Annotated in this window: 48 protein-coding genes (2 of these 48 cut by a window edge); 18 read left to right on the top strand and 30 right to left on the bottom strand. The window is 70.2% G+C overall.

The features are described 5' to 3' along the window. From NUG20_RS12125 to asnS, 10 genes are all read right to left on the bottom strand, one after another. Positions 1-1,143, bottom strand: partial view of an FAD-dependent oxidoreductase gene (locus NUG20_RS12125; protein ID WP_263394733.1) — the 5' portion only. The gene continues 222 nt to the left of window position 1, outside the view; only the first 1,143 of its 1,365 coding nucleotides appear in the window; it begins with the start codon at positions 1,141-1,143; its stop codon lies beyond the left edge, outside the window. A 49-nt stretch (positions 1,144-1,192) separates the two neighbouring features. After that, positions 1,193-2,464: a kynureninase gene (gene kynU / locus NUG20_RS12120; protein WP_263394732.1), complete on the bottom strand. Its 1,272-nt coding sequence runs from the start codon at positions 2,462-2,464 to the stop codon at positions 1,193-1,195. A 30-nt stretch (positions 2,465-2,494) separates the two neighbouring features. Then, positions 2,495-4,630: an FUSC family protein gene (locus tag NUG20_RS12115; protein WP_263394731.1), complete on the bottom strand. Its 2,136-nt coding sequence runs from the start codon at positions 4,628-4,630 to the stop codon at positions 2,495-2,497. A gap of 33 nt (positions 4,631-4,663) precedes the next feature. Continuing rightward, complete coding sequence (locus NUG20_RS12110; RefSeq protein ID WP_263394730.1) at positions 4,664-5,188, bottom strand: 3-hydroxyanthranilate 3,4-dioxygenase; 525 nt, start codon at positions 5,186-5,188, stop codon at positions 4,664-4,666. A gap of 51 nt (positions 5,189-5,239) precedes the next feature. After that, positions 5,240-5,902: a carbonate dehydratase gene (gene can, locus NUG20_RS12105; protein ID WP_263394729.1), complete on the bottom strand. Its 663-nt coding sequence runs from the start codon at positions 5,900-5,902 to the stop codon at positions 5,240-5,242. 160 nt (positions 5,903-6,062) lie between these two features. Then, entirely contained in the window at positions 6,063-6,686 is a 624-nt protein-coding gene (locus NUG20_RS12100) for an FMN-binding negative transcriptional regulator (protein ID WP_263394728.1), read from the bottom strand. 7 nt (positions 6,687-6,693) lie between these two features. Beyond that, positions 6,694-7,008 (bottom strand): hypothetical protein, encoded by a 315-nt coding sequence (locus NUG20_RS12095; RefSeq protein WP_263394727.1) that lies wholly within the window; start codon positions 7,006-7,008, stop codon positions 6,694-6,696. After that, positions 7,005-7,310 carry a hypothetical protein gene (locus NUG20_RS12090; RefSeq protein ID WP_263394726.1) on the bottom strand — a complete coding sequence of 102 codons (306 nt, stop codon included), beginning with the start codon at positions 7,308-7,310 and terminating at the stop codon, positions 7,005-7,007. Before NUG20_RS12090 ends, NUG20_RS12095 begins: the two co-directional genes overlap by 4 nt. Further along, positions 7,307-7,732 carry an ADP-ribosylation/crystallin J1 gene (locus NUG20_RS12085; protein ID WP_263394725.1) on the bottom strand — a complete coding sequence of 142 codons (426 nt, stop codon included), beginning with the start codon at positions 7,730-7,732 and terminating at the stop codon, positions 7,307-7,309. Before NUG20_RS12085 ends, NUG20_RS12090 begins: the two co-directional genes overlap by 4 nt. Then, complete coding sequence (gene asnS, locus NUG20_RS12080) at positions 7,689-9,089, bottom strand: asparagine--tRNA ligase (RefSeq protein ID WP_263394724.1); 1,401 nt, start codon at positions 9,087-9,089, stop codon at positions 7,689-7,691. Before asnS ends, NUG20_RS12085 begins: the two co-directional genes overlap by 44 nt. A gap of 142 nt (positions 9,090-9,231) precedes the next feature. Here asnS and NUG20_RS12075 point away from each other — a divergent pair, with 142 nt between their 5' ends. Beyond that, positions 9,232-9,585, top strand: coding sequence for a HesB/IscA family protein (locus tag NUG20_RS12075; protein ID WP_263394723.1), 354 nt, complete (start codon positions 9,232-9,234; stop codon positions 9,583-9,585). Between the two features lie 15 nt (positions 9,586-9,600). On the opposite strand, the gene NUG20_RS12070 is transcribed toward NUG20_RS12075, so the two are convergent. Beyond that, positions 9,601-10,392, bottom strand: coding sequence for a 4'-phosphopantetheinyl transferase family protein (locus tag NUG20_RS12070; RefSeq protein ID WP_263394722.1), 792 nt, complete (start codon positions 10,390-10,392; stop codon positions 9,601-9,603). 410 nt (positions 10,393-10,802) lie between these two features. Between NUG20_RS12070 and rpsF the strand changes: the two genes are divergently transcribed. The 5 genes from rpsF to zipA all read left to right on the top strand — a co-directional run bounded on the left by rpsF (position 10,803) and on the right by zipA (position 16,689). Continuing rightward, positions 10,803-11,237 carry a 30S ribosomal protein S6 gene (rpsF, locus tag NUG20_RS12065; protein WP_263394721.1) on the top strand — a complete coding sequence of 145 codons (435 nt, stop codon included), beginning with the start codon at positions 10,803-10,805 and terminating at the stop codon, positions 11,235-11,237. Between the two features lie 11 nt (positions 11,238-11,248). After that, positions 11,249-11,479: a 30S ribosomal protein S18 gene (rpsR, locus tag NUG20_RS12060; RefSeq protein WP_003473336.1), complete on the top strand. Its 231-nt coding sequence runs from the start codon at positions 11,249-11,251 to the stop codon at positions 11,477-11,479. A 228-nt stretch (positions 11,480-11,707) separates the two neighbouring features. Beyond that, positions 11,708-12,157 (top strand): 50S ribosomal protein L9, encoded by a 450-nt coding sequence (gene rplI, locus NUG20_RS12055; protein WP_185816238.1) that lies wholly within the window; start codon positions 11,708-11,710, stop codon positions 12,155-12,157. Between the two features lie 226 nt (positions 12,158-12,383). Further along, positions 12,384-15,887, top strand: coding sequence for a chromosome segregation protein SMC (gene smc, locus NUG20_RS12050; protein ID WP_263394720.1), 3,504 nt, complete (start codon positions 12,384-12,386; stop codon positions 15,885-15,887). Between the two features lie 58 nt (positions 15,888-15,945). Next, positions 15,946-16,689: a cell division protein ZipA gene (gene zipA, locus NUG20_RS12045; RefSeq protein WP_263394719.1), complete on the top strand. Its 744-nt coding sequence runs from the start codon at positions 15,946-15,948 to the stop codon at positions 16,687-16,689. 218 nt (positions 16,690-16,907) lie between these two features. Here zipA and NUG20_RS12040 read toward each other — a convergent pair whose 3' ends face one another. Continuing rightward, a complete protein-coding gene (locus tag NUG20_RS12040; protein WP_263394718.1) occupies positions 16,908-18,029 on the bottom strand; it encodes a pyridoxal phosphate-dependent aminotransferase in 1,122 nt (373 codons plus the stop codon). A 481-nt stretch (positions 18,030-18,510) separates the two neighbouring features. Here NUG20_RS12040 and ligA point away from each other — a divergent pair, with 481 nt between their 5' ends. The 6 genes from ligA (at position 18,511) to NUG20_RS12010 (ending at position 30,253) form a co-directional block, all read left to right on the top strand. Beyond that, positions 18,511-21,027, top strand: coding sequence for an NAD-dependent DNA ligase LigA (gene ligA, locus NUG20_RS12035; RefSeq protein ID WP_263394717.1), 2,517 nt, complete (start codon positions 18,511-18,513; stop codon positions 21,025-21,027). Between the two features lie 40 nt (positions 21,028-21,067). Further along, positions 21,068-22,027, top strand: a complete 960-nt coding sequence (epmA, locus tag NUG20_RS12030; RefSeq protein ID WP_263394716.1) for an EF-P lysine aminoacylase EpmA — start codon at positions 21,068-21,070, stop codon at positions 22,025-22,027. 132 nt (positions 22,028-22,159) lie between these two features. Then, positions 22,160-22,867, top strand: a complete 708-nt coding sequence (locus NUG20_RS12025) for a DUF3011 domain-containing protein (protein WP_263394715.1) — start codon at positions 22,160-22,162, stop codon at positions 22,865-22,867. 143 nt (positions 22,868-23,010) lie between these two features. Beyond that, positions 23,011-24,075, top strand: a complete 1,065-nt coding sequence (gene mtnA, locus NUG20_RS12020) for an S-methyl-5-thioribose-1-phosphate isomerase (protein ID WP_263394714.1) — start codon at positions 23,011-23,013, stop codon at positions 24,073-24,075. A gap of 211 nt (positions 24,076-24,286) precedes the next feature. Then, positions 24,287-27,127: a DNA gyrase subunit A gene (gene gyrA, locus NUG20_RS12015; RefSeq protein WP_263394713.1), complete on the top strand. Its 2,841-nt coding sequence runs from the start codon at positions 24,287-24,289 to the stop codon at positions 27,125-27,127. A gap of 648 nt (positions 27,128-27,775) precedes the next feature. Continuing rightward, positions 27,776-30,253, top strand: a complete 2,478-nt coding sequence (locus NUG20_RS12010) for a membrane-bound PQQ-dependent dehydrogenase, glucose/quinate/shikimate family (RefSeq protein WP_263394712.1) — start codon at positions 27,776-27,778, stop codon at positions 30,251-30,253. 377 nt (positions 30,254-30,630) lie between these two features. On the opposite strand, the gene NUG20_RS12005 is transcribed toward NUG20_RS12010, so the two are convergent. Then, the gene (locus NUG20_RS12005) at positions 30,631-31,485 is read right to left on the bottom strand and encodes a tetratricopeptide repeat protein (protein ID WP_263394711.1); all 855 of its coding nucleotides are present in this window, start codon (positions 31,483-31,485) and stop codon (positions 30,631-30,633) included. A gap of 141 nt (positions 31,486-31,626) precedes the next feature. Here NUG20_RS12005 and NUG20_RS12000 point away from each other — a divergent pair, with 141 nt between their 5' ends. Then, positions 31,627-32,046 carry a hypothetical protein gene (locus tag NUG20_RS12000; RefSeq protein ID WP_263394710.1) on the top strand — a complete coding sequence of 140 codons (420 nt, stop codon included), beginning with the start codon at positions 31,627-31,629 and terminating at the stop codon, positions 32,044-32,046. Between the two features lie 368 nt (positions 32,047-32,414). Here the strand turns inward: NUG20_RS12000 and NUG20_RS11995 are convergent, their stop codons facing one another. The 11 genes from NUG20_RS11995 to hutI all read right to left on the bottom strand — a co-directional run bounded on the left by NUG20_RS11995 (position 32,415) and on the right by hutI (position 45,151). Next, a complete protein-coding gene (locus NUG20_RS11995; RefSeq protein WP_263394709.1) occupies positions 32,415-32,807 on the bottom strand; it encodes a DUF3037 domain-containing protein in 393 nt (130 codons plus the stop codon). Then, complete coding sequence (locus NUG20_RS11990) at positions 32,785-33,561, bottom strand: HipA family kinase (RefSeq protein WP_263394708.1); 777 nt, start codon at positions 33,559-33,561, stop codon at positions 32,785-32,787. Before NUG20_RS11990 ends, NUG20_RS11995 begins: the two co-directional genes overlap by 23 nt. 405 nt (positions 33,562-33,966) lie before the next feature. Continuing rightward, positions 33,967-34,593 carry a TetR/AcrR family transcriptional regulator gene (locus tag NUG20_RS11985; RefSeq protein WP_263394707.1) on the bottom strand — a complete coding sequence of 209 codons (627 nt, stop codon included), beginning with the start codon at positions 34,591-34,593 and terminating at the stop codon, positions 33,967-33,969. Then, positions 34,593-34,850 carry an acyl-CoA-binding protein gene (locus tag NUG20_RS11980; RefSeq protein ID WP_184410100.1) on the bottom strand — a complete coding sequence of 86 codons (258 nt, stop codon included), beginning with the start codon at positions 34,848-34,850 and terminating at the stop codon, positions 34,593-34,595. The genes NUG20_RS11985 and NUG20_RS11980 overlap by 1 nt, the downstream gene beginning before the upstream one ends. Positions 34,851-35,020: 170 nt before the next feature. Further along, the gene (locus tag NUG20_RS11975; RefSeq protein ID WP_263394706.1) at positions 35,021-35,755 is read right to left on the bottom strand and encodes a hypothetical protein; all 735 of its coding nucleotides are present in this window, start codon (positions 35,753-35,755) and stop codon (positions 35,021-35,023) included. A 123-nt stretch (positions 35,756-35,878) separates the two neighbouring features. Continuing rightward, complete coding sequence (locus NUG20_RS11970; protein ID WP_263394705.1) at positions 35,879-37,975, bottom strand: TonB-dependent receptor family protein; 2,097 nt, start codon at positions 37,973-37,975, stop codon at positions 35,879-35,881. A 380-nt stretch (positions 37,976-38,355) separates the two neighbouring features. After that, positions 38,356-39,465, bottom strand: coding sequence for an acyltransferase family protein (locus NUG20_RS11965; protein ID WP_263394704.1), 1,110 nt, complete (start codon positions 39,463-39,465; stop codon positions 38,356-38,358). A 314-nt stretch (positions 39,466-39,779) separates the two neighbouring features. Continuing rightward, the gene (gene hutU, locus NUG20_RS11960) at positions 39,780-41,447 is read right to left on the bottom strand and encodes a urocanate hydratase (protein ID WP_263394703.1); all 1,668 of its coding nucleotides are present in this window, start codon (positions 41,445-41,447) and stop codon (positions 39,780-39,782) included. After that, positions 41,444-42,292: an N-formylglutamate deformylase gene (hutG, locus tag NUG20_RS11955; protein ID WP_263394702.1), complete on the bottom strand. Its 849-nt coding sequence runs from the start codon at positions 42,290-42,292 to the stop codon at positions 41,444-41,446. Before hutG ends, hutU begins: the two co-directional genes overlap by 4 nt. Before the next feature lie 115 nt (positions 42,293-42,407). Then, positions 42,408-43,952 (bottom strand): histidine ammonia-lyase, encoded by a 1,545-nt coding sequence (gene hutH, locus NUG20_RS11950; RefSeq protein WP_263394701.1) that lies wholly within the window; start codon positions 43,950-43,952, stop codon positions 42,408-42,410. Beyond that, positions 43,949-45,151, bottom strand: a complete 1,203-nt coding sequence (hutI, locus tag NUG20_RS11945; RefSeq protein WP_263398465.1) for an imidazolonepropionase — start codon at positions 45,149-45,151, stop codon at positions 43,949-43,951. Before hutI ends, hutH begins: the two co-directional genes overlap by 4 nt. A 63-nt stretch (positions 45,152-45,214) precedes the next feature. Between hutI and NUG20_RS11940 the strand changes: the two genes are divergently transcribed. The 3 genes from NUG20_RS11940 (at position 45,215) to NUG20_RS11930 (ending at position 49,538) form a co-directional block, all read left to right on the top strand. Further along, positions 45,215-46,612, top strand: coding sequence for a formimidoylglutamate deiminase (locus tag NUG20_RS11940; protein ID WP_263394700.1), 1,398 nt, complete (start codon positions 45,215-45,217; stop codon positions 46,610-46,612). 40 nt (positions 46,613-46,652) lie between these two features. Then, a complete protein-coding gene (hutC, locus tag NUG20_RS11935) occupies positions 46,653-47,384 on the top strand; it encodes a histidine utilization transcriptional repressor HutC (RefSeq protein WP_263394699.1) in 732 nt (243 codons plus the stop codon). Positions 47,385-47,549: 165 nt separating this feature from the next. Continuing rightward, positions 47,550-49,538: an SDR family oxidoreductase gene (locus NUG20_RS11930; RefSeq protein WP_263394698.1), complete on the top strand. Its 1,989-nt coding sequence runs from the start codon at positions 47,550-47,552 to the stop codon at positions 49,536-49,538. Between the two features lie 133 nt (positions 49,539-49,671). Here NUG20_RS11930 and NUG20_RS11925 read toward each other — a convergent pair whose 3' ends face one another. From NUG20_RS11925 to NUG20_RS11915, 3 genes are all read right to left on the bottom strand, one after another. Then, the gene (locus NUG20_RS11925) at positions 49,672-50,718 is read right to left on the bottom strand and encodes a restriction endonuclease (RefSeq protein WP_263394697.1); all 1,047 of its coding nucleotides are present in this window, start codon (positions 50,716-50,718) and stop codon (positions 49,672-49,674) included. A 201-nt stretch (positions 50,719-50,919) separates the two neighbouring features. Further along, entirely contained in the window at positions 50,920-51,552 is a 633-nt protein-coding gene (locus NUG20_RS11920; RefSeq protein WP_263394696.1) for a phasin family protein, read from the bottom strand. A gap of 86 nt (positions 51,553-51,638) precedes the next feature. Then, positions 51,639-52,910 carry a patatin-like phospholipase family protein gene (locus tag NUG20_RS11915; RefSeq protein WP_263394695.1) on the bottom strand — a complete coding sequence of 424 codons (1,272 nt, stop codon included), beginning with the start codon at positions 52,908-52,910 and terminating at the stop codon, positions 51,639-51,641. Positions 52,911-52,997: 87 nt separating this feature from the next. Here NUG20_RS11915 and NUG20_RS11910 point away from each other — a divergent pair, with 87 nt between their 5' ends. After that, the gene (locus NUG20_RS11910) at positions 52,998-53,717 is read left to right on the top strand and encodes a DUF8198 family protein (protein WP_317852718.1); all 720 of its coding nucleotides are present in this window, start codon (positions 52,998-53,000) and stop codon (positions 53,715-53,717) included. 451 nt (positions 53,718-54,168) lie between these two features. Here NUG20_RS11910 and NUG20_RS11905 read toward each other — a convergent pair whose 3' ends face one another. Beyond that, positions 54,169-54,444, bottom strand: coding sequence for a polyhydroxyalkanoic acid system family protein (locus NUG20_RS11905; RefSeq protein WP_145706328.1), 276 nt, complete (start codon positions 54,442-54,444; stop codon positions 54,169-54,171). Between the two features lie 119 nt (positions 54,445-54,563). Between NUG20_RS11905 and NUG20_RS11900 the strand changes: the two genes are divergently transcribed. Continuing rightward, positions 54,564-55,361: an FHA domain-containing protein gene (locus NUG20_RS11900; protein ID WP_263394693.1), complete on the top strand. Its 798-nt coding sequence runs from the start codon at positions 54,564-54,566 to the stop codon at positions 55,359-55,361. Here the strand turns inward: NUG20_RS11900 and msrQ are convergent. Further along, positions 55,330-55,965 (bottom strand): protein-methionine-sulfoxide reductase heme-binding subunit MsrQ, encoded by a 636-nt coding sequence (msrQ, locus tag NUG20_RS11895; protein WP_263394692.1) that lies wholly within the window; start codon positions 55,963-55,965, stop codon positions 55,330-55,332. The genes NUG20_RS11900 and msrQ overlap by 32 nt on opposite strands. Positions 55,966-56,059: 94 nt before the next feature. Then, on the bottom strand, positions 56,060-56,958 hold the 3' portion of the coding sequence (gene msrP, locus NUG20_RS11890; RefSeq protein ID WP_263394691.1) for a protein-methionine-sulfoxide reductase catalytic subunit MsrP. It continues 70 nt past the right edge of the window; 899 of the gene's 969 nt are visible here — the last part of the coding sequence; the start codon falls outside the window, past its right edge; its stop codon occupies positions 56,060-56,062.

The raw sequence follows: 56,958 nt of genomic DNA, 5'->3' as shown, positions 1-56,958 counted from the left end.
CAGTTCGCGCTGCAGCAGGAAGCCGGCATCGCCGACGCGGTCGCGCATCTCGATGTAGTTCTCCAGCGCCATCTGCTGGATCGCGCTGGCGTTGGGTTTGCGCTCGGCCTCGAACGCCGCATAGGCGCGGCCCAGGTCCGGTTCGCGCTGCAGGTGCGCGGCCAGCGCCACGCAATCCTCGAACGCGCAGTTCATACCCTGGCCATGGAACGGCACCATCGCGTGCGCGGCGTCGCCGAGCAGCACCGCGCGCCCGTCCAGGTGCCAGCGCTCCAGCCGCAGCGTGCCGAGCAGGCCCGGCGGGTGCTGCTCCCAGTGCTCGGCCAGTTGCGGCATCAGCGGCAGCGCATCGGGGAAGTCGCGCGCGAACAAGGCCAGCGCTTCGGCGCCGTTGCGGGTGGTGGCGAAGCTCGGCTCGCCGGTGTTGGGCAGGAACAGGGTGACGGTGAAGGTGCCTTCGTCGTTGGGCAGGGCGATGCACATGTAGTGGCCGCGCGGCCAGATGTGCAGCGCGTTGGCCTCGATGCGGAAGCTGCCGTCGGCGTTGGGCGGGATTTCCAGTTCCTTGTACGAATGGTCCAGGAACTCGGTGTGCTCGGCCATCGGCGCCTTGCGCTGCATCGCCGCGCGCAGCGCCGAGCCGGCGCCGTCGGCGCCGATCATGCTGCGGAAGCGGATGTCGTGCGGCTGGTCGTCGCGGTCGTCGATGAAGCGCGCGTAGCCGGCGTCGAAGTCCACCGTGTGCAGGCGCCGGTAGAAATGGATCTGCGCGCCGGCCTGTTCGGCCAGCTGCAGCAGGGTGATGTTGAGGTCGTTGCGGTGCACCGACCAGATCACCTCGCTGTCGTCGCGGCCGTAGCGCTGCAACTGCTGGCGGCCGTCGGCGAAATGCACCATGCGCCCGCGCATCATCACCGCCTTGGCCATCACCGCGGCGTCGGCGCCGCCCTGGCGCAGCGCGTGCAGGCCGCGCTCGGCCAGGGCCAGGTTGATCGAGCGGCCGCGTTCGTAGTCCTGCACGCGCGGATCGCCGCGGCGTTCGTAGACGGTGACGCGCCAGCCCTGGCGCGAGAGCAGGATGGCGAGCAGGGAGCCGGCCAGGCCGGCGCCGATCAGGGTGATGCTGCGGGGGGAGTCGCTCAAGGAAAAGTCCGGCAAGACGCGCGGCGGCTGCCGCGCAGGAGGAGGCGGCTCAGACGCCGGCCCAGGTTTCCACTTCCTCGACGAAGCGGTAGACGTCGCGGTAGCGGGTGTACAGCGGGACTGGGCTGATCCGGATCACGTCCGGCTCGCGCCAGTCGCCGAGCACGCCGACCGATTGCAGGTACTCGAACAACGCACGGCCGTGCTCGCGGCCGCCGGCCACGCGCAGCGACAGCTGGCAACCGCGCTGCGCCGGGTCGGCCGGAGTGAGGATCTGCAGGGTCTCGGCCAGGCGCGCGCGGATCAGCGTTTCCAGGTAGCCGGTGAGCTGCAGCGACTTGCGCCGCAGCGCCGGCAGCCCGGCGCGTTCGAACAGTTCCAGCGAGGCGCGCAGCGGCGCCATGCTCAGGATCGGCGGATTGCTCAGCTGCCAGCCGTCGGCGCCGGGCGCGGCGACGAACTGCGGCCCCATCTGGAAGCGGGTGCGCTTGTCGTGGCCCCACCAGCCGGCGAAACGCGGCGTGTCGCCGTGGCCGTGGCGCTCGTGCACGAAGGCGCCGGCGACCGCGCCGGGGCCGGCGTTGAGGTATTTGTAGTGGCACCACACCGCGAAGTCGGGCGCGGTGTCGTGCAGGGTCAGCGGCAGGTTGCCGACCGCATGCGCGAGATCGAAGCCGACCGCGGCGCCGGCCGCGCGCGCCAGCCGCGTCACCGCGTCCAGGTCGAAGGCCTGCCCGGTGCGGTATTGCACGCCCGGCCACAGCACCAGCGCCAGGCGCGGGCCGTGCTCGGCGATGGCGCGTTCGATCGCGGCCATCGACACGACGCCGTCGTCGCTGTCGGGCTGCACTTCGATCAGCTCGGTGGCCGGATCGAAGCCGTGGAAGCGGATCTGCGAAGCCAGCGCATGCTGGTCGGACGGGAACGCGCCGGCCTCGATCAGGATCGCCGGGCGTTCGCGGGTGGGCCGGTAGAAGCTGACCATCAACAGGTGCAGGTTCACCGTCAGCGTGTTCATCGCCACCACTTCGTGCGGCAGCGCGCCGACCAGCTGCGCCAGCGGCGCGGCCAGCAGCTCGTGGTAGGTCATCCACTGCGTGTCGCCGGTGAAGTGGCCTTCCACCGCCAGCGTCGACCATTTGTCCAGCACCTCCTGCACCGCAGCGCGGGCGCCGCGCGGCTGCAGGCCCAGCGAATTGCCGACGAAGTAGGCCTGGTCGGTGCCCTGGTGCTGCGGGAACAGGAATTCGCGGCGCAGGTCGCGCAGCGGGTCTGCGGCGTCGAGCGCGGTGGCGTGGGTGCGGGTCAGGAGGTCGTTCATCGGCGGCGGGTGACGGGACGAGGGCACAGTCTACCGGTCGCGCTGCGGCGCTTCGCCGGCGGCTGCGGCGGCGGCCGGCAGCATGGCGCTGCGCAACAGGTGGGTGAGGGTGCCGACGCTGTCGGCGACGCGGTCGCTGGTATCGGCCAGCGCGGACAGCGCCGCGGCGTCGGCGGCGTCCGCCTGGCGCGCGGCCAGCGCCTCGGCCAGGCGCCGTTCGTCGTTGCGCAAGCTGGCCTGGGCCGGCGCGGTGCCGCTGCCCAGGCTCTCGGCCAGTTGGCTCAGCGCTGCGTGCGCCTGGCGCTGGAACTGCTGCAGTTCCGGCAGCGGCGGCAGCGCCGGACTGTCGCGCAGCACCGCCTCCAGCGCCAGCGAGGCGCGGATCAGGCGGTTGCCGTTGGCCAGCACCGATTCGGCCAGCTTCAGTTCGCGCAGGTTGCGCTGGCGCCGCGGCTCGCCGCGCAGGCGCTCGATCGAGGCCTGCACGTTGGTGCGCGCGGTGCGCGACGCGGCGCGGGTCTCCGGCAGCGCCTGGAGGCGGCCCTCGAGCAGCGCGGCGAGGTGGTCGCGATAGGCCAGCAGCAGCTGCGCCAGGGTGGCGCGGATATGCCGCCGCTCCCAGGTCGGCCACAGCGCGTAGGCGACCAGCGCCAGCGCGCTGCCGAGCACCGTGGCCTGGATGCGCTCGCCGATCGCCTCGCCCGGGGCCATGCCCTCGAACGACAGCAGCAGCACCAGCATGCCGGTCAGCGAGGCCACGCCAAGGCCGTAGTTGACCTGAGTCAGCAGGCGGAAGCCCAGGCAGAACACGGTCAGCAACAACAGCCGTACCACCGCGCCGTCCATCGTGAAGTGGGCCAGCACGGTGGCCAGCACCAGCCCGGCGAAGGTGCCGGCCACGCGCAGCGCGCCGAAACTGAGGGTGCCGCCGAAATCCGGCTTGAGCACGATCGCGGTGGTCATCGGGATCCAGTAGCCGTGCGGGATCGCCTGCCAGCGCGCGAACAACACCGCCAGGCTCAGGCACACGCCGCAGCGCAGCGCGTGCCGGAACGCGACCGAGGAGAAGCCGAGGTTGGCGCGCAGGGTCTGCAGCGGCGCCAGCGGGCGCAGCGCCGCCGGCAGCCGCGCCTCGGCCAGTTCGGCCTGGATCTCGCCGCGGCTGCTGGCCCAGTGGCCGTTGCGCACCAGCGCGCGCAGCTGTCCGCCCAAGCCCTGCGCGCGGGCCACGGCGATGCGCAGCAGGCGCCGCTCGCGGGTGTCCTGCGCCTGCGCCTGGACCTGCGCCAGGGCCTCGACCAGGTCGTCGAAGCCGGTCATCGAGGCCTCGGCCGCGGCCGGGTCCTCGGCGTTGTCCAGCGCGTAGGCGAGCTGGTCCAGCACCACCGCGCTGCGCTCCAGCACCCGCTCGATCGGCAGCCGCGCCTGCGCCGCCTCGTCCAGGCGCCCGTGCAGGTCGGCCAGGGTCAGCAGTTCCAGCCGCGCGCGTTCGCACAGTTCGGCGATGATCCGGAACGACTGCACCGCCAGCCCGCGCGAGCGATGCTCGCCGTGCAGCATCACCATCGCCTCGAGCACCGCCTCGGTGGCCGGCGGCGCCAGCGTCGCGCTCGGCCGCTGGCGGGCGATGCCGGCCAGCTGCCGCATCAGCTCGGCCAGCGCGAACCGTTCCGGGCGGTAGCGCTGCAGCGGCCACGCCGCCAGCGCCATCAGCATCTGCAGCACGCCGCCGGCGAAGATCAGCGCGGCCACGCCGACGCTCTGCGCCGCCGGCAGGCGCACATCGGCGCTGACCACCAGCAGGATCATGCTGGTCAGCCCGACCCGCGCCGCGACCGGGCCCAGCGCCACCAGCAGGCCGCCGCCCAGGCCCAGCAGCAGCGCCGCCAGCGCCAGCGCCGGGGTGTGCGCGCCGATCAGCATGCCCAGCAGCGCGGCGCCGCCGGCGGCCAGCGCCGCCATCAGCATGCGCTGCATGCGCGCCCGGTACGGCCCGGGCTGATCGGAGAACATGGTGTTCAGCGCGCCGGTGGCCATCGCCAGGCCGAGCGCGGCATGGCCGCTGGCCACGCCCACGGCGAGCGGGGCGACCACCGCGAAGGTGTTGCGCAGGGCGACGCGGAGCGGAACGTCGCGCGGCTTCAGCGCGATCAGGCTATGCAGCATCGCGGCCCGGCGCGATGGTCGGCGAGTGCGCGCTCACGGCGCGGCGGCGGGCGCCGGCACTGGGTGCACTTGTCCGCAACGGCCGCAGGTGCGCAGCGCCTCGGAGGCGTAGAAGCGCGCGAACACCGGCGGGAAATCGGTCTCGATATTGCGCAGCGGGAAGTATTCTTCGTACAACAGGTGATTGCAGTGTTCGCAGTACCACTGCAGGCCGTCGTTCTCGTGCGGCAGGCGCCGGCGCTCGATCACCAGCCCCACCGACTCGGGCAGCCGCTGCGGCGAATGCGGCACCTTCGGCGGCAGCAGGAAGGTCTCGCCGGCGCGGATCGGGATCTCGCGCACCGCGCCGTCTTCCTGGATCCTCAGCACCATCTCGCCTTCGAGCTGGTAGAACCACTCCGGGCCTTCGTCGTAGTGGAAGTCCGAGCGCGCGTTCGGCCCGCCGACCGCCATCACGATGAACTCGCCGGCGTAGATGCACTTGTTGCCCACCGGCGGCTTCAGCAGGTGCCGGTGTTCTTCGATCCAGGCGTGCAGGTTGAGCGGGGCGGGGAGCATGCGGTGTCCTTGGGTGGTCGCGTCGGCGCGGGCGCGGGCGCCGGCGCCGGATCAGCGATCCTCGCGATCCTGGCAGATCCGCGCCAGCGCCGCATCGTAGCGCGGCGCCAGGTCCTCGATGCGCTCCAGTTCCATGCCCAGGTCGTGCACGCGGCCGTCGCGCAGGCTGTAGACCCAGCCGTGCACGGTCAGTTCCTGGCCGGCGCTCCAGGCGTCGCGCACGATCGAGGTGCGGCTGACGTTGACCACCTGCTCGAGCACGTTGAGTTCGCACAGGCGCGCATGCTGCAGGCTCAGGTCGCCGGCCTGCTGCAGGCAGCCCTCGTGCTTCTCGGCCACGTCGGTGACATGGCGGATCCAGTTGTCGACCAGGCCCAGGCGCGCGCGGGTCAGTCCGGCATGCACGCCGCCGCAGCCGTAGTGGCCGACCACCAGGATGTGCCGCACCTTCAGCACCTCGACCGCGAACTGGATCACCGACAGGCAGTTGAGGTCGGTATGCACGACCACGTTGGCGATGTTGCGGTGGACGAACACCTCGCCCGGCGCCATGTCGATGATCTGGTTGGCCGGCACCCGCGAATCGGAGCAGCCGATCCACAGGTATTGCGGCGTCTGCTGCTTGGACAGGCGGCTGAAGAAATCCGGGTCCTCGCGATTGATGCGCTCGGACCAGGCGCGGTTGTTGTGCAGCAGCTGATCGATTTTGCTCATAGCGGCGCATTATCCCAGAAGCCGGCGCGCGCATGGGCGCGGCGCGGCCGCAGCGGGCATGGGGCGGTTCATCGGCGCGCGGCGACGGTGCGTACACACGCCGGCGTATGTTGCGTCGGGGCCGAGCGGCGCGTCCGCGCTCGTGCGCGGCGGCAGGCGGTCAGCGCCGCTGCAGGCGCTCGCGCATCAGCGCGGCCACCGCCTGCGCGCCAGGATCGGCCTGCGCCTGCAAGGCCTCGCTCACCGCCGCCACGTTCGCGGCCGGGTGGTTCTGGCTGAGCTTGAATTTCAGCTCGACCCGCTCGGGTTCGAAGCGGAAGCCGACGATGCCGCGCAACTGGCGCCGGTGCGCGTCGTTGTGCGGCTCGTAGCGCCAGTCGCTGCCGATCGCCTGCTCGTGGCGCTCGCTGAGCCGCGCCACGATGTCGGCCAGCAGCGCCTCGTCGTCGCTGACCTGCAACTGGCCGTGCAGCTGCGCGGTGGCGTAGTTCCAGGTCGGCACGCGCGCCATCGCCTCCTTGTCCGGATACCAGCCCGGCGACACGTAGGCCTGCGGGCCGTGCACGATCAGCAGCGCCGGGCCGGCATGCCGCGACTGCGGATTGGCGCGCGCCCAGTGGCCTTCGATCACGATGCGCGCGCCGTCGCGCCGGTACAGCACCGGCAGCGGTGTGGCGCAGGGCAGGCCGTCGGCGACGGTGACCAGGGTGACGAACGGATCGCGCGCGATCAGCGCGTCGAGCGCGCCTAGGTCGGTTTCGGCGAACGCGGACGGGACATACATCGGCGGCTCAGGCGCGAGCGCCGAGGGTCTGGGTCATGCGGCCGCGCAGCGCCGCGTCGTCGTCGGCCTGCGGCGGCGACACTTCACCGAGCGAAAAGCCGCGCGCCAGCGCATCGTCCTCGTCCAGGCCGTCGTAAGCGACGAACTCGGCGTCGAACAAAGCCGCCTGCGCGGTGTCCTCGCTGTCGTAGCTGAGCGTGTTGCCGTCGCTGTCCAGCACCTCGGCGGTGCCGGCCTCGCGCACGCGCAGGCGTGCCCACACCAGGATGCGGCCGAGGCTGGCCAGGTACCAGCGATCGGCGGCGGAAGCGTCTGAAGTCATGAAGTCACCACGGAAAGCAGCCAGAGCAGGGCGGCCATGCCCAGGCCGAAGAAGATGGTCAGCAGCGACAGCCAGGCCGGCGTCGCCAGCCCGGACAGCGAGCGGTCGCCGAGCGGGCGGTAGCGCCGCGCCAGCAGCCAGCCCAGCGCCACCGGCTTGAGGAAGGCGCCGGGGCCGAACGCGGCCACCAGCGGCGGATGCCGGTCGCGGATATGCACCAGGGTCAGCGGCCAGAAGATCACGAACGCGCTGAAGCCGGCGATCGCCACGCCGACGAAGCACAGCGCGAAGAACAGGATCATGGCGAAGTCTCCTCAAGCGGCGCATCGAAGCGTGCGACGATTTCGATGGGGCCGACGATGTTGTCGTTCAGCGCATCCAGCGCCTCGGCCGGGATCCACCATTCGGTGTGCTGCGCGCCGCCCACCTTCTGGATCGGATACGGCGCCAGGAACGCCGCGCGCACTGCGAACCGCGCCACGTAGCCGACGCCGCTGTCCTTGACGTTCCAGCGCCCGGCGATCTCTTCGGCGTAACGCTGGTTGGTCACCGGATAGAAGATCGGCTGCTCGGGCAAGCGCGGCGGCCAGCGCCGGAACCCGGAGTCGCGCACCAGCGCGAACTCCTCCGGTCCCAGCGGCCGATACATGGTCACCGTGGCGGCGGCGTCGGTCATCGCCTCAGAACTCGGCGCTACCCGGCGCGCGCGGGTAGGGGATGGCATCGCGGATGTTGCTCAGCCCGCAGATGTAGACCACCAGGCGCTCGAAACCCAGGCCGAAGCCGGCGTGCGGCACCGTGCCGTAGCGGCGGAAGTCGCGGTACCAGCCGTAGTGCTGCGGGTCCAGGCCGAACTGCACCATGCGCGTGTCCAGCACGTCCAGGCGCTCCTCGCGCTGGCTGCCGCCGATGATCTCGCCGATGCCCGGGGCCAGCACGTCCATCGCCGCGACGGTCTTGCCGTCGTCGTTCAGGCGCATGTAGAAGGCCTTGATGTGCTCGGGGTAGTTGGTCACCACCACCGGGCGGCCGACGTGCTGCTCGGTCAGCCAACGCTCGTGCTCGGTCTGCAGGTCCAGGCCCCATTCCACCGGGAACTCGAACTTGTGCCCGGACTTCTGCAGCAGCGCGATCGCATCGCTGTATTCGATGCGCTCGAACGGCGAGTTGATGAACGCCTCCAGCTTGCTGATCGCGGTCTTGTCCACGCGCTCGGCGATGAACGCCAGGTCATCGCCGCGTTCCTCGAGCACCGCGCGGAACAGGTACTTGAGGAAATCCTCGGCGACCCGCGCGTCCTCGGCCAGGTCGGCGAAGGCGATCTCCGGCTCGATCATCCAGAACTCGGCCAGGTGCCGGGTGGTGTGGCTGTTCTCGGCGCGGAAGGTCGGGCCGAAGGTGTAGACCTTGCTCAGCGCCAGGCAGTAGGCCTCGACGTTGAGCTGGCCGGACACGGTCAGGAAGGTTTCCTTGCCGAAGAAGTCGCGGCCGAAATCGACCTGGCCCTTGCCGTCGCGCGGCAGGTTGGCCAGGTCCAGGGTCGACACGCGGAACATCTGCCCGGCGCCTTCGGCGTCGGAGGTGGTGATGATCGGGGTGCTGATCCAGTTGTAGCCGTTGTGGTGGAAATAGCGGTGCACCGCCTGCGCCAGGCAGTTGCGGATGCGGGTGACCGCGCCGAACAGGTTGGTGCGCGGGCGCAGGTGCGCCACTTCGCGCAGGAATTCCAGCGAGTGTGCCTTGGGCTGGATCGGGTAGGTCTCCGGGTCCTCGACCCAGCCCACCACCTCGATGCCCTCGGCCTGGATCTCGAAGCTCTGGCCCTGGCCCTGCGAGGCGACCAGGCGCCCGCGCGCGATCACCGCGCAGCCGGCGGTCAGCCGCTTCACTTCCGACTCGTAGTTGGGCAGCTCGGCCGGCGCCACCACCTGGATCGGCGCGAAGCACGAGCCGTCGCTGACGTTGACGAAGGACAACCCCGCCTTGGAATCGCGCCGGGTGCGGACCCAGCCGCGTACCGTCACTTCGCCGCCCGCCGGGATCTTCCCGGCCAGCGCATGCTCAACGCTTACCACCGTCATGACTTGAATCCCCGCCGTAGCGACTCGATATGGAACGGGCAAGTGTACTGGCTGAACCGCGGCGCTTGCGAGGCGTGGCGCGCATCCGCCGCAGCGCTTCCTCCCTATAATGACCGTTCGCTGTTCCCGGAGTCGTTACGCCATGGCCATCCACCTCACCCCTGCCGCCTTCGAGCGCGTGCAGCGCTTCGTCGCCCAGACCCCTGGCGCGCTGGGCCTGCGCTTCGGCGTCACCAAGACCGGCTGCTCCGGCTGGGGCCACGTCACCGACCTGGCGCGCGAGGCGCATTCGGACGATGCGGTGTTCGAGCAGGACGGGGTGCGCATCTACGTCGACGCCGCCAGCCTGCCGCTGGTCGACGGCACCGAGATCGACTTCGCCAAGCAGGGCCTGGGCGAGACCTTCATCTTCCGCAACCCCAACGCCACCGCCGAATGCGGCTGCGGCGAGAGCTTCACCACCGCCGCCGAGCACGCGTCCGCCGCCGCGTCCTGAGCGCACGCGCCGCGCTCACCACGCGTAGTGGGTCAGCACCAGCTGCGGATCCAAGTCCAGGCGCCCAAAGCCGATCTCGCAGACCTGTCCCTCGACGAACTGCGCGCATAGCGTCTCGGTCAGCCGCAGGCGCAGCCGCCGCCGTGCCATGTCGACCCCGCACACATGGGCCGCGGTGAAATCGAAAAAATGGCCGACCGCGCCGAACGCGGCCTTGAACAGGCTTTCCTTGGCCGAGAACAGCGCGGTCAGCAGCGCGTCGTGCGACCACTGCAGATTGGCCGCGGCGGCCAGCAACTTGGCTTCTTCCGCATCGATCGCCACGCCCAGCACCGCCTCGCGCGCGGCGGGTGCGAGCAGCCGTTCCAGGTCGATGCCGATGCCCTCGGCCTGGCCGGCCGGCAGCGCCACTGCCGCCGCGCAGCCATCGCTGTGGGAAATGCTGCCCAGGCTGCCGGCCGGCCAGCGCGGCTCGCGCGCCGCGCCGATCGCGATCTCGGCCTGCGCCTGCGCCGGACCCAGCACCTCGCCCAACGCCAATTGCGCGGCCAGGCGCCCGAACAGGAATTCCGCCTGGCGCTTGCGCACGCTGCGCGCGACGCTGTCCGGGCAGGCGATCGCCGCGGCGGCGAAGGCCTGCGGCTGGAAGCGCTCGGCATCGAAGGCCAGCGCGTACAGCGGCGTGCCGTCGTCCAGCAGGTAGCGCCGCGCGCCGCACAGGGCCGTGGCGACCGCCGGTGGCAGGTCCAACTGCAGCGGCTGGCCGGCATGGGGGCCAGCAGGGCTGGCGAGCAGGTCGGCGCTCACTGTGCGTCTCCGGCGGGCGTGGTGCGCAGCGGGCAATGCGACGCAGCGTCCCTTGTGGCGCGACCCTTCCGAGCGGGCCTGGGCACGCGCTCGCGGCCTGCGGGAGCGGGCAGGGAAGACGGCCGTGCAGTGGCCGCGGCGCTCGAGAGGGCAAGGGAGAGGGGATTCACCCGATCAGTGTCGCAAAACCGACAACGGCCTGGCAGCGGCGATCTCGGCCGGCTGCCGGTCGGCAGGCGGCGGGCTGAATGGGCGGGCGGAACCCCGGTCCTTGCGGCGCGGCGCCTGCGCTGCCATACTTTCCGGCTTCCTGCGCCCGTCGTGGCGGGAACCCTTGCCCCACCGCACCCGTCCCTGGGCCTGGCGGGGGGCTGTCCGGCCCTCGGGCCACATCCGAAAGGTATAACCACATGAGTCGTCATTACGAAATCGTGTTCCTGGTCCATCCGGACCAGAGCGAGCAGGTCCCGGCCATGATCGAGCGCTACAAGTCGCTGGTCGAGAACGGCAGCGGCACCATCCACCGTCTGGAAGACTGGGGCCGCCGCCAGCTGGCGTACCCGATCCAGAACCTGGTGAAGGCGCACTACGTCATGCTCAACATCGAAGTGGACCAGGCCATCCTCGCCGAGCTGGTCGAGAGCTTCCGCTTCAACGACGCCGTGCTGCGCCACCTGGTGATCAAGCGCGACGGCCCGGACACCGAGCAGTCGCTGATCATGAAGAGCAAGGACGAGAAGGGCGACAAGCCCGAGCGTAGCGAGCGCCGTCGCCGCGACGACGAGGAAGGCGATGCGCCTGCCGCCGCCACCGATACCGACGGCGACGCCGCCGAAGCCGCCTAAGGAGCACTGCCATGTCCAAGTTCTTCCGTCGCCGCAAGTTCTGCAAGTTCACCGCCGAGGGCGTCAAAGAGATCGACTACAAGGATCTCAACACCCTGCGCCAGTACCTCACCGAGAACGGCAAGATCGTGCCGAGCCGCGTGACCGGCACCAAGTCCAAGTACCAGCGCCAGCTGGCCACGGCGGTCAAGCGCTCGCGTTTCCTGGCGCTGATCCCGTACACGGACAACCACGACATCTGATGTGACTGCTCCGGAAGCGCCCGCACGTCTGTGCGGGTCCTTCCGAGCAACAGCCCGCACATCCGTGCGCGGGTTATTCAATAGAAGTCCTGGTGATCGAAGAGTGCGGTGTTGGTTGGGGGTTTTGCGATTCCCGATTCCCGATTCCCGATTCCCGGCTTCTCCTATTCGGACAGCAAGCGTTGCGGGCGCCCACGGGCGTGCGCTAACGAATAACGGAGCAACACCATGCAACTGATTCTCCTGCAGAAAGTAACCAACCTGGGCGGCCTCGGCGACAAGGTCGACGTCAAGCCGGGCTATGGCCGCAACTTCCTGGTGCCGCAGGGCAAGGCCGTGCCGGCGACCGCCGCCAACATCGCCGAGTTCGAGGCCAAGCGCGCCGACTACGAAGCCAAGGCGCAGTCGATCCACGCCGACGCCGAGGCCCGCGCGGCCAAGCTGGAAGGCGCCAGCGTGACGGTCAAGGCCAACGCCTCCACCGAAGGCAAGCTGTACGGCTCGGTCGGTCCGCGCGACATCGCCGAGGCGTTCACCGCCGCCGGCCTGCCGCTGGAAAAGGGCGAAGTGGTGCTGGGCGAAGGCGCGTTCCGCAACATCGGCGAGTACGAGGTGCTGGTGCGCCTGCACGCCGACGTCGAGACCACGGTCAAGGTCGTGGTCGAAGCCGAAGCCTGATCCACGGCTTCCATGCTGTACCGAAACGGGCGCCGCAAGGTGCCCGTTTCGTTTGCGGCCTCCGGCCCCGGCGCCCGCTGGGGCCGTTATACTCACCGGTTCGTGCCTGTTTCCTGTCCGGCGATCGTAGTCGTATCAAGGGTTTGGAAGCGGGACTTCACCTGGATATTCACTAGCGGCAGCGCGTGCCGGCCTGCCGGCCGCCGCTGCCATGGATTGCTGCCCCATGCGCCTGTCGACCATCAAGCTGTCCGGCTTCAAGTCCTTCGTCGATCCGACCACGCTGCACCTGCCGACCAACATGACCGGCATCGTCGGTCCGAACGGCTGCGGCAAGTCGAACATCATCGACGCGGTGCGCTGGGTGATGGGCGAAAGCTCGGCCAGCCGCCTGCGCGGCGACTCGCTGACCGACGTGATCTTCTCCGGCTCCTCGGCGCGCAAGCCGGTGTCGCAGGCCACGGTGGAGCTGATCTTCGACAACGCCGACCACACCATCTCCGGCGAGTACGCCTCGTTCAACGAGATCTCGGTCAAGCGCCAGGTCAGCCGCGACGGCAGCAGCAGCTACTACCTCAACGGCACCAAGTGCCGGCGCCGCGACATCACCGACCTGTTCCTGGGCACCGGCCTGGGCCCGCGCAGCTACTCGATCATCGAGCAGGGCATGATCAGCCAGATCATCGAGGCGCGCCCGGAAGACCTGCGCGTGTACCTGGAGGAAGCCGCCGGCATCTCCAAGTACAAGGAGCGGCGCAAGGAAACCGAGACCCGCATCCGCCATACCCGCGAGAACCTGGAACGGCTGGGCGACCTGCGCGAGGAGATCGGCAAGCAGCTCGAGCACCTCAAGCGCCAGGCGCGCCAGGCCGAGCAGTACCAGGCGCTGCAGGAGGAACGCAAGGTCAAGGACGCGCAGTGGAAAGCGCTGGAATACCGCGGCCTGGACGGCAAGCTGCAGGGCCTGCGCGAGGCGCTGGGCCAGGAAGAGACGCGGCTGCAGCAGTTCATCGCCGAACAGCGCGACGCCGAGGCGCGGATCGAGACCGGCCGCGTGCGCCGCGAGGAGGCCGCCGACGCCCTGAGCAAGGCCCAGGCCGAGGTCTACCAGGTCGGCAGCACCCTGGCGCGCATCGAGCAGCAGATCCAGCACCAGCGCGACCTGTCGCAGCGCCTGCACAAGGCGCGCGACGAAGCGCAGCTGGCGCTGGCCGAGCTCGGCCAGCACATCAGCGGCGACGAGGCCAAGCTGGCACTGCTGCGCGAGTCGGTGGACGTGGCCGGGCCGCAGCTGGAGCAGCTGCAGGAAGACAACGAATACAAGCAGGAAGCGCTGCGCGAGGCCGAAGCCAGACTGGCCGACTGGCAGCAGCGCTGGGAAGCGCACCAGCGTTACACCGCCGAGGCCTCGCGCGCCGGCGAGGTCGAGCGCACCCGCGTCGATTACCTGGACCGGCAATCGCTGGAGGCCGAGCGCCGCCGCGAAGCGCTGGTCGCCGAACGCGCCGGGCTGGACCTGGACGCGCTGGCCGCCGCGTTCGAGCAGGTCGAACTGCAGCACGAGACCCAGCGCGCTGCGCTGGACGGACTCAACGAACAGGTCGAAACCCGCAAGCAGGCGGTGACCACACTGCAGGAACAGCAGCGCGGCGCGCAGGCGGAATTGGCCGAAGTGCGCAAGCAGGCGCAGGCCGCGCGCGGCCGGCTGTCGTCGCTGGAAACTCTGCAGCAGGCCGCGCTCGGCCAGGAGCAGGGCGCCGCGGTGGCCTGGCTGCAGGCGCGCGGGCTGGATTCGGCGGCGCGCGTGGGCGAGCGCATCAGCGTGGAAAGCGGCTGGGAAAACGCGGTCGAAGGCGCGCTCGGGCAACTGATCGAAGGCGTGCTGGTCGATGCGCCGGAGACCTTGGTCGATGCGCTGGGCGAACTCGGCGAAGGCCGCATCGCGCTGGTCAGCAGCGACGAGGAGGCTGGCAGCTTCGCGCCGACCTCGCTCGCCGCCAAGGTGCAGGGCCCGATCGCGATCCGCCGGCTGCTGTCGCGGCTGCACGCGGCCGAGGACCTCGCCGCCGCGCGCGCCCTGCTGCCGCAGCTGGGCGAGGGCGATTCGGTCATCACCCGCGACGGCGCGCGCCTGGGCGAGGGCTGGCTGCGCGTGTCGCGCTCCGGCGCGGCCAAGCAGGGCGCGTTGCTGCGCGAGCGCGAGATCCAGGACCTGCGCGGCCAGATCGACGCGCTGCAGGACCGCGAGGCGGAGCTGGATCAGCGCCTGGCGAGTTTCCGCGAGCAGTCGCTGGCCGCCGAACAGCAACGCGAGGAAGCACAGCGCCAGCTGTACCAGGCGCACCGCAGCGTCTCCGAACTGGCCGGCCAGCTGCAGAGCCAGCAGGGCAAGGTGGACGCGGCGCGCACCCGCATCGAGCGCATCGAGGCCGAGATCGCGCAACTGCTGGAAACCCTGGACAGCAGCCGCGAGCAGGCGCGCGAGGCGCGTTCCAAGCTGGAGGACGCGGTCACCAGCATGGGCGACCTGGAAACCACCCGGCACGCGCTGGAGAGCGAGCGCCGCCAGTTCACCGAAGCGCGCGACCTGGCCCGCGATGCCGCGCGCCGCGTACGCGAGGCCTCGCATGCGCTGGCCCTGACCCTGGAATCGCAACGCGCGCAGATCGCCTCGCTGAGCCAGGCGCTGGAGCGCATGGGCAACCAGCGCGGGCAGCTGGATTCGCGCCTGGGCGAACTCAGCGCGCAGCTGAACGAAGGCGATTCGCCGGTGCATGCGCTGGAAGCCGAGCATCAGGCCGCGCTCAGCGAACGCGTGCGTACCGACCGCGCGCTCGGCGAGGCGCGCGCACTGCTGGACGGCATCGACAACGAATTGCGCGGCCTGGAACAGACCCGCCAGCAGCGCGACGAACAGGCGCTGGCGCAGCGCGAGCGCATCGCCCAGCGCCGCCTCGACCAGCAGGCGCTGGTGCTCAGCGCCGAGCAGCTGTCGGCCGCCGTGGTCAAGGCCGGCTTCGTGCTCGAGGATGTGATCAACGGCCTGCCCGAACAGGCCGATCCGGCCGAATGGGAGCAGGCGGTGCAGCAGATCGATGGGCGCATGCGCAGGCTGGAACCGGTCAACCTGGCCGCGATCAGCGAATACGGCGAAGCGGCGCAGCGCGCCGAATACCTGGAGGCGCAGGACATCGATCTGAACACCGCGCTGGAGACCCTGGAGGATGCGATCCGCAAGATCGACCGCGAGACCCGCGGCCGCTTCAAGGACACCTTCGACCGGGTCAATTCCGGCGTGCAGGCGCTGTATCCGCGCCTGTTCGGCGGCGGCCATGCCTACCTGGAACTGACCGGCGAAGACCTGCTCGACACCGGCGTGGCGATCATGGCGCGCCCGCCAGGCAAGCGCGTGTCCAGCATCTCGCTGCTGTCCGGCGGCGAGAAGGCGATGACCGCGGTGGCGCTGGTGTTCGCGATCTTCCAGCTCAATCCGGCGCCGTTCTGCCTGCTCGACGAGGTCGACGCGCCGCTGGACGAAGCCAACGTCGGCCGCCTGGCGGCGATGGTCAAGGAAATGAGCGAGAAGGTGCAGTTCCTGTTCGTCAGTCACAACAAGGCGACCATGGAAGCGGCGCACCAGCTCAGCGGCGTCACCATGCGCGAACCGGGCGTCAGCCGCCTGGTCAGCGTGGATCTCGAGGAAGCCGCGCGTTTGGCGGGCGCGGCCTGACGTGACATGCTAAATACGTTGTCTTCCCCCTACGCACCCCTGCCGGAGTAACCCCTCAATGTCCGACATGGCACTGCTACGCATCGGCATCCTCGCCGCCGGCCTGCTGCTGATCGCGGCGATCTTCCTGTTCGGTCGTCCGAAGAAACCGACCCAGGGCCGGCGCGTGGACGCGGCCGATCCGGCCACGCCGACGCCGCGCCGCGAGCCTTCGCTCGGCGACGCCGCCGCAAGCGGCGAGGCCGACGCCTTCGCCGCACCCGAGCAGGACGGCGCCCTTGGCCAGCCCGAGCTGGGCCTGCCCGCCGCCGAATCGGCCAATGCCGACCTCGGCAAGCGGCCGAGCCAGGACTTCGACAAGATCGTCTCGCTGTACGTCGCTGCGCGCGCCGGCCAGGTGCTGCGCGGCGAGGACATCGTGGTCGCCGCCGAGAAGACCGGCCTGGTGTTCGGCCACATGAACGTGTTCCACCGCCTGGTCGAAGGCCATCCCGAGCGCGGCCCGATCTTCAGCATGGCCAGCATCATGAAGCCAGGCAGCTTCGACATGGCCCACATCCGCGAGATGGAGACCCCGGCGATCGCGTTCTTCCTGACCCTGCCGGCGCCGTTGACCGCGCTCGACGCCTGGGAAAAAATGCTGCCGACCGTGCAGCGCATGGGCGAACTGCTCGACGGCGTCGTCCTGGACGACAGCCGCAACGCCCTCGGCCGCCAGCGCATCGCCCACATCCGCGACGACCTGCGCGCCTACGACCGCCAGCACCAGGCGCCGCCGTTGACGAAGGCCCCACGCTGGTAAGCGTGGGCCGGGATTGGGGAGTCGGGATTGGGGATTCGTAAAAGCGAATCTGCTGGCGTCTCCCTTCTCCCTGCGGGACTCACGGCCCCCTTTTGGGGGGAAGGTGCCCCGAAGGGGCGGATGAGGGTACGGGAGCCGAGGAGGTTACCGGCCGATGAGGTTAGCGGCGGAGTCAGCTTTTACGAATCCCCAATCCCAACTCCCCAATCCCAAGCCCGCTACTTGCGCGCTTTCAAGAACGCCTCGCGGAACCGCAGCATCTCCGCTTCGGTGCCGACGGTGATGCGCACCAGCTTCGGCCAGATCGGCCAGTTGCGGCCGACCATCACGCCTTGCTTGGCCATCGCCGCGGCGAAGGCCTTGCCGTCGCGCTTGACGTCGACCATGAAGCAGTTGGACTGCGACGGCAGGCATTTGTGGCCCTTGCTCTGCAGCCAGGCGATGGTCTCGTTGCGGATGCGCGCGTTCTCGGCGCGCCGTGCCGGCACCAGTTGCACGTCGCGCAGGCTGGCGATGCCGGCGGCGACCGCGGTCACCGCGACCGGGTTCTCGCCGAACGCGGCGAGCTTGGTCAGCAATCCCGGCGAGGCCACCGCCAGGCCCAGGCGCAATCCGGCCATGCCGTACAGCTTGGAGAAGGTGCGCAGCACCAGCAGGTCCTGGCGCTGGCCGATCAGATCGACCACCGACGGCTGCTCGCTGTAGTGGATGTAGGCCTCGTCGACCAGCAGCACGCTGGAGGCGGGCTTGTTGGCCAGCAGCCATTCGATGTCGGCGCGCGCGGTGATCGAGCCGGTCGGGTTGTTCGGGTTGCACAGGTAGATCAGCCCGGCGTTCGGATCGGCGCTGGCCATGGCCTTGACGTCGTGCCCGCCATCGGCGCGCAGCGGCACCCGCCGCACCGGGGCGCCGTTGGCGGCGGCGACGTCGGCCACCGCCTCGAAGGTCGGGTCGGCCACCACCACGCCGGCGCGTGCCGAGGTGAATGCGCGCGCGGCGCGGTTGAGCGGATCGCTGGAACCGGGGTAGACCGCGATGTGGTTGCTGGGCAACTGGTGCTCGCCGGCGAACAGCGCGATCAGGTCGTTGGGCAGCTCGAACAGGTAGCGGCCGGCGCGCGGCAGGATCGTCTGCACGGCGTCCAGCGCGGCCGGGGAGGGCCCCAGCGGGCATTCGTTGAAATTAAGGTAGACCGGGCCGACGGCCGGCGCCACGCCCGGAGCCGCGGCCGCCGCCTTGCGCTTTGCCGCCTCCACGCCGGGCGCCAGGCCCAGGGCGCCGACGGCCAGGCCCGAGGTGGCGAGGGAAAGGAAGGAACGGCGTGAAACGGGTAACGACACGGCACTTCTCCAGGCGGAACGTCGAAACAGGAACGCAAAGCTAACGTTCCCTTAACGTTGGGGCAAGGCTTGTGGCCGGGATTGGGATTGGGGATTCGGAGATGCAGGGGTTCGGGATTCGATGGGGCGGAACCGCAGGACTCCGGGTCGGATGGGAAATGGGGTCGGGGAGTGGAGAAGGTGCGGGTAGTGCGGAGTGTCCGCTTAGCCCCTCTCCCACCGGGAGAGGGGTTGGGGTGAGGGTACGGCCGTCCATGAACGCAGGACGTTCGGCGGCAGGCTTACCCTCATCCGCCCCTTCGGGGCACCTTCCCCCAAAAAGGGGGCCGTGAGTCCCGAGGGGAGAAGGGAGTGATCTCGACATCGTTCAGGAGCTTGCAATCCCGAATCCCAATCCCGAATCCCGGCCCCGCCCAACATTTCCCCTTGCCAGGCACGCAGTTACTATCGCTCCCCTCTCAGTCACCTGTCCCGGCCGCGCATGACCGCTTCATCCGATCTCCAGCAGCGCGTCGCCGCGTTGCGCCAGCGCATCGAAGACGCCAACGATCGCTACTACGTGCACGACGATCCGTCGATCACCGATGCCGAGTACGACGCGTTGATGCGCGAGTTGGAGGCGCTGGAAGCCGAGCATCCGCAGCTGGCGCGCGACGACTCGCCGACCCGTACGGTCGGCGCGCGTCCCGACGGCGGCTTTCCGGAAGTGCGCCACGCGATCCCGATGCTGTCGCTGGCCAACGCGTTCGAGACCGCGGGCGTGGCCGACGACGCCGACGATCGCACCCGCTTCGCCGAGGTCGCCGATTTCGAGCGGCGCATCGAGCGCGAGCTGGAACTGGCCGCACCGGTGTTCTCGGTCGAGCCGAAGCTGGACGGCCTGGCGATCAGCCTGCGCTACGAGGAAGGCGTGTTCGTGCAGGGCGCCACCCGCGGCGACGGCAGCACCGGCGAGGACGTCACCGCCAACCTGCGCCAGGTGCGGTCGGTGCCGCTGAAGCTGCGCGCGACCGGCACGCCGTTGCCGGCCGTGCTGGAAGTGCGTGGCGAGATCTACATGCCGCGCGCGGCGTTCGCCGCCTGGAACGCGAAGGCGCTGGAGCGCAACGAGAAGCTGCTCGCCAACCCGCGCAACGGTGCGGCCGGTTCGCTGCGGCAACTGGATCCGGCGGTCACCCGGCGGCGGCCGCTGGCGTTCTTCGCCTATTCGGTGGGCGAGGTGCGCGGCCTGGAACTGCCCGAGACCCATTCGCAGACGCTGGAGCTGCTGCGCCGCTTCGGCTTCCCGGTGGCGCCCGAGGTCGCCACCGCCACCGGCTTCGACGGCCTGATCGCGTATTTCCGCCGTATCGGCGCCAAGCGCGACAGCCTGCCGTACGACATCGACGGCGTGGTCTACAAGCTCGACGACTACGACCAGCAGGCGGCGATGGGCTTCGTCTCGCGCGCGCCGCGCTGGGCGCTGGCGCACAAGTTCCCGGCGCAGGAGCAGTCCACCGTGTTGCGTGCGATCGAAGTGCAGATCGGCCGTACCGGCGCGGTCACGCCGGTGGCGCGGCTGGAGCCGGTGCAGGTGGCCGGCGTCACCGTCACCAACGCGACCTTGCACAACGCCGACCAGATCGCGCGGCTGGATGCGCGCGAAGGCGACACCGTGATCGTGCGCCGCGCCGGCGACGTGATTCCCGAGGTGGTGCGGGTCATCGAAGAGCGGCGGCCGGCCGGCACGGTGCCGTGGACGATGCCGGCTACGTGCCCGGTGTGCGGCTCGGAGCTGGTCAAGGAAGAGGATGCGGTGGCCTGGCGCTGCAGCGGCGGACTGGCCTGCGCGGCGCAGCGCAAGGAGGCGGTGCGCCACTTCGCCTCGCGCCGGGCGCTGGACATCGAGGGTCTGGGCGATCGCCAGGCCGATGCGCTGGTCGAGTTCGGCTTCGTGCATTCGCTGGCCGACCTGTACGCGCTGAGCGTCGAAGACCTGGTGCGGATGAAGGCCGCGCTGGATGCGGCGACCGCGGCCGACCTGGCGCAGGCGGTCGCCGACAGCAAGGGCGCGCTGGCTTTGGATGCGCAGGGGCAGCAGGCGCTCGCGCAGGAAACGCCGGACTGGACGCGCGCCGAGTTCCTGCGCGCGCACCTGGCCGTGGACCTGGGCGGCAAGCTGGCGACGAAATGGGCGGAAAACCTGGTCGCCGGCATCGACGCCAGCCGCAACACCACCTTGCCGCGCTTCCTGTTCGCGCTGGGCATTCCGCATTTGGGCGAGACCACCGCCAAGGCGTTGGCGCACTGGCTGGGCTCGCTGGAGTTCGTGCGCAGCACGCCGGCGGTGCTGCTGCAGGCGCTGCCCGACATCGGCGGCGAGGTCGCGCGCTCGATCGCCACGTTCTTCGAGCAGCCCGGCAACGCCGCGGTGGTCGATGCGTTGATCCAGGCCGGCATCCGCTTCGCCGACGAGGGCGCGCCGCCGGCGGAACTGCGCGAGCGCCTCGACCTGGCGCACCTGCTGACCACGCTGCCGGTGGACAAACTCGGCGGCAAGAGCGCGCAGCGATTGGCGTCGACCTACGGCACGCTCGACGCGCTGCTGCGCGCCAACGAAAGCGGCTGGACCGGCGCCGGGCTGTCGACGGCGGGTGCGGCCAATCTCGCCGCGTATCTCGCAGATGACGCGCGGCTGCGTGCGTTGCGCGAGGCCGATGCGGCGATGCGGCGCCTGCTCGATGCGGCGCCGGCGCAGGCCGAGCGCCGCGCCGCGCCGCTGGACGGGCAGACCGTGGTGCTGACCGGCACCCTGCAGCAACTCAGCCGCGATGCGGCCAAGGCGCGGCTGGAGGCGCTGGGCGCGAAGGTCGCCGGCAGCGTGTCGAAGAAGACCACGTTCGTCGTCGCCGGCGCCGAGGCCGGCTCCAAGCTGGACAAGGCGCAGGAGCTGGGCGTTGCGGTGTGGGACGAGGCGCAGCTGCTGGCCTTGCTCGGCGAGCACGAGGGGCAGGGATGAGCCGGGCGCCGGACGCGGCGCGCGCGAGCGGATCGCTGCGATGAGCGATGCCGTGGACCTGGCCGCGCTGCGCCTGCGCGCCGCGCTCAACGCGCGCATCCGCGCCTTCTTCGCCGCGCGCGAGGTGCTCGAGGTGGAGACGCCGATGCTGTCGGCGGCCGGCAACACCGAGCCCAACATCGACAGTTTCCAGACCCGCTTCAGCGGTCATGTCGATGCCGGTCCAGCGCTGCGCTGGCTGCGCACCTCGCCCGAATATCCGCTGAAACGGCTGCTGGCCGCCGGCGTCGGCGACTGCTACGAACTGGGCCGGGTGTTCCGCAACGGCGAGGCCGGCGGCCGCCACAACCCCGAGTTCACCATGCTGGAGTGGTACCGGGTCGGCTGGAACCATTTGCAATTGGTGGACGAGACCGTGGCGCTGGTGCGCGAGGCGCTGGCGCTGGTCGCGCGCACGGCGACGCTGCACGTGGTCACCTACCGGCAACTGTTCCTGCAGGCGCTGGAGCTGGATCCGTTCCTGGCGCCGCTGGAGGCATTGCAGCAGCCGTTGCGCGACGTGCGCATCGACCCGGCGGGACTCACCCGCGACGACTGGCTCGATCTGCTGATGACCCACCGCCTGCAATCCGCATTTCCGGCCGATCGCATCACCGTGGTCCACGACTGGCCGGCCACGCAGTGCGCGCTGGCGCGCATCCGCGACGCGCAACCGCCGGTGGCCGAGCGTTTCGAGTTGTACCTGGGCAGCTACGAGCTGGCCAACGGTTACCACGAACTCAACGACGCCGCCGAGCAGCGCCGCCGCTTCCTGCGCGATCACGCGTTGCGCAGCGCGCGCGGTGCGGTGCTGCCGCCGCTGGACGAGCGTTTGCTGCAGGCCTTGCCGGCGCTGCCCGATTGCGCCGGCGTGGCCGTCGGCGTGGATCGCCTGCTGATGGCGATGCGCGGCACGGCATCGATCGGCGACGTGCTCGCCTACGATTTCGCGCGAGCCTGAACCGCGAAGCGTTCAGCAAGCATTTCCTTGCTTTGTCGATGCCGATGATGGTTTGATCCAGCCAAGCATGCGGTCGATGCGCGGTGGAGTGGTCTCGTTGTTCAGGTTCTACGCATGGGGGCAGCGCCAAGCATGAAGTGGTCGTACGGGCTCGGCAGCTGGTGTTGGCTGGGATTGGCCGTCGCGGCATGGCCGGCGGCGACGCCGGCGCAGGTGCCCGACGCCTACGCGGCCGCGGTGGTGCGCTGCGAATCGCGCGACATGGGCTGGGTGCATTGCCCGATGCCGACCGGGCAGGGTGTGGAACTGGTCCGGCAACTGTCCGACAACGATTGCATCCGCGGCAGCGAATGGGGCTCGGACGGCACCGGCGTGTGGGTGACGCTGGGCTGTCGCGCCGAATTCCGTTCCAATCCGCCCGAACCCACGCGCAGCGCGATGCGCCGCGTGTTGCGCTGCGAATCCGATGGCCGGGTCGAAAGCTGCCCGGTGATGCTGCGCGGCGCGCCGGTGCGGCTGATGCGCCAGTTGTCCTCGGTGCCGTGCCGCGAGGAGCGCAGCTGGGGCGTGCGCCGCAACGAGATCTGGGTGTCGCGCGGTTGCCGCGGCGAATTCGAGATCGGCGCCAGCGACGGCTCCGGCTTCCCGGTCGGCGCGCGTCCGGTGCTGTGCGAATCCAAGGGGCGCTCGCGGCGCCGCTGCGGGGTCAGCATCCACAGCGGCGTGCAACTGCGCCGGCAGCTGTCCGGCACCGCATGCGTGCAGGACGACAGCTGGGGCTGGGACCGCGACGGCATCTGGGTCGACAAGGGCTGTCGCGCCGAATTCAGCGTCAACTGAGCAGGTCGCCGCGGTTTGCCGACGCGCCGCCGGGGCTCAGGCGAGGGTCCTAGGCCGCCGGTTCGCGTCACATTTGCGAATCCCCGCTTTTCCACAGCCGTATGGCTGGTCATCCCCAATCCCGGGCCGTTTACAATAGCCCGATGAACGCCGCCCTCGATATCGACTACGCCCGCTACGACCATATCCGCCCGATCCTGTGGACCGGCGACGCGCTGGAGCTGCTGGACCAGCGCAAGCTGCCGTTCGTGGTCGAGCACGTGCAATGCACCGACAGCGACCAGGTCGCCGCCGCGATCCACACCCTGGCGGTGCGCGGTGCGCCGGCGATCGGCATCGCCGCCGGCTGGGGCGTGGTGCTGGCCGCGCGCGACGTGCAGGCCGACGACGGCGCGCAGGCCCTGGCCAAGCTGGAACCGGCGCTGCAGCGGCTCAATGCGGCGCGTCCCACCGCGGTCAACCTGGCCTGGGCGCTGATGCGCATGCGCAAGGCGCTGGCCGCGGCCGGCACCGACTGGCGCGAGGCGATCGCCCGCGAGGCGCAGGCCATCGCCGAGGAAGACCTGGCCGCCAACCGCCACATGGGTGCGCTCGGCGCTGGCCTGATCGCGCCCGGCAGCGGCGTGCTGACCCACTGCAACACCGGCTCGCTGGCCACCGCCGGCTTCGGCACCGCGCTGGGCGTGATCCGCGCCGGCATGGCCCAGGGCCGCATCGCCAAGGTGTTCGCCGGCGAGACCCGGCCGTGGCTGCAGGGCGCGCGGCTGACCGTGTGGGAACTGCAGCAGGACGGCATCGACGCGACCCTGATCGCCGATTCGGCGGCCTCGCACCTGATGAAGACCGGCGTGGTGCAGTGGGTGATCGTCGGCGCCGACCGCATCTGCGCCAACGGCGACACCGCCAACAAGATCGGCACCTACCAGCTGGCGATCGCTGCGCGCCACCACGGCGTCAAGTTCATGGTGGTGGCGCCGTCGTCCACCGTGGACATGGACACCGCCGACGGCGCGCAGATCGAGATCGAGCAGCGCGACCCGGGCGAGCTGTTCGGGGTGGGCGGGGTGCGCACCGTGGCCGACGGCATCGCCGCCTGGAACCCGGTGTTCGACGTGACCCCGGCCGATCTGATCGATGCCATCGTCACCGAGCGCGGGGTGATCGAGCGGCCGGATCCCGAGCGCATGCGCGCCGCGTTCGGCGGCTGAGCCGCGGCAACCGCGCCAGACCCCCTGCACGGCCCCGCAAATCCACGCAAGTGCTTGTTCGGGCCGGCAAAAACCGGGCATTCGCGCGCCTGTCATGATAGAATCCGGCGGTTCGATCGACCGCTGCGCGCCGTAGATTTCCGGCGCCGGCAGGCCCGCTTGCCGCGGGCCGGCGTCCTGGTCGATTAGCCACCAGACTTACGGAACCCGAATGGCAGAATCCGCCAAGGAAATCATCCAGGTCAACCTGGAAGACGAGATGCGCAAGAGCTACCTCGATTACGCGATGAGCGTGATCGTGGGGCGTGCCCTCCCGGATGCGCGCGACGGCCTCAAGCCGGTGCATCGCCGCGTGTTGTTCGCGATGAACGAGCTGGGCGCGCACAGCAACAAGCCCTACTACAAGTCGGCGCGTATCGTCGGCGACGTCATCGGCAAGTACCACCCGCACGGCGACCAGTCGGTGTACGACACGCTGGTGCGCATGGCGCAGCCGTTCTCGCTGCGCTATCTGATGGTGGACGGGCAGGGCAACTTCGGCTCGGTCGACGGCGACTCGGCGGCGGCGATGCGCTACACCGAGGCGCGCATGTCACGCCTGGCCCACGAAATGATGGCCGACATCGACAAGGAAACCGTCGATTTCCAGCCCAACTACGACGAGAAGGAACTGGAACCGACGGTCATGCCGACCCGGTTCCCGAGCCTGCTGGTCAACGGCTCGGCCGGCATCGCGGTGGGCATGGCGACCAACATCCCGCCGCACAACCTGACCGAATCGATCAATGCCTGCCTGGCGCTGATCGACAACCCGCAGATCGACGTCGACGGGCTGATGGAATACATCCCCGGCCCGGATTTCCCCACCGCCGGCATCGTCAACGGCACCAGCGGCATCGTCGCCGGCTACCGCACCGGCCGCGGCCGCGTGCGCATGCGTGCCAAGGCCGAGATCGAGATCCAGGACAACGGCCGCGAAGCGATCGTGGTCAACGAGATCCCGTACCAGGTCAACAAGGCGCGGCTGATCGAGAAGATCGCCGAGCTGGTCAAGGAAAAGAAGCTCGAAGGCATCAGCGAACTGCGCGACGAGTCCGACAAGGACGGCATGCGCATCTACATCGAGATCAAGCGCGGCGAAGCCGCCGATGTGGTGCTGAACAACCTGTACCAGCAGACCCAGATGGAGTCGGTGTTCGGCATCAACATGGTGGCGCTGGTCGATGGCCGCCCGCAGTTGCTGAACCTCAAGCAGATGCTGGAGGCGTTCGTCCGCCACCGCCGCGAAGTGGTCACCCGCCGCACCATCTTCGAACTGCGCAAGGCGCGCGCACGCGCGCACATCCTCGAAGGCCTGACCGTCGCGCTGGCCAACATCGACGAGATGATCGAGCTGATCAAGACCTCGGCCAACCCGACCGAGGCGCGCGAGCGCATGCTGGCCAGGCGCTGGGACGCGGGCCTGGTCGGCGCGCTGCTCGGCGCCGCCGGCGCCGATGCCTCGCAGCCGGAAGACCTGCCGGCCGGCGTGGGCCTGCTCGCCGACGGCTACCAGCTGACCGACGTACAGGCCTCGCAGATCCTGGAAATGCGCCTGCACCGCCTGACCGGGCTGGAGCAGGAGCGCCTGACCGAGGAATACAAGCAACTGCTGGAGGCGATCGCCGGGCTGATCCGGATCCTGGAAAACCCCGACGTGCTGCTGCAGGTGATCCGCGAGGAGCTCATCAGCATCCGCGAGGAATACGGCGATGCGCGCCGCACCGAGATCCGCCACAGCGAGGAAGACCTCGACATCCTCGACCTGATCGCGCCGGAAGACGTGGTGGTGACGCTGTCGCATGCCGGCTACGCCAAGCGCCAGCCGGTCAGCGCGTACCGCGCGCAGCGCCGCGGCGGCCGCGGCCGCAGCGCGGCGGCGACCAAGGAAGAGGATTTCATCGACCAGCTGTGGCTGGTCAACACCCACGACACGCTGCTGACCTTCACCAGCAGCGGCAAGGTGTTCGCGCTGCCGGTGTACCAGTTGCCGGAGGCCGGTCCGAACGCGCGCGGCCGCCCGATCATCAACTGGATCCCGCTGGAGAACGGCGAGCGCGTGCAGGCGGTGCTGCCGGTGCGCGACTATGCCGGCGGCCGCTACGTGTTCTTCGCCACCCGCAACGGCATGGTCAAGAAGACCCCGCTCAGCGACTTCGCGTTCCAGCGCAAGGCCGGCAAGATCGCGATCAACCTCGACGAGGGCGACGCCCTGGTCGGCGTGGGCCTGACCGATGGCGAGCGCGATGTGCTGCTGTTCGCCTCCAACGGCAAGACCGTGCGCTTCTCCGAACGGCCCAAGGACGACGAGGCCGAGGACGGCGCCATCGACGAGGGCACGGGCGAGGACAACGGCGACGATGAGGTCGCGCTGGCCGAGGCCGTCGAGGACGGCGACGACGCGCGCAGCCCGCGCCGCAAGAGCCGCGGCGGGGTCAAGCCGACCGGCCGCAGCAGCCGCGGCGTGCGCGGCATCCGCCTGGCCAAGAGCGAATACGTGGTCAGCCTGATCGTGGCCGAGCCGGCCGAGGGCCAGGACGAGGATGCCGAGGACATCGAGACGGCGCCGGAAACGGAGGCCGACGTCGAGGCCGAGGCCGTGGTGCGCAACGGCGACGAGCCCGATGCCTACATCCTCACCGCCACCGAGAACGGCTACGGCAAGCGCACCCCGTTGGCCGAGTACCCGCGCAAGGGCCGCGGCACGCAGGGCGTGATCGGCATCCAGACCAGCGAGCGCAACGGCAAGCTGGTCGGCGCGGTGCTGCTGAGCACCAAGGACGAGGTGTTGCTGATCTCCGATGGCGGCACCCTGGTGCGCACCCGCGCCTCGGAGATCTCCCGCGTCGGCCGCAACACCCAGGGCGTGACCCTGATCCGCCTGTCCAAGGGCGAGAAGCTGCAGGCGGTGGAACGCCTGGATGGGTCGCTGGCCGAGGAAGAGCCGGTCGATCCGATCGCCGGCGAGGAAGGCAGCGTCGAAGTCGCCAGCGAGTTGCCGTCGCAGGACTGAGTCGGGCCCGAGCGGGACAGGACGACGCCGGCGCAATGCCGGCGTCGTCGTTTGCGGCGCGCAAGCGCGGCAATGCCGACCGCCGCCACGCAATGTGGGCACGCATGCCATGTCGCAGACATCGCCGCGGCGCGCACGATGGAAAGCACGCAGCGGAACCAAAGCCCCTCTCCCCTCGGAGAGGGGTTGGGGTGAGGGTACGGCGCGAAGCTCGCGCTGCCCGGCTGCGCGTTGCTTCGCCCGCACCCTCATCCTCTCCTTCGGGGCGCTCTCCTCGCGCAAGGGGCCCATGGTCCCGACGGGAGAAGGCAACTGCGACCAGCCGCAGCGTTGCCGATGCGATGGGGGCAAGCCCCTCTCCCCCCGGGAGAGGGGTTGGGGTGAGGGTACGGCGCGAAGCCTCGCGCTGCCCGACTGCACGCTGCTTCGCCCGTACCCTCATCCGCCCCTTCGGGGCACCTTCTCCCAGCGGGAGAAGGGGAACTGGGACCAGCTGCTACGCAAGCACTGCATAGCAACAGTACGTGCCATCGCCCACAGCGATAGAACGCGCTCCGTTCACCGCCGGCTTGGGATAACGGTGTGCGGCGCATCGCGCCCGGCCGCAGCGGATGCTCCGCGCGGCGGTTTTTCCTGCGAGGAACGGCAATGAACAATCTTGATCGAACGGAGCATCGCGGCGTTTGGCCGCTACGGCTCCTGGGCGGCGCCTGCGCGCTGATCGGCCTGGCGCTGGCCGCCGGCGGCGCGTGGCTGCTGGCACTGGGCGGCTCCTGGTATTACCTGGTCGGCGGGCTCTGCCTGCTGCTGTCGGGCGTGCTGCTGGCGCGCGGCCGGCGCAGCGGCGCAACGTGGTTCGCGGCGACCTTCGTGCTGTCGCTGCTGTGGGCGGGGTGGGAATCCGGCGCCGACTATTGGCGCTGGGTGCCGCGCATGGGCCTGATGGTGTTCCTGGGCCTGCTGCTGGCGCTGCTGCTGCCGCGGCTGGACCGCCCGGTCTCGCGCGGCGTGTCGCGCGCCCTCGCCGGCGCGCTGGCGCTGGTGTTCGTGGTCGCCTTCGCCCTGGCCTTCGTGCCGTATGGCGTGACCGAAGCCGACGGCCTGCTCGCGCACGCCGCCGGCATGGCGGCGGCGGTCACCACACCGCGTGCCGGCGCGCAGCCGGCCGAGGCGCCGGCCGACGCCGACTGGGCCGCCTACGGCCGCGACAACGCCGGCAGCCGCTACAGCCCGCTGCGCCAGATCACCCCCGGCAACGTGGCGCAGCTGCAGGCCGCCTGGACCTTCCGCACCGGCGACTTGCCGGCCAAGCGCTGGGGCGCGGAAACCACGCCGCTGAAGATCGGCGACAGCCTGTATCTGTGCACCGCGCGCAACCAGCTGATCGCGTTGGACGCGCGCAACGGGCGGCAGCGCTGGCGCTACGATCCGAAGGTCGCGGACAAGTCGATTCCGTACACCGCCGCCTGCCGAGGGGTCAGCTACTACGAGGTGCCGGACGCGGCGAACGCGTCGTCGGCGCCCGCGCCAGACGGCACGGCGGCGCCGGTCGCGCTGTCCGCCGACCAGCGTGCCTGCCGCCGCCGCATCATCGAAGGCACCCTGGATGGCCGCCTGATCGCGGTCGACGCCGCCAGCGGCAAGCCGTGCGAGGACTTCGGCACGCACGGCCAGGTCGACATCACCGCCGGCATGGGCGACACGCCGCCGGGCTACGTGTCGATCAACTCGCCGCCGACCATCGTCCGCGGCGTGGTCGTCACCGGCCACCAGGTGCTGGACGGGCAGCAGCGCTACGAACCGTCGGGCGTGATCCAGGGCTTCGATGCGGTGACCGGCGAGCTGCGCTGGGCCTGGGACATGACCCATCCGCAATGGAACGGCGCACCGCCGCCGGGGCAGAGTTGGACCCGCGGCACGCCGAACATGTGGACGTCCGCGGCCGGCGACGAGCAACTCGGCTACGTCTACCTGCCGATGGGGAACTCCACGGCCGACTACTGGAGCAGCTCGCGCACCGCGCCCGAGGACAAGTACGCAACCTCGCTGGTGGCGCTGGACGTCACCACCGGCAAGCCGGTGTGGAACTTCCAGACCACGCACATCGACGTCTGGGACTACGACCTGGGCTCGCAGCCGACGCTGGTGGATTTCCCGCACGGCGGCGGCAAGGTGCCGGCGGTGATCCTGCCGAGCAAGCAGGGCGAGATCTACGTGCTCGACCGGCGCAGCGGCCAACCGCTGGTCGGGGCCGAGGAGCGCCCGGTGCCCGGCGGCGGCGTCGAACCGCAGCGCCGCGCCAAGACCCAGCCGTTCTCGCTGTATCACACGCTGCGCAAGCCGGACCTGACCGAGCGCGACATGTGGGGCATCACCCCGATCGACCAGTTGGTGTGCCGCATCCAGTTCCGCAGCGCCAGCTACAAGGGCATCTACACCCCGCCGGAGGCCGATCGCCACTCGATCGAATATCCCGGCTACAACGGCGGCTCGGACTGGGGCAGCGTGGCGGTGGATCCGCAGCGGGGGGTGATCGTGGCCAACTACAACGACATGCCGAACTACAACCGGCTGGTGCCGCGGGCCAAGGCCGACAAGCTCGGCTGGGCGCCGCGCGACCAGGTGCGCGGCGACGCCGGCGGTGCGGAAGGCGCGGGCGATCCGCAGGCGGGAACGCCATACGCGATCAACGTCAACGCCGGCTGGCGCCTGCCGTTCACCGGCCTGCTGTGCAAGCAACCGCCGTACGGCGGCATCCGCGCGATCGACCTGGCCAGCGGCAAGACCCTGTGGGATCGCCCGCTGGGCAGCGCCCGCGGCAATGGCCCGTTCGGCATCCACTCCGGCCTGCCGATCGAGATCGGCACGCCGAACAACGGCGGCGCGGTGGTCAGCGCCAGCGGCCTGATCTTCATCGCCGCGACTACCGACGACATGATCCGCGCGATCGACCTGGCCACCGGCAAGCGCGTCTGGGAGGCCAAGCTGCCGGCCGGCGGCCAGGCCACGCCGATGCTCTATGCGGTCGACGGCCGCGAATACCTGGTGATCGTGGCCGGCGGCCACCACTTCATGGAAACCAAGAAGGGCGACTACGTGATCGCCTATGCGTTGCCGACGTCGTAACCGGCGCCAAGGCAGTGTGCGCGGCGTGCGGGGTCGGTCCCGCCGCCGCGCAGCTCGTGTCGCGATGCGCGGCGGCGGGCCATGTGTGGCAGGGAAGTAGTGCCTGTCGCGACTGAAGTCGCTCCCACAGGTGTACCTGCACGCGAACGGCGGCGGTCCATCTCCGGTGCCGCGCTACTCCGCTGTGTCGAAGCGCATGGAAAGCGCGAGTCGGCGTGCGCCGTTGCAGCGTTCCGATCGGATACTCACGGTAACCGATAGCGTTGTGTGAGCGACTTCAGTCGCGACGGGCTTTACCGATAGCGCCCGTCGCGACTGAAGTCGCTCCCACAGGTGTACCCACACGCGAACCGCGGCGGCCGATCTCCGGTGTCGCGCTACTCCAGCTGCTCGCGCGCGAATGCCGCGTCCAATGCTTCCATCGCATCGCGCGGCTTGAGCTTGGCCGCCTTCTCGAATGCGCCGGCGGCCGCGTCCTCGCGCTTGTCGCCGTGCAGCAGCAACAGCACGTTGGCGTGTTCGACATGCGCGATCGGCGTGTCCGGCGCCAGCTTCAGCGCCTGCTGGATGTGCTGCTCGGCGGTCGCGGCCTTGGCGCCGTAGGTCAGTCCGCCGATCATCGCGCCGACCTTGCCGATGATCTCGGCGTGGTACAGCGCCAGCGCCATGTGCGCCTCGGCGTGCTTGGGCTGCAGTTCCAGCGTGGTCTCCAGCGATTGCCGCACCTTGCCGGCGATGCCTTGCTTGAGCGCCTTGACGATGCTCAGCCCCTGGCTGTAGCGGCCCAGCGCGAAGGCGTGGCGGTAGTGGCTGTTGGCTTCGTCCGGCAGCGCGGCGATCGCCGCTTCGGCCAGCGTCGCGGCCTGCTGCAGGCGCTGCAGTTGTTCCTTCTCGTCCTCGACCAGATAGCCGGCATGGATGCCGAGCGCCTTGACCGCGACCGAGGCGCCGAACACGCCCAGCGCCTGCCCGGCGGTGTAGGCCTGCTGGAACTGGCCCTGGTGGAAGGCGCGCCAGGCCTCGATCAGGGCCGCCGACAGTGTCTGTGCGTCGTGGCCTTTTCCGGCCTTGCCGGCGGCGTCCAGCAGCGCCTGCGCGCGCGCCGGGTCCGGGTACGGTTCGCAGTCGCCGGCGTGCAGCTTCGGCCAGGCCTTCTTCAACGCCTCGCCCGGGTAGGCGTAGGCCTTGGCGTCGTGCGGAAACGGCGCCCATGCGGTCGGTTTTGCTGCCATGCGTGGCCTCCCTGTAGTCGCGCCGAGCATGGCGCCGCCATGGCCGCCTGGCAAGCTGCACTGCGGATAGTGTGTTTGCTCAAGCCGCTGCCGCCAGCATGCGTCGCATCGGTGCCGCTGTCGGCACCCGGGAGACCTGCGATGGCGACGAAGAAGCGTTCCACCTCCGCACACCGTTCCGACACGCTGGCGCCACGGCACCTGTGGCTGGCCGGCCTGGGCCTGGTGTCGCTGACCCGCAAGCGTGCGCTGGCCGCCGCGGCCGATGCCGCGATCGGCGCGAATACCCTCAAGGCGCTGGTGGCGCAGCTGGCCGACGGTGCCGAAGCCAGCGTGCGCGAGGGCGCCGCGGCGCTGCGCGGCCAGGTGCAGCCGTTGAGCGCCGAGGTCGAGGCGCGGCTGCAGCCGGTGCTGGTCAAGCTCGGCCTGCAACCCGCGCCACACGCTGCGCCGCGCAAGCGTGCCGCCGCGCCCAAGACCGCCAAGCGGGCGGCGAAGAAGACCGCCGTTGCGCGGCGCCCGCGTGGCGCGGCCAGCAAGCGCAGCGCGCGTTCGCATTAGCTGCGGCAGCGGCGGCAAGCGGCAACGGTAGCGCGTCGGGTTTTCCGGTGTCGGTCGTGGCCTGCATCAACAGGCCGCACCGCGGCTGTTTCTCCGCGCACATCCGGATGCGTGGTGAGGCGAGGACGGCGACGCAATCGCAAGGAGCCGCCGTCGGCCTTGACCTGGCGGAAGACGGCGGCGACGCGACGAGGCGGTGGTCTGGCAGCAGGACCCGCTTTGCGAGAAGGCGCCTGGCCTGTGCGGGATCATGGGATCGCTGGATATCCCTGTGGGAGCGACTTCAGTCGCGACGGGGCGTTCCCGGGAACGCCTGTCGCGACTGAAGTCGCTCCTACAACGGACATCAAAATGCCGCTTCGACCGTCCTAGCGCGGCGTCCGCACCATGCGCTCGAGCAGGTGCTCGAGCATGCGCTCGGGCTGCGCGGTGCGGCCGACATGCGCCGACGACATCTGGATCACCGAGCTGCGCCGTGCGGTCAGCCAGTGGAAGCGCGCGCGCGGCGGCAGCAGCGCGATCGGGCCGGCGTCGGCATCGCCGCGGCAGATCGCCGGGATCGCGTCGAGGTAGGGCCGCAGGCGTTCGATGTCCAGGGTCGGGTCCAGCGCATGCAACCGCGCCGGCTGCAGTTCGATCGCCGCCTGCAGCAGTTTGGAGGTCGGGCACGACACGATCACCCCGACGTTGACGAATTCCTCGCGCTCCACCCGCGGCACCACGCGGATGACCGCGTAGTCATAGGTGTGCGGCGTGAGCACGGAGCGCCTCCTCGACGAACGCAGCGCGCAGCGCGAGCCGCCGTTTCAGGTAGTCGGCATAGGCCTGGCGATGCGCGTCCAGGTCGTCGAAGCAGGCTTCGGCCTGCAGCCAGGCGTCCGGGATCCGCGCCACGATCGCATCGATGACCGCATCGGTCAGCCGCGGCGCGAGTTCCGCGTCGGCCTGGGCGATGGCGCTGGCGTAGGGCAGCAGCACGTGGTCGCGGATGCGCGCGAACGCCGAGGCGCAGGCGTTGCCTGCATGTTCCCAGTCGTGGTGGAAGTACAGCGCCGCGCCATGGTCGATCAGCATCAGCTTGCCGTGCCAGACCATCAGGTTGGTGTTGCGCGCGGTGCGGTCGACGTTGGTCACGTACGCGTCGAACCAGACGATCGCCGAGGCCAGCGCCGGATCCGGGCGCAATGCGGCCGGGTCGTAGTTGATCGCGCCGGGCAGGTAGTCCAGCGCCAGATTCAGGCCCTCGCTGGCGCGGATCAGGTCCTGGATTTCCGGATCCGGCTCGGTACGCGCGAACTCGCGGTCGAGCAGCGCGAATACCAGTTCCGGCATCGGCAGGCCGAGCGCGCGCGCCAGTTCGCCGCCGAGCAGTTCGGCGATCAGCGCCTTCGGGCCTTGCCCGGCGCCGCGGAACTTCAGCACGTACAGGCCGTCGTCGTCGGCCTCGACCACCGCCGGCAGCGAGCCGCCTTCGCGCAGTGGGGTCACGTAGCGGGTGGCGACGACGGTTCTCACACGGGTTCCGGGCGATGGCGAGGGCAGGGCGGCAAGCCTAGCCGATGCTGGCGGCGCTTGGCGAATCGGTGGACGCGGTGCGCGAGGCAGGCACCGCCATGGGCAGTGTATTGCGGCGCTGCGCAGACGCATCGGCCAGTTCGTCGCGGCGGTGACAACCGTCGACGGCGTGTGCCATCGACGGCGGCCCGGCGCCGAAACCTGGCGGTTCGCGTGGGATCGCAAAGCCGATCAATGCGGTCCGTCCGTCCAAGCGTCAAGGTCACTGCATCGCCTTGCATTCGCACCAGGGTCGCGGCGATGCGCGCGGTGCAAGGAAGCGAGGGCCGATCAGGGCTGTTGTCGTCCGGAGTGGCGCAGCGGGCGGGCACTAGATGCGAACCGCAGCGGCGATGCGTCCCGCGCTCAGTCCAGATAGGCCTGCATCAACGTGGCCAGATGGGTGCGCTCGGCCTCGCGCAGGAACGGGCTGATCAGCAGCATCACCTGCACGATGCCGTGGCGGATCGCCAGTTGCTCGTCCTTCTCGCCGCGCGCGGCGGCGTAGTTGAGCCAGAACGTGGCCACCACCAGCACGTTGGTGGCGATGCCGCCCAGCTCCTGTGCGGTGGCGCGCATCGCCCCGGCCTGCGCCAGTCCCTGGAACACGGCCTGCACGCTGTCGTCGGCGCGGCGCAGAATGCGCGCGAAACGCAGGCGCAGGCGCCGGCTGCGGCTGAGGATCTCGATCAGGTCACGGTACAGGAAGCGGTAGTCCCAGATGCACTCGAACACCAGGTGCAGTTGCAGCCAGATGTCCTCCAGCCCGGGCAGGCGCGCGCTCGGCAGCTCCAGCGCCGCGTCCATGCGCTCCTCGTAGCGCGCGAACAGGTGCTCGATGATGTCGTCCTTGTTGCGGAAGTGGTAGTACAGGTTGCCGGGGCTGATCTCCAGCTCGTCGGCGATGTGGTTGGTGGTGACGTGCGGCTCGCCCTGCACGTTGAACATCGCCAGGGCGGTGTCGAGGATGCGCCGGCGGGTGTCGCGCGCCATCAGGCCAGCAGCTTCTTCACCAGGTCCACGTACTTCTTCTGCGCCTCGGCCTGCGGCATGCCCTTGAGCTTGGCCCAGGCCTCGTACTTGGCGGTGCCGACGAAGTCGAAGAAGCCCGGCTTGGCGCCGGCGACGTCGCCTTCCGCGCCCTGTTTGTACAGCGCGTACAGGCGCAGCAAGGTGTCGTTGTCGGGACGCTCCTCGCGTTGCTTGATGTCCTTGGCCGCTTTCTCGAAGGCCGCCTTGATGTCTGCCATGTCGCTGCTCCCGCCCGGATCGGGACGCATCACAGCACGGGCGACCGGCCCGGTCAACGCGGGCGCGGCCGGCGCGGCGGCCGTCGCGATGCGAGCGGCCTGCCTGCTTGCGTTCGCTGCGGGCCACGCCCGCTGGCGGCAGGGTCGCGCGCCTTCGCGGCGCGCGCGCGTCAGGCGAGGGACGTTGCCGGCGCCTGCGCGCTGGCCAGCATCTGCGTCTGCGCCTGCCGCGCCAGCGACGCCTTGGCCGCGATCGAGCGGATGGCGTCGGTCACGTCGGCGAGCGGGACGTGGCTGCTCAGGCGCTGGAACGTGTCGCGGCTGTTGTAGCCGGAGCCGTCCTTGAGGTACTGCTCGTACATCGACAGCAGTTCGGTGCAGGCCGCGGTCAGCGTGTCCACGTTGCCCGTGGCCAAGGCATGGCCGATCTGGTCGAGGCTGTGCAGGCAGTCGGAGAGCCAATGCAGGTCGTAGCGCGCGCTGCTCAGTTCCGGCGCGTTGTGGCCACGGCTGTAGGCGCTGTAGCGACGGATGCTCCTGGCCACCCGCGCCACGTGCGCGAGCAGCGTGCCAACTTCCGTGGCGATGTCCAGGCGTTCCATTACCAGGATCGGCACCGGCGGCCGCTCCACGGTGTCCTGCGCCGGCGCCTGTTCCTGCGTCTGCAGTTCCAGCGTCTGCCGCAGGCTGGCGTAGGCCTGCTGCAGCGCCTCCAGCTCCCGTGCGCTGACCGCCGCACGCGCCTTCATCTGCGACAGCGCCGCCTGGTGGCGCGCCAGGCTGTCCTGCGCACTGGCCTGCTGCTGTTGCTCGCGGCGCAGGCGCCCGAAGAAAATCCAGGCCAGCACGCTGGCGGTGAGCGCCCAGAGCGCGATGGCGGGAGTCAGGTAGATCAGGATGCCCATGAAGGCTCCTCGAAACGTTGCATCCTTTGTCGGCGCCAGGCGCGCGAACTTGAGCCCGGGTGTGGCGAGGCGTGACCGCGTTGGTCCTGCGCGCGCTCCGCGGTGCTCGCCGAAACGCCCGGCCTACTCGAAGCGCCAGCGCGCTCCGGCATATACGCCGAACCCCTCGCCGGGCGTGGAGCGCGCGGCGTCCCTGCCGGCGTCGTCGTAGCCGGGCGTCACCGTGGCCGCGTAGTGGCGGTCGCCGAGGTTGCGCAGCTCCAGCCAGCCCTGCCAGCGGCCGCCGGGGGCGTCGTAGCCGAGGCGGCTGCCGACGATCAGGTGGCTGTCGGCATAGACGCTGTTGGCGTAGTCCACCGCCATCTTCGAGGCGTACTCGGTGCTGAGCGCGGCGTACGCGCCGGCGCCATGCGCGTAGCGCAGTTCGGCCTGGTAGTAGTGGCGCGGCAGGCCGGGCAGGCGGTTGTGGCCGAAGCGCGCATCGTCGCGGTAGCGGAAGTCGCTGAAGGTATAGGCCTGGCGCAGGGCCAGCCGGCCGGCCGCGCCCTGCCAGAGCGTGCTGTCCAACCCGGCTTCGAGGCCGCGATGCACGGTGGGGCTGGCGTTGGATTCGGCGACCAGCAGGTTGGGGGCGGGCTGCAGTTCCACGCTCAGCAGTTCGTGGCGAACGTGGGCGTAGTAGCCGGTCAGCTCCCAGCGGCCGAACGCGCCATCGCCGCGCGCACCCAGTTCCAGCGTGGCCGCGGTCTGGTTCCGCAGCGGCACCGCGGCGCGCTGACGGCCGCTGGCGGCGCCGTTGCCGGCAGCGAAGTACTTGTTGGAACCCCAGAGCATCGACCACGGATGCGCCGGTTCCACCGAGCGGCTCAGGTTGCCGAACCACTGCAGTCGCGGGCTGGCCTGCCAGGTGAAGCCCAGGCGCGGGGCGTAGTCCCAATCGCGCCGGGACAAGCCCTCGCCGGTGGTCGGCCAGGTCACCCGCACCTGGCTGCGGGTGTACACCAGGGCCAGGCCGGTCTGCACGCGCAGCGCGTCGTTCAGCGCCAGGTCGTTGCCCAGGTGCAGCACGCTGTTGCTGCCGCGATGCCGGAAGTCGCGCGTGTGCGTGCCGGCCGGGTAGCCGTTGCTGACAAAGCGCAGCGTTTCGCGCACGTCGGCGCGCAGGTCGTGGGCGACACGCAGGCCGACGCTGCTGACGCTGTCGTGGCCGAACAGCGCATGGCGGTGGCGATAGTCCAGCGTGCCGTTGAGGTCGGCGTAGTCCAGCTGCTGCCGGTACAGGCTCTCGTTCAAGTCCATCGGGTACTTGTGGTAGACCAGCCCGGCCTGCAGCGTGGAGTGTTCGTCCAGCTGCAGCGTGGTGCTGTTGCCGATCCAGGTGCTGCCCGGCTGCGGACGGCGCGCGTCGATCGCCAGGTTGGCCGGGTTGGCGTCGCGCGGGCGGTGGCGGATCTGCGCGCGGGTCAGCCGGCCGGGCGTGTCGTGCTCGGTCTCGCGGTAGCGCAGGAACCAGCGGGTCTGTAGCGCGGGGGTCACCTGCCAGCCGACATTGGCCATCGCGCCGCGGCCGTCGCCGGCGGCATGCGCCTGGTAGCCGTCGTACGCGGTGTCGGTGTAGGCGAGGTAGTAGTCGAGCGCACCGCGCACCCCGCCGATGCCGGCGCTGCGCTTGCGGTAGCCATGGCTGCCGCCTTCGTACTGCAGTTCCAGGCCGGGCGCATCGCGGCCGCTGCGGCTGACGTAGTCGATCGCGCCGCCCAGCGCCAGCGCGCCGCGCTCGAAGCCGTTGGCCCCGCGCAGGACCTCGACCCGGCTCAGCCACGATGGCTCCAGCAATTCGTAGGGCGTGCCGCCGGGGCCGGTCAGCGGCAATCCGTCCAGCGATACCGACAGGCCGGAGGCATGCGCGCCTGGCGCACGGTTGATGCCCGAACCGCGGATCGACACCTTGACGCCCTCGTTGCCCGGCGATTGCGCGTTGATGCCGGGCTGATAGGCAAGCACGTCGGCGCTGCCGGCCAGGCGGCCTTGGCTGAGGTCGGTCATGTCGATGACGTTGCCGGCGCCGGGAACGCGCCGCAGCGCCGCGCGTGCGCGGTCGCCGGCATCGGTCGCGGTGACCTCGACGGTGTCGAGGGTGGTCGCCTGCTCGGACGCGGTGGCGGGCGCGATGGTGGCGAGGCCGCCCAGGACGGCGATGGAACGCAGGGAGCAATGCACAGAACTGCGGCGGCGGCGGAGAGGCAGAACGAGCATGGGCAAGCACTATCTTTCGTTGGATGCTCGCTCGGCTGCCCGCTCCGGCCGAGCCGCGTGTTGCGGCGTCCGCAACAGGACCAGGCAAGCCAAACGAAGAGCGGGAAGGTGGTGCGTGCCCGAGCGGCGTCGCGGCTCGGGATGTCAACTAGAATCTGGTGCGGAAAGTTTACAGTGGATGTCCGACGCGTCACGCGCCGTGGTCGCAGCCCGCGGCTCTGTCTGCCATGCGGAGGCGGTCGCGCACGTCTCGCCACAGGTCGTTTCGCATGCCGGGTTCATGCCAGCCGGGTTCATGCAGGTGGAAGCACCGCGGGCGCTGCGGTACGCGCCGCAGCGCAGGCCTAGGTCGGATCGCCACCGGTCGCGTCCGCCGCCAGCGGTACCGCCAGCCCGGGCGTGACCGCGGCCACGGCCGCGGCAGGGCGCTTGGGCAGCAGCAGGCGCGTGCCCAGGCCGCGCAGCAGCGTGTTGCCCGGCATCTCGACCAGCCGGTACATCGCCCAGGCCGCCACCAGGATCGCCGCGGTGACCGGCACCGCCAGCCATGGGCTAGGGCGGACGTCGTCGCCGAGCAACGCCATTGCCGCGTAGATCAGCGGAATGTTCAGCAGGTACATGGAGAAGCTGCACTCGCCGCACATGGTGATGAACCGGTTGCCGAACAGGCGCGTGCTCAGGCCAGTGTCGAACGAGAACAGGAATACGAAGACGCCGGCGAACAGCGCCGGTTCCAGGCCCAGATACAGCTCGCGCTTGGTACCGAGGTCGATGTCGATCACGCCGGCCACCACCAGGCCGATCGCAGCCAGCGCCAGCGCCTGCATGGCGCCCAGTGATCTCAGGCCGACGCCCGCGGCGACCCGGCTGCGCAGCAGGCCGAACAGCACGCCGGTGAAGAAGTAATGGATCTTGGAGCCGACGAAGGTGCCCGGTAGTGCCGCGCGTTGGGTCATCAGGGCGAACACGGCGACCAGCGCCACGATCAGCAGCGCCGCATTGCCGCGGCTGCCGAGCGACCACAGCGCCGCCCACAAGCCGACGAAGACCACGTAGAACTGCACTTCGGGCGGAATGCTCCACAGCGCCGAGACATTGCCGGAGAACAGCAGGTGGCGGGCGAGGTTGCGATGGGTGATCGCGTAGACGAAGTTGGAGTCGACCAGGTTGTAGATCAGGTACGACCCGATCACCACCGTGAGGTAGGCGGGGGCGATGCGCGAGAAGCGGGAGATGCCGTAGCGCGCCACCGCGGTGTAGTCGAACGGCTTTTCGCCGTAGAGGAACGCCATCAGGAAGCCGCTGAGAGTGAAGAACACCATGACCCCCATCTCGCCGGGGTGCAGCGGGCTGATCGCGAAGAAATGCTCCTCCGCCAGGTGCGCATAGACCACCAGCAGCGCGGCCATGCCGCGGATGCCGGTGAGCGAATCGATCCGTTGTTCCTGACCCATCGAGGGCATCTCCGTGACAATGGCGAGTCAATCGCATCCATGCCCCGCGCCCGCACGCTGCCTCGAGCGGCGCGCGGCCAGAAGGCATAGCGTTACTTCATGAGTCGATCAACGTCGACGCGTTGGCGCATACCGGGCCAACGCGGACCCGCTTACATCGTGGCCGGATTGTAGGGGATCCAGGCGTAACGGCAAGCAACAGCGGTCGCGCTTCGGGACCGGCGCCCATCGCGGCGCGTGCCGGGCTGGCGATCGATGGGGCCCGGGGCCAGGCGGTGCCTGGCTCCGGACGGCGCGAGCGGCCTAGGCGCGGTTCAGCCCAGGATGCCAGGCAGATCCAGTCCCTTTTCCTTCGCGCAGTCGAGCGCGATCGGGTAGCCGGCGTCCGCGTGCCGCATCACGCCGGTGGCGGGGTCGTTCCACAGTACGCGGGCGATGCGCTTGGCCGCCGCCTCGCTGCCGTCGCAGACGATGACCATGCCAGCGTGCTGGGAGAAGCCCATGCCGACGCCGCCGCCGTGGTGCAGCGAGACCCAGGTGGCGCCGCTGGCAGTGTTGAGCAGGGCGTTGAGCAGCGGCCAGTCGGAGACCGCGTCGGAGCCGTCGGCCATCGCTTCGGTCTCGCGGTTGGGCGAGGCGACGCTGCCCGAATCCAGGTGGTCGCGGCCGATCACCACCGGCGCCTTCAGCTCGCCGTTGGCGACCATCTCGTTGAACGCCAGGCCCAGCCTGTCGCGATCGCCCAGGCCGACCCAGCAGATCCGCGCCGGCAGGCCCTGGAACTTGATCTTCTCGGCGGCCATGTCCAGCCAGCGGTGCAGGTGCGGGTTGTCCGGGATCAGTTCCTTGACCTTGGCGTCGGTCTTGGCGATGTCCTCCGGATCGCCGCTCAGCGCCGCCCAGCGGAACGGGCCGATGCCGCGGCAGAACAGCGGGCGGATGTAGGCGGGCACGAAGCCGGGGAAGTCGAAGGCGTTCTCGACGCCTTCTTCCAGGGCCATCTGTCGCAGGTTGTTGCCGTAGTCCACGGTCGGCACGCCCAGCGCGTGGAAGGCGAGCATGGCGCGGATGTGGTTGGCCATCGAGTCGCGCGCGGCGGCCTCGACTTCCTTCGGCGCGCTCGCGCGCTTTTCGTCCCACTCTTCCACGCTCCAGCCCTGCGGCAGGTAGCCGTTGACCGGGTCGTGCGCGGAGGTCTGGTCGGTCAGCAGGTCCGGCTTGACCCCACGGACCAGCAGTTCGTCCAGCACGTCGGCGACATTGCCGAGCAGGCCCACCGACAGCGGCTTCTTCGCCGTGCACGATTCCTCGATCAGGCGCAGTGCTTCGTCCAGATCGTCGGTCCAGGTGTCGAGATAGCCGGTACGCAGGCGCATCTCGATGCTGCTCTTGCGGCATTCCACCGCCAGGCACGAGGCGCCGGCCATCACCGCGGCCAGCGGCTGCGCGCCGCCCATGCCGCCGAGGCCGCCGGTGAACAGCCACTTGCCGGCCAGGCTGCCGGCGTAGTGCTGGCGGCCCATCTCGACGAAGGTTTCGTAGGTGCCCTGGACGATGCCCTGCGCGCCGATGTAGATCCAGCTGCCGGCGGTCATCTGGCCGTACATGGCCAGGCCTTTCTTGTCGAGCTCGTTGAAGTGGTCCCAGGTGGCCCAGCGCGGCACCAGGTTGGAATTGGCGATCAGCACGCGCGGCGCATCGGCGTGGGTGCGGAACACGCCGACCGGCTTGCCGGACTGCACCAGCAGGGTCTGGTCGTCGTCCAGGCGCTTGAGCGCGGCCACGATCGCGTCGAAGGATTCCCAGTCGCGCGCGGCGCGGCCGATGCCGCCGTACACCACCAGTTCCTGCGGGCGTTCGGCCACGTCCGGATCCAGGTTGTTCATCAGCATGCGCAGCGGCGCCTCGGTCAGCCAGCTCTTGCAGCTGAGGGTGCTGCCGGTGGGCGCGTGGATCGTGCGGGTGGTGTCGAGGCGGGTCATGCGGCGCTCCGGGAGTGGGCGAAGTGAAGACAGGACGCGAGCACCTGTTGCAGCGTGCGGCGCAGCGGCGCGGCGTGGTCGGGGTCCAGCGGCGTGGGCCAGTTGCGCTCGTCCACGCGCTCGGGTTCGTGCATGTAGCCGCGGCAGGCCAGCTCCATCTGTAGCGTGTGCACGCCGCCCGGAACATCGCTGTAGTGGCGGGTGATGTAGCCGCCCTTGAAGCGTCCGTTGCGCACATGGCCCATGCCGCTCGCCGCGCACAGCTGTTCGACCGCATCGGCGAGTGCAGGGTCGCAGCTGGTATCGGGCGCACCGGACGCGCCGGCGCTGCCGATGTTGAACTGCGGCAGCTCGCCTGCGAACAGGTGCGGGATATGCGAGCGGATCGAGTGCGCGTCGTACACCACCACGGTGCCGTGAATCGCGCGCAGGCGCGCGATCTCCGCGGCCAGCGCGGCGTGGTAGGGCGCGAACCAGGTGTCGCGGCGGCGGGCGATCTCGGCCGCGTCCGGGCGCTCGCCGTCGCGGTACAGCGGCTGGTTGTCGAAGGTGGTCAGCGGGCACAGGCCGGTGGTGTTCTGGCCCGGGTACAGCGAGGCGCCGCTCGGGTTGCGGTTGAGATCGATCACCGAGCGCGACACCGCCGAGCGCAGCGTGGTGGCGCCCATGTCGCCGGCGAACGCGTACAGTTCGTGCACCCACCAGTCCGCGTCGCGGCGGGCTAGCCAGGGGGAGACGAAACGCGCGGCCAACCCATCCGGCAGCTCGGTGCCGGTGTGCGGGAAGCTGACGATCAGTGGCGCATCGCCGCGGTGGACGCTGAGCCAGTCGGGCAGGGATGTCATGCAAGGCCTCGCTGTTCTTTTTTGTAGGAGCGGCTTCAGCCGCGACCGGATGTCACTGGTGACGGCTGGTCGCGGCTGATCCCGAAAAGGGGACAAGAGCCGCTCCTACAAGGGGTCATGATCCGGACGTTGCATCGGGCAGGGACATATCGACCGCGCCCGCCAGCGCGCCATCGCGCACCAGCGCGGTGGCGGCGAGCATGTCCGGATGGAAGTAGCGGTCGTCCTGCAGCGCCGGCACCTGCGCGCGCAGCAGCGCGCGCGCCGCTTCCAACGCGGCGCTGGAGGTCAGCGGCGCATGGAAGTCGCAGCCCTGCGCGGCGGCGAGCAGCTCGATGCCGACCACGTTGGCCGCGTTCTCGGCCATCGCCAGCAGGCGCCGTGCGCCGTGCGCGGCCATCGACACGTGGTCTTCCTGGTTGGCCGAGGTCGGGATCGAATCGACGCTGGCCGGGTAGGCGCGCTGCTTGTTCTCCGACACCAGCGCCGCGGCAGTGACCTGCGGAATCATGAAGCCGGAGTTGAGCCCCGGCTTCGGGGTCAGGAACGCCGGCAGCCCGGACAGCGCCGGATCCACCAGCATCGCGACGCGGCGCTCGCTGATCGAGCCGATCTCGCACACGGCCAGCGCCAGCATGTCGGCGGCGAAGGCTACCGGCTCGGCGTGGAAGTTGCCGCCGGACAGCGCCTCACCCGTATCGCTGAACACCAGCGGATTGTCGGACACGCCGTTGGCCTCGATCGCCAGCGTGGTCGCGGCCTGGCGCATCACGTCCAGCGCCGCGCCCATCACCTGCGGCTGGCAGCGCAGGCAGTACGGATCCTGCACGCGCACGTCGTTGTCGCGATGCGAATCGCGGATCGCCGAGCCCTGCATCAGCGCGCGCAGCGCCGCGGCGGTGGCGATCTGCCCGTGCTGGCCGCGCAAGGCGTGGATGCGCGGATCGAACGGGGTATCGGAGCCCTTCGCCGCTTCGGTCGACAGCGCGCCGGCGACCAGCGCGGCATGGAACACGCGCTCGATCTCGAACAGCCCAGCCAACGCGTAGGCGGTGGAATACTGGGTACCGTTGAGCAGCGCCAGGCCTTCCTTCGCGCCCAGCGCCAGCGGCTGCAGCCCGGTCTGCGCCAGCGCCTCGTGCGCCGGCAGGCGCCGGCCGCCGACGAAGGCCTCGCCGACGCCGATCATTACCGTCGCCAGATGCGCCAGCGGCGCCAGGTCGCCGGAGGCGCCGACCGACCCCTGGCACGGCACCACCGGCACCACGTCGTGGCGCAGCAGCGCTTCCAGCAGGGCCAGCGTGGACGGGCGCACGCCGGAGGCGCCCTGCGCCAGGCTGGCCAGCTTCAGTGCCATCATCAGCCGCACCACCGGCGCCGGCATCGGCTCGCCGACCCCGGCCGCGTGCGACAGCACGATATTGCGCTGCAAGGTGTCCAGGTCCTCGCGCTCGATGCGCACGCTGGCCAGCTTGCCGAAGCCGGTGTTGATGCCGTACACCGGCGCGCCCTTGGCGACGATCGCCTCCACCGTCTGCGCGCTGCGCAGCACCGCCTCGGCGCAGCCGGGGTCCAGGCGCACGCCGGCGCCGCGGTACACGTCGCGCCATTGCGCCAGGCTCACCGCGCCGGGGCGCAGCAGGATCTCGTGGTCGTTCATTGTCCCCTCCAGATGCGCGCATGCAGCGGGTTGAAGCCCATGCGGTAGACCAGTTCGGCCGGTTCTTCGATGTCCCAGATCGCCAGGTCGCATTGCAAGCCGGCGCGCAGCCGGCCGACCTGCGCTTGGCGTCCCAGCGCGCGCGCCGCCTCGCGGGTGAAGCCGGCGATGCATTCGGCCACGGTCATGCGGAACAGCGTCGCCGCCAGGTTCATCGCCAGCAGCGGGCTGGTCAGCGGCGAGGTGCCGGGATTGCAGTCGGTGGCCAGCGCGCGCGGCACGCCGGCGGCGCGCAGCGCGGCGATCGGCGGCAGCTGCGTGTCGCGGGTGAAATAGAACGCGCCCGGCAGCAGCACCGCCACGGTACCGGCGGCGGCCATCGCGGCGACGCCGGCGTCGTCCAGGTATTCGACGTGGTCGGCCGAGAGCGCGCCGTAGCGCGCCGCCAGCGCCGCGCCGCCCTGGTTGGACAGTTGCTCGGCATGGATCTTCAGCGCCAGGCCATGGCGTTGCGCGGCCTGGAACACCTGCTCGGTCTGCGCCGGGCTGAAGGCCAGGTGCTCGCAGAACACGTCCACCGCCTCGGCCAGGCCTTGCGCGGCGACTTCAGGAATCATCCGTTCGCACACCTCGTCGATGTAGGCCTGCGCGTCGACGCCGGGCGGCACCGCGTGCGCGCCGAGGAAGGTGGGCGCCACCGCGACCGGGCGCAGTTCGCCCAGCCGCCGCGCCACGCGCAGCAGGCGCAGTTCGTCGTCCAGGGTCAGCCCGTAGCCGGACTTGATCTCCACCGTGGTCACGCCCTCGGCCAGCAGCGCGTCCAGCCGCGGCAGGCTGGCGGCGAGCAGCGCGGTCTCGTCGGCGGCGCGGGTGGCGCGCACGGTCGAGACGATGCCGCCGCCGGCGCGGGCGATGTCGGCGTAGCTGGCGCCGAGCAGGCGTTGCTCGAACTCGCCGGCGCGGTTGCCGGCGTAGACCAGATGGGTATGGCAGTCGATCAGGCCGGGGCCGATCCAGCGCCCGCCGCAGTCGACGCTGTGCAGCGCAGCCAGCGGTGCCGGCAGCGCCGCGGCGGCGCCGGCGTAGACGATGCGGCCATCGCGGCAGGCGACCACGCCGTCGCGGACCAGCCCCAGGCCGCCGTCTTCGGCGTCCAGCGTCATCAGGTGGGCGTTGTGCCAGAGCGTGTCGCAGGGCATGGTCACGGGCGGGCTCGTCGGTTATTTTGTATATACAATATTGTGGTCGACGGAGGGTGTCCAGTGCAGACCCTGGCGCAGCAACAGGCGGGCGGGAACGAGGCGGCGAGCGGTTTCTGGTGCGCGCAGGCGCTGTTGCCGGAAGGCTGGGCGCGCGACGTGCGGATCGAGGTTCGCGGCGGGCGCATCGCCGCGGTGCAGGCCGGCGTGGCCGCGGTGCCAGGCGACTCCACGCTGGCGATCGCCGTGCCCGGGCTGGGCAACCTGCACAGCCACGCCTTCCAGCGCGGCATGGCCGGGCTGACCGAGCTTGGCGGCCGCAGCGGCGACAGCTTCTGGAGCTGGCGCGAGCTGATGTACCGCTTCGTGCAGCGGCTGGATCCGGACAGCATGCAGGCCATCGCCGAGCAGGCCTACGTGGAGATGCTCGAGGCCGGCTTCACTCGCGTCGGCGAATTCCACTACCTGCACCACGCCGCCGACGGCCGGCCGTATGCCGACCGCGCCGAGATGGCGCAGCGCCTGGCTGCCGCGGCGCAGACCAGCGGGATTGGTTTGAGCCTGCTGCCGGTGTTCTACGCGCATGCGGACTTCGGCGGCGCCGCGCCGAACCCGGCGCAGCGGCGGCTGATCCACGACGTGGACGGCTACGCCGACCTGCTGGCCGCCAGCCGCCGCGCCTTGCGCGGCCTCGACGACGCGGTGCTCGGCATCGCCCCGCACAGCCTGCGCGCGGTGACCCCGGACGAACTGGCCGCGCTGCTGCCGCTGTGCGACGGCCCGGTGCACCTCCACATCGCCGAGCAGACCCGCGAGGTCGATGCCTGCCTGGCCTGGAGCGGACAGCGGCCGGTGCAGTGGCTGCTCGCGCATGCGCCGGTGGATGCGCGCTGGTGCCTGGTCCACGCCACCCATGTCGATGCCGGCGAAGTGCAGGCGATCGCCGCCAGCGGCGCGGTGGTCGGCCTGTGCCCGATCACCGAGGCCAACCTCGGCGATGGGCTGTTTCCGATGCGTGCGTTTGTCGACGCCGGCGGGCGCTTCGGCGTCGGCTCCGATTCCAACGTGCTGATCGATGCGGCCGAGGAACTGCGCCTGCTCGAATACGGCCAGCGCCTGCAGCTGCGCGGACGCAACGTGCTCGCCGGCGACGCCGCGGCCTCCAGCGGCAGCTTCCTGTTCCAGTCCGCGGCGCAGGGCGCGGCGCAGGCGTTGGGCGTGGAGCAGGGTCTGCGCGTGGGCGCGCCGGCCGACCTGGTCGAACTGGATCCCGCGCACCCGGCGCTGTGCGCGCGCAACGGCGATGCCTTGCTCGACAGCTGGATCTTCGCCGCGCGGCGCGGTGCGGTGCGTTCGGTCTGGCGCAACGGCCGCGCGCTGGTGCGCGACGGCCGCCATCATCGCCGCGACGCGGTCGCCGCGGCCTACGCGCGGGCGCTGACCGCGCTGTTGGACGCATGATCCGGCGCCGTCCGCTGCGCGCCACAGCGCAGGCGCGCCGATGAGCCAGCCCCGGCCCGCGGCGACGCTCAACCACCGCATCCGCAGCGACATCGAAGGCCGCATCCGCAGCGGCGAATGGCCGCCGGGCCATCGCATCCCGTTCGAACACGAACTGATGGCGCAGTACGCCTGCTCGCGGATGACGGTCAACAAGGTGCTGGCGATGCTCGCCGACGCCGGCATGATCGAGCGCCGGCGCCGCGCCGGCTCGTTCGTGGCGCGGCCGCATCCGCACATGGAACAGGTGGCGCTGGAGATCCCAGACATTCCGGTCGAGGTCGCCGCGCGCGGCCACGCCTACCGTTTCGAACTGCTCGAGCGGCGCCAGCGCGCGCCGCGTTCCGAGCTGCCGCAGGAGGCCGAGGTCGCTGCCGCCGGCACGCTGCTGTCGCTGCACTGCCTGCATTTCGCCGACGGGCGCCCGTTCGCGCTGGAGGAGCGGGTGATCAATCCGGTGGCGGTGCCGGAAGCGCTGCAGATGGATTTCGCGGTGACCGTGCCCGGCAGCTGGCTGCTGCAGCACGTGCCGTGGACCCGTGCCGAACACCGCATCAGCGCGGTCGGCGCCAACCCCGCGCAGGCGGCGCGCTTGCAGGTCGCGGCCGGCACCGCCTGCCTGCTGATCGACCGCCAGACCTGGCGCGGCGAACAGGCCGTCACCTTCGTGCGCCAGGTGTTCCTCGGCGACACCTACGACCTGGTCGCGCGGTTCTCGCCGGGCGCGCGCTGAGCCCCGCGGCGCGGCGTCGATCGGCTGCGTCGGCCGCGTCCGATGCTGCGCCGCCGCACGCTCGCGCCGCAGCGTGCGTTTGTCCTGCCTGCCGCACTCTGGCAAGTTAGCGTCCAGGACGGACGCGGCGAGGGGCCACGGCCGCAGAACGAGGGATGGTTCGGCATGACGTATTTCGTTACGGGCGCCACCGGTTTCATCGGCCGTTATCTGATGGCCAACCTGATGCGGCGCAAAGGCCTCATCCACGTCCTGGTCCGCAAGGAGTCGCAACGCAAGTTCGATGCGCTGGTGCGCGAGCAGGGCTGGGACGCCAAGCGCCTGGTGGTGCTGCACGGCGATGTCGGCGCCGAGTGCTGCGGCCTGGACGAGGCGCAGCGGCAGGCGCTGCGCGGCAAGGTCAAGCACTTCTTCCACCTGGCCGCGCTGTACGACCTCACCGCCAAGGCCGAGGCGCAGCGGGTGGCCAATCTCGACGGCACCCGCAACGCGCTGGAACTGGCCGCGCAGCTCGATGCGGGCATCTTCCACCACACCAGCTCGATCGCGGTGGCCGGGCTGTATCCGGGCATCTTCCGCGAGGACATGTTCGAAGAGGCCGAAGGCCTGGACGATCCCTACCTGCGCACCAAGCACGACGCCGAGGCGCTGGTGCGCGCGGAAACCCGGATCAAGTGGCGCATCTACCGCCCCGGCATGGTGGTCGGCGATTCGCGCACGGGCGCGATCGACAAGATCGACGGGCCGTATTACTTCTTTCCGCTGATCAAGAAGCTGCGCCAGCTGCTGCCGCCGTGGGCGCCGATGCTCGGCATCGAGGGCGGGCGCATCAACCTGGTGCCGGTGGATTTCGTTGCCGACGCGATGGACCACATCGCGCACAAGCCCAAGCTCGACGGCCACACCTTCCACCTCACCGATCCGGAGCCGTTGCGCGTGGGCGAGGTGCTCAACGTGTTCTGCCGCGCCGGCCACGCGCCGGAGATGACCTTGCGGGTGGACGCGCGGATGTTCGCGTTCGTGCCGTCCGGCATCCGCGCCGCGCTCGGCGGCCTGCCGCCGATCCGCCGCTTCACCGGCATGCTGCTGCGCGATTTCCGCATCCCACGCGAGGTGCTGAAATTCATCACCTACCCCACGCGCTTCGACAGCCGCGAGACCGAGCGCGCGCTCAAGGGCAGCGGCATCGCCGTGCCGCGGCTGGAAGACTACGCCTGGCGCCTGTGGGACCACTGGGAACGGCACCTGGATCCGGACCTGTTCGTCGACCGCACGCTCAAGGGCAAGGTGCGCGGCAAGGTGGTGCTGATCACCGGCGGGTCCTCCGGCATCGGCCTGGCCACCGCGCAGCGCGTGGCCGAGGCCGGCGCCACCACGATCATCGTCGCCCGCGGCGAGCAGGAGCTGTTCGCCGCGCGCGATGCGATGAACGCCAAGGGCGGCAAGGTGTTCGCCTACACCGCCGACCTGTCCGACTTGGCCGGCTGCGACGCGCTGCTCAAGACCGTGCTGGAGGCGCATGGCCACGTCGACGTGCTGATCAACAACGCCGGCCGCTCGATCCGCCGCTCGATCGAACTCAGCTACGACCGCTTCCACGATTTCGAGCGCACCATGCAGCTGAACTACTTCGGCAGCCTGCGCTTGATCATGGGCGTGCTGCCGGGCATGACCGGGCGGCGCAAGGGCCACATCATCAACGTCAGCTCGATCGGCGTGCTGGCCAATTCGCCGCGTTTCTCCGCCTACGTGGCGTCGAAGGCGGCGCTGGACGCGTGGAGCCGCTGCGCGCAGGGCGAACTGTCCGGCAAGGGCATCAGCTTCACCACGGTCAACATGCCGCTGGTGAAGACGCCGATGATCGCGCCCACCAAGATGTACGACAGCGTGCCCACGCTGAGCGTGGACGAGGCCGCGGACCTGATGGTCAAGGCGATCATCGAGCGCCCGAGCCGGGTGGCCACGCGCCTGGGCATCTTCGCCGCGCTGGTCAACGCGGTCGCGCCGAAGGCCTACGAGGTGGTGATGAACACCGCCTTCGAACTGTTCCCCGACTCGGCCGCGGCCAAGGGCGACCGCAAGGCGCTGCGCGAAGCCAAGCCGAGCCAGGAGCAGATCGCGTTTGCCGCTTTGATGCGGGGGGTGCATTGGTGAGGAGCCGGGATTTGCGCGTCGGGATTGGGGATTCGCAAGAGCGTGGCGCCTGCGAATTCATCATCCCGCTGTCTGCATCCGGCGCGGCGAATCCGCTTTTACCAATCCCGAATGCCCAATCCCGAATCTCGGCTCAGAACGTTCTACATTGCCGCCAGCGGACCGGCTCGTCGTGGCCGGGACGCGGATTGAGCTGGATGCGCACGGTGCGCAGCGCGGGATAGCGTTCCACTTCCTTGCAGATCAGCGGCAGCACCTGTGCGTCGTCGCCGCTGCGGTCGATCACCAGCGTCATCTGGGTCTGCCAGATGCCGCGGATCACCCCGGGTGTCCTGGCCATGGCCTTGGAGATCGCCCGGCGATGGCCGGCTTCGGTGGCGGCGTCGGGTTCTGCGGCCGACGGCGCGGCCTCGGCCGCTGAGGTGGGGTGGGTTGCGGCGGTCGGCGCAGCGCCTGGCGCGGCGACCGGTGTCGGCTTGGGCGCGGCGGACGTGGCCGCAGCAGGCGCGGGCGCTGCAGGAGCGGTAGGAGCCGGGGTGGTGCCAGGCGCGGGCAGGGCGGCGCTGGACGCGGCATCGGCGTTGCGCTGCTGCAGCGCCAGCCCGCCCAGTCCGACCAGCAGGCCCAGGGTCAGCGCGGCCAGGGCGGCGATGGCGGTATGCCGCTGCGCGCGCCGGCGGGAAGCGCCGATCACGCCGTCCTCCAGTTCGCTGGGCAGGTAGCGCTTGAGCATCGGCCAGATGCGGCGGCCGTCGAGGATCTCCACCGACTGCTTGTCGGCGGCGGCGATGCCGTCGCGCTGCACTTTGCCCTCGGTGACCAGGATGCCGCCCTGCGCGCCCATCAGCCGCGCCGCCGCGCCCAGTTCGTTGACCGCGGCCGAGCCGATACGGTAGGCGCGGCCGTGCTTGCACGACAGCAGCCAGCGGGCGTCGCCGCGGGTCATCACGAAATCGCTTTGCGGTTCCAGCGCCGCATCTTCGTCGACCGCGTCGTGCAGGTCGCGTTGCTCGCGCATCGCGCGCCGCACCATGCGCGAAAAGTCGCGCCAATGCAGTCCGGCCAGGGCGTGCAGTCCGGCGGTGGTTTCGTTCTCGCGGCGGCGGACCAGCCACAGGTAGAGCGTGGCAGCGAGCCATGCTCCGACTGCCAAGACCGTTGCCACTATCCAGGAAACCATGCTCGTACCCGCGTAACGCTATTCGATGACGCCAGTTTATCGCCAGCGTGTCACGGCGCCGGCAAGGCGACAGCGGGGAACGGCGGACAGGAGAAGACCCGCCAGTCCGAAGCCGTGAGGGGAGGGGAGCAAACGGTCTTCAGGTGGACTGGCGGGTCCGTTCCGATTGTCGGAAAAAACCTGCTGCTTTGCAACAAAACGTCATTCGGACGCCGCAGGTGCCCCCGCGCGCTTGCGGCTGGCGCGTTTCGGCGCGGGGGCGGCGCTGGCGACGACCGGACCGGCGCGGCGCCGTGCCGGTGCCGGCTGCTTGGCCGCACGGGGCTTGGGTGCGGCGGTCTTCGCCGCTTTCTTGGCCGTTGGCGCCTTGGTCTGGGCCTTGCGTGCGCTGCGACCGCCGCCGAGGTTGCGCAGTTCGGCGTTCAGGGCGTCGACGCGCTCGACCAGCGTGCCGAGGTCTTCGCGGCTGGGCACTTCCAGCCGACGCAATGCGCGCTGCACCCGGTCCTCGAACACCTTTTCCAGCCGGTCCCAGGTATCGGCGGCGCGTTCGCGCGCCTGGCCGACCCGGTTCTCCACGACATCGCGCACCGCCTCCACGCCGCCGCCGGCCAGCTTGCGCGTGCTCTGTTCCAGGGTCAGGCCTTCCTTCACCAGGGTCTCGAACAGCTTGCCGCCTTCGGCCTGGGCGCGGCCGAACGCGCCGACGCCGGCCAACCACACCTGCTGCGCCGATTCGCCCAGGCGCTTGGACAGCTTTTCCGCCTGCGCCTGCAGGCCCTCGTCGCTCGTGGCGGTTTTCTTCTTGCGTGCGGACTTCTTCAGGGTGGCCATGGCGGTGCGGTTCCTTCGGCAGTTGGGTGGCTGGGTTCGAGACTCACGACGTTGGTTAGAGTAATCACACCAGCGCCGCGGTCGTGTCAGTCGGCGGGCGGCGATGGGCGCCGCGTGCGGCGGGTGGCGCGGCGCTTGGCGATGACCTGGTCGACGTCGTCGAGCGCGCGGCGCAGGCGCGCGGTGGTCTCGGTCATGCGCCGCGGCTGCACGTCCACGCCGTCGGTGAAGGTGCGATGGCGATCGTTGAGGATCTGGTGGCGCAGGGCGATGCCGTGCGCGGCCAGCATCGGCTCAAGCACTTCGGCGTTGCGGCGCAGGTCGGCCAGGGTGTTGCGGTAGGCCAGCTGGCAGACGCGGTGGCGCGCGGCATAGCTGAACAGATTGGTGAAGAACAGTTCGCTGTTGTCGGCATTGGGCTCGAACACCAACTGGTCCACCCGCGGGTATTGCCGCGCGTACTTCTCCAGGCCGACCTGCATGCGCGATTGCAGCAGGGTGCGGAAGGTCTGCGACAGCACCGCCGGCAGGCCGCCGCTGAGCAGGCGCGCGCGGTCGATCTGGCCGTTGCGGCGCGGCGCGTGGGTGGCGTCGTAGGGCACCAGCGGGTTGATCCCGATCATCAGGTCAATGCCGCGCTCCAGCAGCGTGGAGGCATGCATCGTGCGCCGCAGCGCGCCGTCGACGTAGTGGTGGCCGCCGATTTCCACCGGCGGGTACAGCCCCGGCAGCGCGGCACTGGCCTGCACCGCCAGCGAGATCGGCACCTGGTCCAGGCCCGGCTCGCCGAAGCGCACGGTGCGGCCGCTGTCCAGGTCCACCGCGACCACGAACAGGTCCGCGTCCAGCGTGCGGAAATCGTTGCTGCGGCCGCGTCGGCTGAACACGTCCTGCATGAAGCGTTCGACCCCGGCGTTGTCGAACAGCCCGCTCGGCACCAGGCCGCCGAAGCGGGTGATCAGGTCCGACCAGCGGGTCTTGCGCGGCTCGGTCAGCAGGTCGTGCCACCAGCCATAGGCGAGCTTGGGCAGGGTCGCGGCGCGGCGCAGGTATTCGTAGACGTTGGGACGCAGGAAATCCTCGGGCCGGAAATGCGCATCGTCGCTGTTGCCGGTGACGAAGATCCGGCAGATCTCGGCGCTGCTGATGCGATTGGCCAGCCCGGCGGTCAGGAACGCGCCGGAACTGACCCCGACGTAGCAGTCCAGCCGGGTCAGATCGAGCCCGTCCAGGGCATCGTCCAGCGCGCGCAGCGCGCCGAGTCCGTACATGCCGCCGATCGGGCCGCCGCCGGCGATGGCCAGGCCGATGCGGCCATGGGAGCGAGGGCGTGGCGAGGCGCTGTGGAGGGAAAGCATGCGCGGTCCGCAAGAGGCGTTGGCTGGAGTGTAGCCGAGCGGCATGAAGCTTGCGGTCGCGCGCGGCTGCCACCATCATCGGCGCCCATGGCGCGCAGCAATCCCGTCCTCGAACGACTCGGTCGCCGCTTGGCGTGGCACCAGGCCGTGCACGATCCGGTGCACGAGCCGCGCAATGCGCTGCGCTGGCTGCAGGAACTGCGGCGCTGGCAGTCGCAGCGGTTGGAGCGCAGCTTCGAGCACTTCCTGGAAGACCCGCAGCGGCGCCCGGCGGCGATGTTCTTCCTCACCGATGTCTATGGCGACCGCGATTTCAGCCGTCGCGACGCCGACATCGTCAAGGTGCTGCCGATGATGCAGCGGCTGATGCCGGCCACGCTGCTGGACACGGTCGCCGACGGCATCGAACTGGGCGTGCTGACCCACGCGCTGGACCTGCGCATGGCCGAGGCGCTGCAGGCGCTGGCGCCGCGCCGCAAGCGCCTGGACGACGCGCTCTACGCCGAGGCGTACCAACAGACCGGCCTGCGTCGCCTGCGCCTGCACCAGATCGACCTGATCGCCAGCGTCGGGCTGGGCCTGGCCAACGCGGTGCACACTCCCGGCGTGCGCATGCTGCTGCGCTTCGCGCGCGGCCCGGCCAAGGCGGCGGGCCTGTCGGAGCTGCAGGGATTCCTGGAGCGCGGCTTCGACGCGTTCTCCAAGCTCGGCGATGCCGAAGGCTTCATCGGCGACATCGAGGGCACCGAGCGCGAGGTGTCGCGGCGCCTGTTCGCCGGGCACCCGCAGCCGTTCGCTTTCGACTGAGCGCCGTGCTGTTCCTTCTCCCATCGGGACCATGGCCCCCTTTTCGGGGGAAGGTGGCGCGCAGCGCCGGATGAGGGTACGGGCGAAGCCTCGTGCACCCAAATCAGCGAGACGCTTTCGCGCCGGACCCTCACCCCAACCCTCTCCCAGTGGGAGAGGGGCTAGCGCTGTTCCTTCTCCCCTCGGGAGAAGGTGCCCCGCAGGGGCGGATGAGGGTACGGGCGTAGCCACGTGCTCCCGACTCCGCGAGACGCTTTCGCGCCGTACCCTCACCCCAACCCCTCTCCCGGTGGGAGAGGGGCTAGCGGCCGTTCCTTCTCCCACCGGGAGAAGGTGCCCCGCAGGGGCGGATGAGGGTACGGGCGTAGCCACGTGCTCCCAAATCAGCGAGACGCTTCGTGCCGTACCCTCACCCCAACCCCTCTCCCGAGGGGAGAGGGGCTATTGCTGCTCAGCCCAGCTTCTCGGCCAGCACGCGGCGGATCTCGCTTTCCACCGTGCCCTTCAGCGCCGACAGCAGGAAGCCCAGTTCGGCGGTGACGTGCACCTGCTTGGGCAGCAGCTCGATGCGCCCGTCCACGCCGGAGCGCGAGAACAGCAGCGCGTCGCCGTCCCAGCGCGATTCCAGGTCGAAACGTTCGGACAGCTTCTTGGCGGCGGTTTCGATCGCCTTGCGCGCCTGCGCAGGGGTCTTGTCGTGGTCGTGGCGGATGTCGATGCTGGACATGCTGGCTCCTGTGCGGGCATGCGGCCCGCGTAAACGATCAGGCATTGTGCGTATGCGCGGAGTGTTGTCCAGGTGCGGCGCGCTTCTTCAAGCGCGGGCAACCTGCTAGGCTCCCCGCCGTGCCCGACCTGCAAGTCCATTTCAGCAACCGCCAGCAACCCGACCGGCCCCTGCGCGCGGGCGTGCACCGCATCGTGCGGCAGGCGTCCGGGCATGTGCGCGTGGTCGACGACACACAGGGCGCGCTGCTGCTGGCGCAGTTCTGCCTGGACCGGCGCGGGCTGTGGCTGCAGGTGGCCAACGGCGCTCGCGGCATCCATGTGAACGGACGTCCGGTGCGGCGCATGGCGCTGTTGCGCGCCGGCGATGCGGTCTATGCCGATGGCGTGGAAATGGTGGTGCAGGGCGTATGCGAGCCGTTGCAGCGGCTGCCCGACGTGGCGGAGGGCGAGGGCGACGATCCGCGGCTGGTGCTGCGCGGCGTCGGCGGCCAGCACCATGGCCGCAGCTACACCCTGGACCGGGTGCGCAGCATCGGCCGCCTGCGCGACTGCGACATCTGCATCGACGATCCGGCCTTCGCCGAGCGCCACGCGCGCCTGGAGCGGCATGGCGAGCGCGTGCTGCTGCGCGGGCTCGGCGATGCGCAGACCCAGGTCAACGGCAATGCGGTACGCGATTGCTGGCTGCAGCCGGGCGACCAATTGGTGTTCGACGCGCAGCACCGCTTCGTGCTGGAAGTGCCGCAGGCCGCGGCCGGCGAGCCGCTGAAGCACGATCCGGCGAGCGGTCCGCCCGCCGCAGCGCCGGAAACCGCGCCACGCACGGCCACCGCGTTGCGCTGGCCGTGGCTGCTGCTCAGCGCCCTGCTGCTGGCGGCCGCGCTCAGCGGGCTGCTGTGGTTCGGCGCGCGCTAAGCGCCCGCCAGACTCGCCAGCCCAGCAGCAGCGCCAGGATCGCCGCGTACAGCAGCGGTTCGCGGATGTCCGACTTCACCAGCCACCAGAAGTGCAGCACCGCCAGCACGCCGATCGCGTAGATCGCCTTGTGCAGCTTGCCCCAGTTGCGCTTGAGCCGGCGCATCCAGCCCTGGGTGGAGGTGATCGCCAGCGGGATCAGCAGCAGCCAGGCGGTGAAGCCGACGGTGATGTAGGGGCGCTTGACGATCTCCTCGAAGATCTGCGCCCAGTAGCCGCGCAGGTCTAGGCCCAGGTACACGCCCAGGTGCACGCAGGCATAGAAGAACGCGTACAGCCCGAGCATGCGCCGGAAGCGCAGCAGCACCGACTGCCCGGTCAACTGCCGCAATGGCGTGATCGCCAGGGTCAGCAGCAACAGGCGCAGCGCCCACAGCCCGGTGCGGTGCTCGATCTCGGCCACCGGATCGGCGCCGAGCGCATCGCTGCCGGCCTGCCACACCTGCCAGAACTGCCAACCCAGGAACGCCAGCGGCGCCAACGCCAGCGCATGGACCACGCCCTTGGCCGCGATCAAGCCAGCCGAACCGGACTTCACGGCCATATCGCGATCGCCCAAGGCAAGCAACGCAGCTGCTCAACTCCTGAATCGCCTGCTTTTTCCGGGTCCCGAGTCCCGAGTCCCCAGGCCCGATCGTTCAATACCATTTCTTCAGATCCATCCCCGCATACATCCCCGCCACCTGCTCCGCATAGCCATTGAACGGGCGGGTCGGGATGCGTTCGGCGAACAGCTTGCTGGCCTTGCCGGCGATGCGCCGTTCGGTCTTCTGGCTCCAGCGCGGATGGTCCACCGCCGGATTGACGTTAGAGAAGAAGCCGTACTCGGACGCCTGCAGTTCGTGCCAGGCGGTTTCCGGCATGCGCTCGACGAAGCGGATCTCGACGATCGACTTGATGCTCTTGAAGCCGTACTTCCACGGCACCACCAGCCGCAGCGGCGCGCCGTTCTGCTGCGGCAGCGGCTTGCCGTACAGGCCGGTGGCGAGCAGGGTCAGCGGGTTCATCGCCTCGTCGATGCGCAGGCCCTCCTTGTACGGCCAGTCGATCGAGCGGTAGCGGATGCCGGGCATCTGCTGCGGGTCGGCCAGCGTGGTGAAGGCGACGTACTTGGCCTTGGAGGTCGGGGCGAAGCGCTTGAGCACCGCGGCCAGCGGCACGCCCAGCCACGGGATCACCATCGACCAGCCCTCCACGCAGCGCAGCCGGTAGATGCGTTCCTCCGGCGTGTTGCCCTTGAGCAGGTCGTCCAGCGCCAGCGTGCCGGGCTTGTCGCATTCGCCGGACACCTTCACCGACCACGGCGCGGTGCGCAGGGTCTTGGCCGCCTTCGACGGATCAGTCTTGTCGGTGCCGAATTCGTAGAAATTGTTGTAGCTGGTGACGTCCTCGTAGCGGGTCAGTTCTTCGCTGGTGCGGAAGCCGCTGCGTGCCTGTTCCGGGGTCACCACGGTCTTCGGCGGGGCCGGCGGTTCGGCGTCGGCGCAGCCGGCCAGGCCGATCGTCGGCAACAGTGCCAGGGCCTGCAGCAGGCGCC

Source organism: Xanthomonas sp. CFBP 8443, assembly GCF_025666195.1.
Classification (GTDB): Bacteria; Pseudomonadota; Gammaproteobacteria; order Xanthomonadales; family Xanthomonadaceae; genus Xanthomonas_A.
The sequence above is the reverse complement of the archived record's forward strand: the minus strand, read 5'-3'. Positions and strand labels throughout refer to the sequence as shown.

What these genes read in the sequence shown, in the direction of transcription:
- kynU (WP_263394732.1), bottom strand. Translation starts at nt 2,464, where the DNA reads ATGAACGACCTCCTGACCCGCACCCACGCCACCGCGCTCGACGCCGCA.
- NUG20_RS12115 (WP_263394731.1), bottom strand. Translation starts at nt 4,630, where the DNA reads ATGCTGCATAGCCTGATCGCGCTGAAGCCGCGCGACGTTCCGCTCCGC.
- NUG20_RS12110 (WP_263394730.1), bottom strand. Translation starts at nt 5,188, where the DNA reads ATGCTCCCCGCCCCGCTCAACCTGCACGCCTGGATCGAAGAACACCGG.
- can (WP_263394729.1), bottom strand. Translation starts at nt 5,902, where the DNA reads ATGAGCAAAATCGATCAGCTGCTGCACAACAACCGCGCCTGGTCCGAG.
- NUG20_RS12100 (WP_263394728.1), bottom strand. Translation starts at nt 6,686, where the DNA reads ATGTATGTCCCGTCCGCGTTCGCCGAAACCGACCTAGGCGCGCTCGAC.
- NUG20_RS12095 (WP_263394727.1), bottom strand. Translation starts at nt 7,008, where the DNA reads ATGACTTCAGACGCTTCCGCCGCCGATCGCTGGTACCTGGCCAGCCTC.
- NUG20_RS12090 (WP_263394726.1), bottom strand. Translation starts at nt 7,310, where the DNA reads ATGATCCTGTTCTTCGCGCTGTGCTTCGTCGGCGTGGCGATCGCCGGC.
- NUG20_RS12085 (WP_263394725.1), bottom strand. Translation starts at nt 7,732, where the DNA reads ATGCCATCCCCTACCCGCGCGCGCCGGGTAGCGCCGAGTTCTGAGGCG.
- asnS (WP_263394724.1), bottom strand. Translation starts at nt 9,089, where the DNA reads ATGACGGTGGTAAGCGTTGAGCATGCGCTGGCCGGGAAGATCCCGGCG.
- NUG20_RS12075 (WP_263394723.1), top strand. Translation starts at nt 9,232, where the DNA reads ATGGCCATCCACCTCACCCCTGCCGCCTTCGAGCGCGTGCAGCGCTTC.
- rpsF (WP_263394721.1), top strand. Translation starts at nt 10,803, where the DNA reads ATGAGTCGTCATTACGAAATCGTGTTCCTGGTCCATCCGGACCAGAGC.
- rpsR (WP_003473336.1), top strand. Translation starts at nt 11,249, where the DNA reads ATGTCCAAGTTCTTCCGTCGCCGCAAGTTCTGCAAGTTCACCGCCGAG.
- rplI (WP_185816238.1), top strand. Translation starts at nt 11,708, where the DNA reads ATGCAACTGATTCTCCTGCAGAAAGTAACCAACCTGGGCGGCCTCGGC.
- smc (WP_263394720.1), top strand. Translation starts at nt 12,384, where the DNA reads ATGCGCCTGTCGACCATCAAGCTGTCCGGCTTCAAGTCCTTCGTCGAT.
- zipA (WP_263394719.1), top strand. Translation starts at nt 15,946, where the DNA reads ATGTCCGACATGGCACTGCTACGCATCGGCATCCTCGCCGCCGGCCTG.
- ligA (WP_263394717.1), top strand. Translation starts at nt 18,511, where the DNA reads ATGACCGCTTCATCCGATCTCCAGCAGCGCGTCGCCGCGTTGCGCCAG.
- epmA (WP_263394716.1), top strand. Translation starts at nt 21,068, where the DNA reads ATGAGCGATGCCGTGGACCTGGCCGCGCTGCGCCTGCGCGCCGCGCTC.
- NUG20_RS12025 (WP_263394715.1), top strand. Translation starts at nt 22,160, where the DNA reads ATGAAGTGGTCGTACGGGCTCGGCAGCTGGTGTTGGCTGGGATTGGCC.
- mtnA (WP_263394714.1), top strand. Translation starts at nt 23,011, where the DNA reads ATGAACGCCGCCCTCGATATCGACTACGCCCGCTACGACCATATCCGC.
- gyrA (WP_263394713.1), top strand. Translation starts at nt 24,287, where the DNA reads ATGGCAGAATCCGCCAAGGAAATCATCCAGGTCAACCTGGAAGACGAG.
- NUG20_RS12010 (WP_263394712.1), top strand. Translation starts at nt 27,776, where the DNA reads ATGAACAATCTTGATCGAACGGAGCATCGCGGCGTTTGGCCGCTACGG.
- NUG20_RS12005 (WP_263394711.1), bottom strand. Translation starts at nt 31,485, where the DNA reads ATGGCAGCAAAACCGACCGCATGGGCGCCGTTTCCGCACGACGCCAAG.
- NUG20_RS12000 (WP_263394710.1), top strand. Translation starts at nt 31,627, where the DNA reads ATGGCGACGAAGAAGCGTTCCACCTCCGCACACCGTTCCGACACGCTG.
- NUG20_RS11985 (WP_263394707.1), bottom strand. Translation starts at nt 34,593, where the DNA reads ATGGCGCGCGACACCCGCCGGCGCATCCTCGACACCGCCCTGGCGATG.
- NUG20_RS11980 (WP_184410100.1), bottom strand. Translation starts at nt 34,850, where the DNA reads ATGGCAGACATCAAGGCGGCCTTCGAGAAAGCGGCCAAGGACATCAAG.
- NUG20_RS11975 (WP_263394706.1), bottom strand. Translation starts at nt 35,755, where the DNA reads ATGGGCATCCTGATCTACCTGACTCCCGCCATCGCGCTCTGGGCGCTC.
- NUG20_RS11965 (WP_263394704.1), bottom strand. Translation starts at nt 39,465, where the DNA reads ATGGGTCAGGAACAACGGATCGATTCGCTCACCGGCATCCGCGGCATG.
- hutU (WP_263394703.1), bottom strand. Translation starts at nt 41,447, where the DNA reads ATGACCCGCCTCGACACCACCCGCACGATCCACGCGCCCACCGGCAGC.
- hutG (WP_263394702.1), bottom strand. Translation starts at nt 42,292, where the DNA reads ATGACATCCCTGCCCGACTGGCTCAGCGTCCACCGCGGCGATGCGCCA.
- hutH (WP_263394701.1), bottom strand. Translation starts at nt 43,952, where the DNA reads ATGAACGACCACGAGATCCTGCTGCGCCCCGGCGCGGTGAGCCTGGCG.
- hutI (WP_263398465.1), bottom strand. Translation starts at nt 45,151, where the DNA reads ATGCCCTGCGACACGCTCTGGCACAACGCCCACCTGATGACGCTGGAC.
- hutC (WP_263394699.1), top strand. Translation starts at nt 46,653, where the DNA reads ATGAGCCAGCCCCGGCCCGCGGCGACGCTCAACCACCGCATCCGCAGC.
- NUG20_RS11930 (WP_263394698.1), top strand. Translation starts at nt 47,550, where the DNA reads ATGACGTATTTCGTTACGGGCGCCACCGGTTTCATCGGCCGTTATCTG.
- NUG20_RS11925 (WP_263394697.1), bottom strand. Translation starts at nt 50,718, where the DNA reads ATGGTTTCCTGGATAGTGGCAACGGTCTTGGCAGTCGGAGCATGGCTC.
- NUG20_RS11920 (WP_263394696.1), bottom strand. Translation starts at nt 51,552, where the DNA reads ATGGCCACCCTGAAGAAGTCCGCACGCAAGAAGAAAACCGCCACGAGC.
- NUG20_RS11915 (WP_263394695.1), bottom strand. Translation starts at nt 52,910, where the DNA reads ATGCTTTCCCTCCACAGCGCCTCGCCACGCCCTCGCTCCCATGGCCGC.
- NUG20_RS11910 (WP_317852718.1), top strand. Translation starts at nt 52,998, where the DNA reads ATGGCGCGCAGCAATCCCGTCCTCGAACGACTCGGTCGCCGCTTGGCG.
- NUG20_RS11905 (WP_145706328.1), bottom strand. Translation starts at nt 54,444, where the DNA reads ATGTCCAGCATCGACATCCGCCACGACCACGACAAGACCCCTGCGCAG.
- msrQ (WP_263394692.1), bottom strand. Translation starts at nt 55,965, where the DNA reads ATGGCCGTGAAGTCCGGTTCGGCTGGCTTGATCGCGGCCAAGGGCGTG.